This is a genomic window from Streptomyces sp. NPDC050806 (assembly GCF_055586425.1).
The window spans coordinates 228650-284690 of the sequence record NZ_JBVJIF010000002.1 but is presented as its reverse complement, the minus strand read 5'-3'; the positions used below and the strand labels follow the sequence as shown (position 1 = coordinate 284690).

General features: G+C 72.6%; 52 protein-coding genes and 1 pseudogene (2 of these 53 cut by a window edge). 22 read left to right on the top strand and 31 right to left on the bottom strand.

Going from position 1 to position 56041, the window contains the following annotated elements:
• A protein-coding gene (locus ACZ6WH_RS06715; protein WP_469726562.1) for a beta-ketoacyl-[acyl-carrier-protein] synthase family protein crosses the window boundary here: on the bottom strand, nucleotides 1-946 show its 5' portion. The gene continues 278 nt to the left of window position 1, outside the view; 946 of the gene's 1224 nt are visible here — the first part of the coding sequence; it begins with the start codon at nucleotides 944-946; the stop codon falls past the left edge of the window.
• 262 nt (nucleotides 947-1208) lie between these two features.
• On the opposite strand from ACZ6WH_RS06715, the gene ACZ6WH_RS06710 reads away from it, so the two are divergent.
• Nucleotides 1209-2168, top strand: a complete 960-nt coding sequence (locus tag ACZ6WH_RS06710) for a D-2-hydroxyacid dehydrogenase family protein (protein WP_469726561.1) — start codon at nucleotides 1209-1211, stop codon at nucleotides 2166-2168.
• A 119-nt stretch (nucleotides 2169-2287) separates the two neighbouring features.
• Here ACZ6WH_RS06710 and ACZ6WH_RS06705 read toward each other — a convergent pair whose 3' ends face one another.
• The 4 genes from ACZ6WH_RS06705 to ACZ6WH_RS06690 form a co-directional block, all read right to left on the bottom strand.
• Nucleotides 2288-2857 (bottom strand): histidine phosphatase family protein, encoded by a 570-nt coding sequence (locus tag ACZ6WH_RS06705; protein WP_469726559.1) that lies wholly within the window; start codon nucleotides 2855-2857, stop codon nucleotides 2288-2290.
• Between the two features lie 52 nt (nucleotides 2858-2909).
• A complete protein-coding gene (locus ACZ6WH_RS06700) occupies nucleotides 2910-3425 on the bottom strand; it encodes a GNAT family N-acetyltransferase (RefSeq protein ID WP_469726558.1) in 516 nt (171 codons plus the stop codon).
• Nucleotides 3426-3573: 148 nt separating this feature from the next.
• Complete coding sequence (locus ACZ6WH_RS06695) at nucleotides 3574-3771, bottom strand: DUF1918 domain-containing protein (protein ID WP_432851989.1); 198 nt, start codon at nucleotides 3769-3771, stop codon at nucleotides 3574-3576.
• Between the two features lie 157 nt (nucleotides 3772-3928).
• A complete protein-coding gene (locus ACZ6WH_RS06690) occupies nucleotides 3929-5176 on the bottom strand; it encodes a glycoside hydrolase family 10-like protein (RefSeq protein WP_469727201.1) in 1248 nt (415 codons plus the stop codon).
• 206 nt (nucleotides 5177-5382) lie between these two features.
• On the opposite strand from ACZ6WH_RS06690, the gene ACZ6WH_RS06685 reads away from it, so the two are divergent.
• Both ACZ6WH_RS06685 and ACZ6WH_RS06680 read left to right on the top strand, forming a co-directional pair.
• Entirely contained in the window at nucleotides 5383-6240 is an 858-nt protein-coding gene (locus ACZ6WH_RS06685) for a 3-hydroxybutyryl-CoA dehydrogenase (protein WP_399705861.1), read from the top strand.
• A 483-nt stretch (nucleotides 6241-6723) separates the two neighbouring features.
• Nucleotides 6724-6981 carry a hypothetical protein gene (locus ACZ6WH_RS06680; RefSeq protein ID WP_469726556.1) on the top strand — a complete coding sequence of 86 codons (258 nt, stop codon included), beginning with the start codon at nucleotides 6724-6726 and terminating at the stop codon, nucleotides 6979-6981.
• A 52-nt stretch (nucleotides 6982-7033) separates the two neighbouring features.
• Here the strand turns inward: ACZ6WH_RS06680 and ACZ6WH_RS06675 are convergent, their stop codons facing one another.
• From ACZ6WH_RS06675 to infC, 10 genes and pseudogenes are all read right to left on the bottom strand, one after another.
• A complete protein-coding gene (locus tag ACZ6WH_RS06675; protein ID WP_361564991.1) occupies nucleotides 7034-7564 on the bottom strand; it encodes an NUDIX hydrolase in 531 nt (176 codons plus the stop codon).
• A 50-nt stretch (nucleotides 7565-7614) separates the two neighbouring features.
• Entirely contained in the window at nucleotides 7615-8952 is a 1338-nt protein-coding gene (locus ACZ6WH_RS06670) for a transcriptional regulator (protein WP_361564989.1), read from the bottom strand.
• Nucleotides 8953-9025: 73 nt separating this feature from the next.
• Nucleotides 9026-10330: a PP2C family protein-serine/threonine phosphatase gene (locus ACZ6WH_RS06665; RefSeq protein ID WP_469726554.1), complete on the bottom strand. Its 1305-nt coding sequence runs from the start codon at nucleotides 10328-10330 to the stop codon at nucleotides 9026-9028.
• 252 nt (nucleotides 10331-10582) lie between these two features.
• Complete coding sequence (pheT, locus tag ACZ6WH_RS06660) at nucleotides 10583-13090, bottom strand: phenylalanine--tRNA ligase subunit beta (RefSeq protein ID WP_469726552.1); 2508 nt, start codon at nucleotides 13088-13090, stop codon at nucleotides 10583-10585.
• Nucleotides 13090-14217 carry a phenylalanine--tRNA ligase subunit alpha gene (gene pheS, locus ACZ6WH_RS06655; RefSeq protein WP_469726550.1) on the bottom strand — a complete coding sequence of 376 codons (1128 nt, stop codon included), beginning with the start codon at nucleotides 14215-14217 and terminating at the stop codon, nucleotides 13090-13092. The genes pheT and pheS overlap by 1 nt, the downstream gene beginning before the upstream one ends.
• A gap of 140 nt (nucleotides 14218-14357) precedes the next feature.
• Nucleotides 14358-15518, bottom strand: coding sequence for a sensor histidine kinase (locus ACZ6WH_RS06650; protein ID WP_469726549.1), 1161 nt, complete (start codon nucleotides 15516-15518; stop codon nucleotides 14358-14360).
• Between the two features lie 38 nt (nucleotides 15519-15556).
• Complete coding sequence (locus ACZ6WH_RS06645; RefSeq protein ID WP_361564974.1) at nucleotides 15557-16411, bottom strand: TrmH family RNA methyltransferase; 855 nt, start codon at nucleotides 16409-16411, stop codon at nucleotides 15557-15559.
• Nucleotides 16412-16527: 116 nt separating this feature from the next.
• Nucleotides 16528-16911, bottom strand: a complete 384-nt coding sequence (gene rplT / locus ACZ6WH_RS06640; protein WP_030251930.1) for a 50S ribosomal protein L20 — start codon at nucleotides 16909-16911, stop codon at nucleotides 16528-16530.
• Between the two features lie 101 nt (nucleotides 16912-17012).
• Entirely contained in the window at nucleotides 17013-17207 is a 195-nt protein-coding gene (rpmI, locus tag ACZ6WH_RS06635; RefSeq protein WP_030251934.1) for a 50S ribosomal protein L35, read from the bottom strand.
• Nucleotides 17208-17331: 124 nt separating this feature from the next.
• Nucleotides 17332-17980, bottom strand: a pseudogene (gene infC, locus ACZ6WH_RS06630) (translation initiation factor IF-3).
• Nucleotides 17981-18438: 458 nt separating this feature from the next.
• Between infC and ACZ6WH_RS06625 the strand changes: the two are divergent.
• Nucleotides 18439-18828 (top strand): DUF1844 domain-containing protein, encoded by a 390-nt coding sequence (locus tag ACZ6WH_RS06625; protein WP_361564970.1) that lies wholly within the window; start codon nucleotides 18439-18441, stop codon nucleotides 18826-18828.
• Nucleotides 18829-18939: 111 nt separating this feature from the next.
• Here ACZ6WH_RS06625 and ACZ6WH_RS06620 read toward each other — a convergent pair whose 3' ends face one another.
• The 4 genes from ACZ6WH_RS06620 to ACZ6WH_RS06605 all read right to left on the bottom strand — a co-directional run bounded on the left by ACZ6WH_RS06620 (nucleotide 18940) and on the right by ACZ6WH_RS06605 (nucleotide 23340).
• Nucleotides 18940-19686, bottom strand: a complete 747-nt coding sequence (locus ACZ6WH_RS06620) for an MIP family channel protein (RefSeq protein ID WP_399706380.1) — start codon at nucleotides 19684-19686, stop codon at nucleotides 18940-18942.
• Nucleotides 19687-20037: 351 nt separating this feature from the next.
• A complete protein-coding gene (locus ACZ6WH_RS06615) occupies nucleotides 20038-20772 on the bottom strand; it encodes an SseB family protein (protein WP_432852047.1) in 735 nt (244 codons plus the stop codon).
• 268 nt (nucleotides 20773-21040) lie between these two features.
• Nucleotides 21041-22180 carry a type VII secretion-associated serine protease mycosin gene (gene mycP, locus ACZ6WH_RS06610; protein ID WP_469726545.1) on the bottom strand — a complete coding sequence of 380 codons (1140 nt, stop codon included), beginning with the start codon at nucleotides 22178-22180 and terminating at the stop codon, nucleotides 21041-21043.
• Nucleotides 22177-23340 (bottom strand): hypothetical protein, encoded by a 1164-nt coding sequence (locus ACZ6WH_RS06605; protein WP_469726544.1) that lies wholly within the window; start codon nucleotides 23338-23340, stop codon nucleotides 22177-22179. Before ACZ6WH_RS06605 ends, mycP begins: the two co-directional genes overlap by 4 nt.
• 227 nt (nucleotides 23341-23567) lie before the next feature.
• On the opposite strand from ACZ6WH_RS06605, the gene ACZ6WH_RS06600 reads away from it, so the two are divergent.
• Nucleotides 23568-24782 (top strand): amino acid deaminase/aldolase, encoded by a 1215-nt coding sequence (locus ACZ6WH_RS06600; RefSeq protein WP_469726542.1) that lies wholly within the window; start codon nucleotides 23568-23570, stop codon nucleotides 24780-24782.
• Between the two features lie 46 nt (nucleotides 24783-24828).
• Here ACZ6WH_RS06600 and ACZ6WH_RS06595 read toward each other — a convergent pair whose 3' ends face one another.
• The 5 genes from ACZ6WH_RS06595 to ACZ6WH_RS06575 all read right to left on the bottom strand — a co-directional run bounded on the left by ACZ6WH_RS06595 (nucleotide 24829) and on the right by ACZ6WH_RS06575 (nucleotide 30897).
• Nucleotides 24829-25869, bottom strand: a complete 1041-nt coding sequence (locus tag ACZ6WH_RS06595; RefSeq protein ID WP_469727199.1) for a DUF2510 domain-containing protein — start codon at nucleotides 25867-25869, stop codon at nucleotides 24829-24831.
• 29 nt (nucleotides 25870-25898) lie between these two features.
• The gene (locus ACZ6WH_RS06590) at nucleotides 25899-27197 is read right to left on the bottom strand and encodes an HAD family hydrolase (protein ID WP_469726540.1); all 1299 of its coding nucleotides are present in this window, start codon (nucleotides 27195-27197) and stop codon (nucleotides 25899-25901) included.
• Nucleotides 27198-27307: 110 nt separating this feature from the next.
• The gene (locus tag ACZ6WH_RS06585) at nucleotides 27308-28090 is read right to left on the bottom strand and encodes a 3-oxoacyl-ACP reductase (RefSeq protein WP_469726538.1); all 783 of its coding nucleotides are present in this window, start codon (nucleotides 28088-28090) and stop codon (nucleotides 27308-27310) included.
• A gap of 1 nt (nucleotide 28091) precedes the next feature.
• Entirely contained in the window at nucleotides 28092-29492 is a 1401-nt protein-coding gene (locus tag ACZ6WH_RS06580; RefSeq protein ID WP_469726536.1) for an aldehyde dehydrogenase family protein, read from the bottom strand.
• 37 nt (nucleotides 29493-29529) lie between these two features.
• Nucleotides 29530-30897 (bottom strand): glutamine synthetase family protein, encoded by a 1368-nt coding sequence (locus tag ACZ6WH_RS06575; protein WP_469726535.1) that lies wholly within the window; start codon nucleotides 30895-30897, stop codon nucleotides 29530-29532.
• Between the two features lie 73 nt (nucleotides 30898-30970).
• Between ACZ6WH_RS06575 and ACZ6WH_RS06570 the strand changes: the two genes are divergently transcribed.
• The 3 genes from ACZ6WH_RS06570 to ACZ6WH_RS06560 all read left to right on the top strand — a co-directional run bounded on the left by ACZ6WH_RS06570 (nucleotide 30971) and on the right by ACZ6WH_RS06560 (nucleotide 34044).
• Nucleotides 30971-31708, top strand: a complete 738-nt coding sequence (locus tag ACZ6WH_RS06570; protein ID WP_432852069.1) for a FadR/GntR family transcriptional regulator — start codon at nucleotides 30971-30973, stop codon at nucleotides 31706-31708.
• Nucleotides 31709-31828: 120 nt separating this feature from the next.
• Nucleotides 31829-33301 (top strand): ethanolamine permease, encoded by a 1473-nt coding sequence (gene eat, locus ACZ6WH_RS06565; RefSeq protein ID WP_469726533.1) that lies wholly within the window; start codon nucleotides 31829-31831, stop codon nucleotides 33299-33301.
• Nucleotides 33302-33333: 32 nt separating this feature from the next.
• On the top strand, nucleotides 33334-34044 hold the full coding sequence (locus tag ACZ6WH_RS06560; RefSeq protein WP_469726531.1) for a gamma-glutamyl-gamma-aminobutyrate hydrolase family protein: 711 nt from the start codon (nucleotides 33334-33336) through the stop codon (nucleotides 34042-34044).
• A 32-nt stretch (nucleotides 34045-34076) separates the two neighbouring features.
• Here ACZ6WH_RS06560 and ACZ6WH_RS06555 read toward each other — a convergent pair whose 3' ends face one another.
• Nucleotides 34077-34631 (bottom strand): helix-turn-helix domain-containing protein, encoded by a 555-nt coding sequence (locus ACZ6WH_RS06555; protein ID WP_469726529.1) that lies wholly within the window; start codon nucleotides 34629-34631, stop codon nucleotides 34077-34079.
• A gap of 111 nt (nucleotides 34632-34742) precedes the next feature.
• Between ACZ6WH_RS06555 and ACZ6WH_RS06550 the strand changes: the two genes are divergently transcribed.
• The 8 genes from ACZ6WH_RS06550 (at nucleotide 34743) to ACZ6WH_RS06515 (ending at nucleotide 40933) form a co-directional block, all read left to right on the top strand.
• Nucleotides 34743-35876: an arylsulfotransferase family protein gene (locus ACZ6WH_RS06550; RefSeq protein WP_469726527.1), complete on the top strand. Its 1134-nt coding sequence runs from the start codon at nucleotides 34743-34745 to the stop codon at nucleotides 35874-35876.
• A gap of 3 nt (nucleotides 35877-35879) precedes the next feature.
• On the top strand, nucleotides 35880-37184 hold the full coding sequence (locus tag ACZ6WH_RS06545) for a solute carrier family 23 protein (RefSeq protein ID WP_469726526.1): 1305 nt from the start codon (nucleotides 35880-35882) through the stop codon (nucleotides 37182-37184).
• Between the two features lie 41 nt (nucleotides 37185-37225).
• Nucleotides 37226-37861 (top strand): HAD family hydrolase, encoded by a 636-nt coding sequence (locus ACZ6WH_RS06540; RefSeq protein ID WP_469726525.1) that lies wholly within the window; start codon nucleotides 37226-37228, stop codon nucleotides 37859-37861.
• Nucleotides 37862-37969: 108 nt separating this feature from the next.
• Nucleotides 37970-39154: a helix-turn-helix domain-containing protein gene (locus ACZ6WH_RS06535; protein ID WP_469726524.1), complete on the top strand. Its 1185-nt coding sequence runs from the start codon at nucleotides 37970-37972 to the stop codon at nucleotides 39152-39154.
• Nucleotides 39155-39233: 79 nt separating this feature from the next.
• Entirely contained in the window at nucleotides 39234-39605 is a 372-nt protein-coding gene (locus ACZ6WH_RS06530) for a DUF6415 family natural product biosynthesis protein (protein ID WP_469726523.1), read from the top strand.
• Between the two features lie 96 nt (nucleotides 39606-39701).
• Nucleotides 39702-40163: a glycine-rich domain-containing protein gene (locus ACZ6WH_RS06525; protein ID WP_469726521.1), complete on the top strand. Its 462-nt coding sequence runs from the start codon at nucleotides 39702-39704 to the stop codon at nucleotides 40161-40163.
• A gap of 13 nt (nucleotides 40164-40176) precedes the next feature.
• Complete coding sequence (locus ACZ6WH_RS06520; protein WP_469726519.1) at nucleotides 40177-40434, top strand: hypothetical protein; 258 nt, start codon at nucleotides 40177-40179, stop codon at nucleotides 40432-40434.
• A gap of 106 nt (nucleotides 40435-40540) precedes the next feature.
• Entirely contained in the window at nucleotides 40541-40933 is a 393-nt protein-coding gene (locus ACZ6WH_RS06515; RefSeq protein ID WP_469726517.1) for a hypothetical protein, read from the top strand.
• 104 nt (nucleotides 40934-41037) lie between these two features.
• Here ACZ6WH_RS06515 and ACZ6WH_RS06510 read toward each other — a convergent pair whose 3' ends face one another.
• A complete protein-coding gene (locus tag ACZ6WH_RS06510; RefSeq protein WP_469727197.1) occupies nucleotides 41038-41991 on the bottom strand; it encodes a LysR family transcriptional regulator in 954 nt (317 codons plus the stop codon).
• A 91-nt stretch (nucleotides 41992-42082) separates the two neighbouring features.
• Between ACZ6WH_RS06510 and ACZ6WH_RS06505 the strand changes: the two genes are divergently transcribed.
• Complete coding sequence (locus tag ACZ6WH_RS06505) at nucleotides 42083-43225, top strand: TDT family transporter (protein ID WP_469726516.1); 1143 nt, start codon at nucleotides 42083-42085, stop codon at nucleotides 43223-43225.
• A 60-nt stretch (nucleotides 43226-43285) separates the two neighbouring features.
• Here the strand turns inward: ACZ6WH_RS06505 and ACZ6WH_RS06500 are convergent, their stop codons facing one another.
• From ACZ6WH_RS06500 to ACZ6WH_RS06490, 3 genes are all read right to left on the bottom strand, one after another.
• Nucleotides 43286-44023 carry a helical backbone metal receptor gene (locus ACZ6WH_RS06500; protein WP_469726514.1) on the bottom strand — a complete coding sequence of 246 codons (738 nt, stop codon included), beginning with the start codon at nucleotides 44021-44023 and terminating at the stop codon, nucleotides 43286-43288.
• A 105-nt stretch (nucleotides 44024-44128) separates the two neighbouring features.
• Entirely contained in the window at nucleotides 44129-46729 is a 2601-nt protein-coding gene (locus ACZ6WH_RS06495) for an ABC transporter permease/substrate binding protein (protein ID WP_469726513.1), read from the bottom strand.
• The gene (locus ACZ6WH_RS06490) at nucleotides 46722-47948 is read right to left on the bottom strand and encodes a quaternary amine ABC transporter ATP-binding protein (RefSeq protein ID WP_469726511.1); all 1227 of its coding nucleotides are present in this window, start codon (nucleotides 47946-47948) and stop codon (nucleotides 46722-46724) included. Before ACZ6WH_RS06490 ends, ACZ6WH_RS06495 begins: the two co-directional genes overlap by 8 nt.
• Nucleotides 47949-48290: 342 nt before the next feature.
• On the opposite strand from ACZ6WH_RS06490, the gene ACZ6WH_RS06485 reads away from it, so the two are divergent.
• Together ACZ6WH_RS06485 and ACZ6WH_RS06480 are read left to right on the top strand one after the other, a co-directional pair.
• Entirely contained in the window at nucleotides 48291-49202 is a 912-nt protein-coding gene (locus ACZ6WH_RS06485; protein WP_469727195.1) for a 5'-3' exonuclease, read from the top strand.
• Nucleotides 49203-49258: 56 nt separating this feature from the next.
• Nucleotides 49259-50125 carry a siderophore-interacting protein gene (locus ACZ6WH_RS06480; RefSeq protein WP_469726510.1) on the top strand — a complete coding sequence of 289 codons (867 nt, stop codon included), beginning with the start codon at nucleotides 49259-49261 and terminating at the stop codon, nucleotides 50123-50125.
• 156 nt (nucleotides 50126-50281) lie between these two features.
• On the opposite strand, the gene ACZ6WH_RS06475 is transcribed toward ACZ6WH_RS06480, so the two are convergent.
• Entirely contained in the window at nucleotides 50282-50905 is a 624-nt protein-coding gene (locus tag ACZ6WH_RS06475) for a MerR family transcriptional regulator (protein ID WP_469726509.1), read from the bottom strand.
• 195 nt (nucleotides 50906-51100) lie between these two features.
• Here ACZ6WH_RS06475 and ACZ6WH_RS06470 point away from each other — a divergent pair, with 195 nt between their 5' ends.
• From ACZ6WH_RS06470 to ACZ6WH_RS06460, 3 genes are all read left to right on the top strand, one after another.
• Nucleotides 51101-52027, top strand: coding sequence for a hypothetical protein (locus ACZ6WH_RS06470; RefSeq protein WP_469727194.1), 927 nt, complete (start codon nucleotides 51101-51103; stop codon nucleotides 52025-52027).
• Complete coding sequence (locus ACZ6WH_RS06465; RefSeq protein WP_469726507.1) at nucleotides 52024-52497, top strand: ABA4-like family protein; 474 nt, start codon at nucleotides 52024-52026, stop codon at nucleotides 52495-52497. Before ACZ6WH_RS06470 ends, ACZ6WH_RS06465 begins: the two co-directional genes overlap by 4 nt.
• Before the next feature lie 166 nt (nucleotides 52498-52663).
• Nucleotides 52664-54964 (top strand): ATP-binding protein, encoded by a 2301-nt coding sequence (locus ACZ6WH_RS06460; protein WP_469726506.1) that lies wholly within the window; start codon nucleotides 52664-52666, stop codon nucleotides 54962-54964.
• A gap of 153 nt (nucleotides 54965-55117) precedes the next feature.
• Here the strand turns inward: ACZ6WH_RS06460 and ACZ6WH_RS06455 are convergent, their stop codons facing one another.
• Nucleotides 55118-56041: the 3' portion of a DEAD/DEAH box helicase gene (locus ACZ6WH_RS06455; RefSeq protein WP_469726504.1), read on the bottom strand. The gene runs 1902 nt beyond the window's last position; the window shows 924 of its 2826 coding nt (coding positions 1903-2826); its start codon lies beyond the right edge, outside the window — the gene reads right to left on this strand; its stop codon occupies nucleotides 55118-55120.

Sequence of the window (56041 nt, the reverse complement as noted above, 5' to 3'; positions counted from 1 at the left end):
CCGACTGCGCCTCGGCCAGGTCGCCCTTGGGCGTGGACGTCGCGTGGGCGTGCACGAGCCCGATGTCCTGCGGCGCGAGCCCGGCCTCGGAGAGCGCCCGGCGCATGGCGCGGACCTGGCCCTCGGGGTGGGCGGCCGTGATGTGGAAGGCGTCCGAGGTGACGCCGGCCCCCGCGAGGGTGGCGTGCGCGCGGGCGGCCCGGGCGGCGGCGAACCCGGCGCGTTCCAGGACGACCACGGCGGCGCCCTCGCCGATGACGAAGCCGTCGCGGTCCACATCGAAGGGGCGGGAGGCCCGTTCCGGCTCGTCGTTGCGTGTCGAGTGCGCCTTGGCCTGCGCGAATCCCGCCATCGTCAGCCCGCAGATGCATGCCTCGGCGCCGCCCGCCACGACCACGTCGGCGCGGCCGAGCCGGATCAGGTCCGCGCCCATGGCGATCGCCTCGGCACCGGAAGCGCAGGCGCTGACGGGGGTGTGGGCGCCACCGCGGGCACCGAGTTCGATGCTGACCCAGGCGGCGGGGCCGTTCGCCATCAGCATCGGCACGGTGTGCGGCGACACCCTGCGCACTCCGGACGCCTCCAGGACGTCGTCCTGGCCGAGCATGGTCAGCGCGCCGCCGGTGCCCGTGCCGATCACCACGGCCAGCCGTTCGGGGTCGACGTCGGGCGTGCCCGCGTCGGCCCACGCCTCGCGCGCCGCGACCAGCGCGACCTGCTCGCAGCGGTCCATCCGGCGGGCCTGCACCCGGTCCAGCGTCTCGGACGGTTCGGCCGCGAGCCGGCCCGCGATCCGCCCGGGAAGCTGCGCCGCCCACTCCTCCTCGATGGGCCCGATGCCGGACCGGCCGGCCAGCATCGCGTTCCAGGTCGACACGGCGTCCCCGCCGAGCGGTGTCGTGGCCCCCAGGCCGGTGACCAGAACGTTGTCGGTGTCCACACTCATGGGCGCACCCTCTTTGTCGTAGAGATACAACAACCGGCCCCACGGTCGACAGTCCGGCCGTGCGGCAGGTCGCCAGGTCACTCGCCACTGTGTCAGTGCGTTCGGGAGAATCCAGGTGCCATGATCAACGGAGTCTCGCGGTCAGACCTTGTAAGGTTCACCCAAAGCCGGGAACGAATCCGACAGGTAGGGCGGAGGGGCGCGGGGGCCGGTGGGAGAGACTGGGCGGGACGCGGCCGGCGAGCGACAGAAGGGGCGGAAGATGAAGCTGCGGTGTGCGGTGCTCGACGACTACCAGGGAGTCGCGCTGTCCATGGCGGACTGGAGCGCGGTGGCGGACGACGTCGACGTGCGGGTGGTACGCGAGTACATCGGAGACCGGGAGCGGCTCGTCGAGGCGGTCGGGGACTGCGAGATCCTCGTGGTGATGCGGGAACGGACGCCTTTCCCCGCCGAGTTGTTCGCACGACTGCCCAAGCTACGGCTGCTGATCACCTCCGGCATGCGCAACGCCTCGATCGACCTGGCGGCGGCCGCCCGGCACGGCGTGACCGTGTGCGGCACGGCCAGCAACACCGAGCCCCCGGTGGAGCTGACCTGGGCGCTGCTGCTGGGCCTCGCCCGCGGCGTGGTCCGGGAGAACACCGCGCTGCGGGAGGGCGGGCCGTGGCAGAGCACGGTGGGGGCCGACCTGTACGGGCGGCGGCTCGGCCTGCTGGGTCTGGGGAAGATCGGCGCACGGGTCGCCGCGGTCGGACAGGCCTTCGGCATGGACGTCGCGGCCTGGAGCCGGAACCTCACGGCGGAGCGCGCGGCGGAGGTGGGGGCGCGACGCGCCGGTTCCCTCGAAGAGCTGCTGGAGAGCAGCGACTTCGTCTCCGTGCACCTGGTGCTCGGGGAGCGCACGCGCGGGCTGCTCGGCGAGGCCGAGCTGAAGCGGATGCGGCCGACGGCGTACCTCGTCAACACCTCGCGGGCCGCGATCGTCGACCAGGACGCGCTCGCGACGGCGCTGCGCGAGGGATGGATCGCGGGAGCCGGCACCGACGTGTTCGACCAGGAGCCGCTGCCCGCCGACCACCCGTACCGCTCACTGCCGAACCTGCTGGCCACCCCGCACCTGGGCTACGTAACCCGGCGCAACTACGAGGGGTACTTCCAGCAGGCTGTCGAGAACATCACGGCATTCGCCGCGGGACACCCGATACGGCAACTGGGCTGAGACCGTCCCCTCCCCACAACCACCCAGCCCGTCTGGGGGCACCTCCCAGCGTTAGCCGGGGGAGCTTGAGGACACCCGTCACCGGGGCGCACCCCGCCCCCGGAACCGCTGGCATCGACTCAAGCCGACAACACCAACGTCCAGACCCCCGCGTGCCCGCACAGCACCGTGACGGAGAGGGGAAGGACATCCAGCCGCCAGTACGCATGCGGCGGCACCCGGAGCGCATAGATCACGGCGGCGCGGACGACACCCGGTTCCGCCACGGCAAGCGCGCTGCCGCCATCGCCGACCGGGCGGGTGTCCAGCCAGCCGCCGACGCGGGTGATGAACGCCAGCAGGGACTCACCGCCGTGCGGGGCCGCACGGGGATCGGCCAGCCAGGCGTCGACGGCCTGGGGCTCGGCGGCCGCCACGTCGCGCAGCGTGCGCCCGCGCCACCGGCCCATGTCGCAGTCCCGTAGGGCCGGCTGGACCAGTGGGGTGAAGCCGAGCAGCTCGCCGGTCTCGCGGCTGCGGGCCGCGGGCGAGCAGTACCGCAGCTCGGCGGCGGCCAGCGGGCCGAGGGCGGGCGCCGCCCGCTCGACCTCGTGCCACCCCATCGCGTCCAGCGGCCGGTCGTCGTCGAAGCGGGCTTCGAGCAACGAGGAGCTGCGCCCGGCAGCGACCAGCGTGAGGCGAACAGTCATTCGGTGATGGTAAGAGCGCCACCGCCGCTGCGGACCCCCTCAACTCACATATTTACGGGGCAAGCTCGGTATCGGCGGCCGGAGTGTGATGTTCCGCCCCGGCGGCGGGCGCGGCGGTCCCGGTGAGGGCGAGCGCCATCCACTTCTCGGGGTCGGTGATCCGCCGGAACCCGACGCGTTCGTACATGCCGTGCGCGTCCTCCGTGGCGAGCATGATCCGGCGCAGGCCGCCGGGCGCGAGGTGGTCGCGGACGGCGATGGCCAGCGCGGCACCCAGCCCCTTGCCGCGCGCGGCGCGGTCGACGTAGACGTCGCAGAGCCAGGCGAAGGTGGTGTGGTCGGTGACCACGCGGGCGTACCCGGCCTGACGGCCCGACCCCGTCTCGTACACCCCGAAGTTGAGCGATCCGTCGATCGCCCGGTCCTGGCGCTCGCGGGTCCTGCCCAGCGCCCAGTACGCGTCCGTGGCCAGCCAGTGGTGGACCAGGTCGCGGTCCAGGCGGGCGGGGTCGGTGGAGATCTCGTAGCCGTCGGGGGCCGGGTGCGTCCGGCCGGGGGTTCGGATCATGGCGGGAGCCTGGCAGACGGGCCCGGGAGCGTCGAAGGATTTTCGGCGGCCCCGGCGACCGGCCGAAGCGGCCCCGGCAGCCGGCCGGAAACGGGGCCCGGCGGAAAGCGCCGCCGGGCCCGTGCTGTGCGGTGTTGTCCGGTCGCCGTCAGTCGGCCGCCAGGTCCTTGTGGCGTACGACGGTGTCGGGGCCGGGCGACATGATCGATTCGTGGCCGTCCTCGAAGCGGACGCGGTACGGCGGCTTCCCGCTCTCGCCGAGCACTTCGACCACCTCGGCAACCCGGTCGTGCTGCCCGACGATCCTGCCGTGCATCAGCAAACGGTCGCCTTCCTTGGCCTGCATGGGGGTGACCTCCATCCGGATGGTCGTGGTGCGCCCGGGCACGCCGGCCGCAGTCGTCGCGGGCGCGGGGCCGGTACAGCCGGTGGGCCACCGGTGGGCCACGCCCTTACGGTCAGTCTAGGGCCGGCGGCCGTTCCCGGCGCCGGTCGCGCCGGCCTCAGCGCGGTGGCCGCACACGGGAGGGATAGTGATCGGCCACCACCCGTGCCATCGCCCCGGTGGGGTCCGTGGCCACCTCCTTGGCGGAGAAGTAGACGTTGCCGCGCACCTGCCGGTAGCGGTCGTCGAACGTGAGGTGACGGGAGAGTTCGGCCGGATCCTGCCAGGGAGCGGGCTGGGCCGGGTCGCCCGCCTTGTAGAGCGCCTCGCCGATGTAGAGGTGGACCCGGGTGCCGTCCACGGTCCGCGCCCACCACGGCACGAGCTTGGCGTAGTCGGCGGCGGCGAAGCCGATGTTCCAGTAGACCTGCGGGACGATGTAGTCGATCCACCCCTGGCGGACCCACTTACGGGTGTCGGCGTAGAGATCGTCGTACGTCTGTACGCCCGCTCGGGTGTCGGAGCCCGTCGGATCGGTGGTCTTGTTGCGCCAGACGGCAAAGGGGCTGACCCCGAAGCGGGCGGTGCGCCGGGTCGCCCGGACCCGCTCCCCCAGCTCCCGCACCAGCCGGTCGATGTTGTCCCGGCGCCAGCTCGCGCGGTCCGGGAAGGCCCCGCCGTGCTCCTCGTACGCCACGTCGTCGTTCAGCGTCTGGCCCGCGACCGGATAGGGGTAGAAGTAGTCGTCGAAGTGGACGCCGTCCACGGGGTAGCGGCGTACCGCGTCCATGATCGCGTCGAGGACGAAGGCGCGGACCTCCGGCAGTCCGGGGTTGTAGTAGAGCTTGCCGCCGTAGGACAGCACCCAGTCGGGGTGCAGCCGGGCGGGGTGGGTGGCGATCAGCTTCCCCGGGTCGGCGTGGTTGGCGATCCGGTACGGGTTGAACCAGGCGTGCAGCTCCAGGCCGCGCTCGTGCGCCTCCCGGAGGGCGAAGCCCAGCGGGTCCCAGCCGGGGTCACGGCCCTGGACGCCGGTGAGGTACTGCGACCACGGCTCGTGGGGCGAGGGCCAGAGCGCGTCGGCCGTGGGACGCACCTGGAAGAGCACCGCGTTCAGCCGGGCGGCGGCCGCCTTGTCGAGGTAGGCCGTCAGCTCGGCCTGCTGCTGCGCGGCGGTCAGGCCCGGCTTCGAGGGCCAGTCACGGTTGGCGACGGTCGCCAGCCACATGCCGCGGAACTCCGGACGGTGGCTGTTCCCGTCCCCCGGCTCCCGCCGCCGGCCCGCGGTCTCGGCGGCTCCGCCGGTCCCGCCGGGGGTGCTCGCCGCGGCCCCCGGTGTCCACAGCGCCGAGGAGGCCACCCCCAGCGCGGCCACGGCAAATCCTCTTCGGGTGAATTTTCCTATTCGTCGCATGCCACCACCCCAATCCGTCCGGTAAATGAGGCTCTCCTCGCTCAGAATGCCCGCCCCGCCCGCCCCTGCGCACCAGCGCGCGGAGTAACGTCGGGGCCGAGGCGGGCGTCGGACCCTTACGGCTCCCGCCGGTCCCGAAGATCAGCGAAAGGCACGATGTGACCGACATCGAACGCGTCGGAGTGGTCGGCTGCGGCCAAATGGGCGCCGGCATCGCGGAGGTATGTGCCCGGTCCGGCCTGGAGGTCATGGTCGCCGAGACCACCGGCGAGGCCCTTGAGATCGGCCGCACCCGCCTGACCAACTCCCTCGGCAAGGCCGCCGAACGCGGCAAGATCAGCGCTGCCGAGCGCGACGCGACGCTCGACCGCCTCAGCTTCACGACCGACCTGGGCGAGTTCGCCGACCGTGACCTGGTCATCGAGGCCGTCGTGGAGAACGAGCAGGTCAAGACCGAGATCTTCCAGGTGCTCGACCAGGTGGTGACGCGCCCGGACGCGATCCTCGCCTCGAACACCTCCTCCATCCCGCTGGTGAAGCTGGCCGTCGCGACCAACCGCCCCGAGCAGGTCATCGGCATCCACTTCTTCAACCCGGCCCCGGTGCAGAAGCTGGTCGAGCTCATCCCGGCGCTCACCACCGGCGAGGAGACGATCAAGCGCGCCGAGGCGCTGGTCGAGAACCACCTGGGCAAGCACGCCATCCGCGCCCAGGACCGCTCCGGCTTCGTCGTGAACGCGCTGCTGATCCCGTACCTCCTCTCCGCGATCCGGATGTTCGAGTCGGGCATCGCCAGCCGCGAGGACATCGACAACGGCATGGAGCTCGGCTGCGCCCACCCGATGGGCCCGCTGAAGCTGTCCGACCTGATCGGCCTCGACACCGTCGCCTCGGTCGCCGACTCGATGTACGAGGAGTTCAAGGAGCCGCTGTACGCCGCTCCCCCGCTGCTCCAGCGGATGGTCGACGCGGGCCGCCTGGGCCGCAAGACCGGCTCGGGCTTCTACCCGTACTGAGCACCCGGCCCATGAGCCGGGCCCCGGCCCCGTCCCGGGCACCCCGGCCCACGCGCGCACCGGCCCGCGCCGCTCCTTCTCTCACGGAGCGGCACGGGCCGTCGTCGTTCCACGGGGGCGCCGGACGGCGTCCGAAGGCGTGGGCCGTCCGGCCGTCCGCCGCCGCTCGGGGGAAAGACGGCGGCCGGACACCGCCGGCGGGGCGCCCGGCCCGCCGGCTGCTGCCCCCGTGGCACCTCCGAGTCAACTCCAGCGCCGCCGTGTGCGGCACCGTGTGAAGCGGCCCGCTTCGAGTGCGCGGTTCACACCCCGTGTGCGGCCCGCGCACCCCCGGCAGTGACGTCGGCGGCGCCCGATTCACACGGGGTGTGCGACGTTGACACGCATATTCCTCCCGCACACTCTCCCGCCTCTCCCCGCAAAGGAGTTCACTGTCAGTAGCAAGGAAAACACCGAGTTACCGAGAGGAATGAGGAGCGGACCGTGACCGCCCACCCAGATACCGACCCAGTGACCAGCGACGTGGCCGAGCTCAGACGCTGCTGTGACGTGCGCACGGCTCGCGTCGACGGCCAGCTCGCGCTGCTCGCCCAGCGCACCGAGCAGTACGAGCGCGAGGCGGACGAGTTGCACAGCAGGCTCACCCGCATCGAACACGGACGGTGGCCGCTGCCGTCCATCGCCGCGCTCACCGGGATCGCGGCCCTGGCGGTCGCCGTGTGGCAGGTTCTGGCGCCCTGACCGTCGGCCGGGCCGGCCGCGCCAGTAGCGACGACCGGCCCGGCCGGGGCGCTCAGCCCAGGCGGAGGTGGTGCAGCATCAGCAGCGCCGCCGCCATGTTGGCGGCCGGTACCTCGCCCCGCGCCACCATGTCCGGCACCAGCTTGAGCGGGATCCACTCGCGCCGGTCGGACTCGAAGTCGTCCTCGGGGTGGCCGACGTACTCCGCCTCCTCGGACCAGTAGATGTGGTGCCGGGCGTCCGTGAGGCCGTTGGACGGCTCCACGGTCATCAGGTGCTGGAGGGGGCCGGGCCGCCAGCCCGTCTCCTCCTCCATCTCACGGGCGGCCGCGACGGCCACGTCCTCGCCGTCCTCGACCACCCCGGCGGCCAGCTCCCAGCCCCAGGCGTCGGTGATGAAGCGGTGCCGCCACAGCAGCAGCACCTCGTTGGCCTCGTTGACCACCGTGGCCACCGCCACCGCCCGCATGCGGATCAGGTAGTGGTCGAGGTGCCGCCCGTCCGGGAGTTCCACATCGGCGAGATTGACCCGGAACCAGCGGTTCTCGTACACGGTCTGCTCCTTGAGGTTCTTCCATCGCACGTGTCTGCCACCTTCCGCCGTAGAGATGGCACGTGGACACGAGCCATCCGTCAGAGCGGAACGCGCAACGCCTCATCGATCAAGTCGGCCGCGGCGTCGGTGGCGCTGCTTCCGGTTTCGGCAAGGAGTTCGCGAACCGCCCGCAGGCGGTCCCGTAACCGCTGCGACTCCATGCCCCGTGCCTGTTCGGCCATCTGCGTCGCACTGGCCACGGCACGCTCTGTCTCCCCCTGTCTCAACTCGATGTGCGCGAGCATGGCCAGCCGGTGCACCCGTCCGCGGTCGTGCGCGGGGGTGTCGACGGCGGCGGTCGCCTGCTCCCGTGCGGCCCGGAGGTCCCCCAGGCTGAGCAGCGCCTCCGCCACCTGTACGTTGACCAGGCCCGGCTGGACGTACCCCGTCTCGTCCGGCTCCTGGCCCGGACGGATCCGCTCCGCCGCGGCCTCCGCCCGGCGGATGCAGGACAGCGCGCCCGCGCCGTCGCCCAGCCGTGCGTACGCCTTCGCCTGCATCGCGTACAGGTCGGCGGCCAGCGCCGGGGTGATGTGCGGCCCCGCAGCGCGCAGCGCCGCCTCGGCGAAGGCGACCGCCTGGCGGTACTCCCGCGTGAACAGGGACTGATTCGTCAGCAGGGCGATGATGTAGGCGCCGAGTCCCCGGTCGCCGCTCGCCTTGGCCAGCCGGAGCGCCTGGTGGAAGTAGCGCTGCGCGAGCCCGAAGGCGTCCGAGTCGTACGCGCAGATGCCGGCCACGGCCACCAGGCCGCCGGTGGCCCGGTGCAGCTGACGCCCCGTGGCGTCGGTGTAGCTGCCCCGCAGCAGCGGCGCCGCCTCGGTGTTGAGGAAGCCGACGATGCGCGCCCTGGTCGCCACCCCGCCGGCCTTGCGGTACATCTGCTCGTAGTGCGTACGCGCCGACCGCAGCATCTCGATGTCGGCCATGGACACCCGGGTCAGTCCGCTGCGCGAGACGTCGGAGTCCTCCGGCGGGTTCTCCCACTCCCAGACGGGCATGACGGCGGAGGTGCCGGTGAGCGCCGGCGCGGCCAGGACGTGCGGGCGCTGCTGCTCGTCGGAGCGCCACAGCGCAGTGGCCCGCTCGACGAAACCGGAGAGCGGGGTGTCGGCGGCCCGGCGGGTGCCGGGCCGGCTCAGCCCGATGTCGTCCAGGCTGACCGGGCGGTGCAGCCGCTCGCTGAGGATCTCGCAGATCAGATCGGGTACTTGGCCGCGCGGCCGCTGCCCTTTCAGCCAGCGGGCCACCGCGGTGTGTTCGTACCGCAGGGACAGGCCGCGCCGGCGGCCCAGCTGGTTGATGTGCACGGCCAGTCCGGCGTGCGAGATGCCCGCCTCGTCCAGGATCGCGTCGAGCAGGGTGTTGGGCTCCATGGCCCCCTCCCGGTCCGCGCCGTCGTCAGCGGCGGGCGCGCTTCGCCTCGTCTCCAGCGTAAGCAGGGGAAGTTCACACGGGGTGTGAACCGTGGTGACCCCGTGGGACGTCCGGCGTGTGCGGCGTCCCCTGGGCCGGTACGCGCGGGCCCTCGGCGGCCGCGGCGCGGGGGCGGCCGGGGGCGAGGGCCAGCAGGGCGACGTCGTCGGTGAGCCGGCCCCCCGCGTGCCGCACGATCCGGTCGCGTACGGCGGTGACGAGGGCGCCGGGGAGGGGCGGTTCCGGCGCCGCCTCGGCCAGGCAGGCCCGCAGCTGCGTGTGGAGCGGGAAGAAGGCGCCGTCCGCGTCGCGGGCGTCCTCCGCGCCGTCCGTGTAGAGCAACAGGCCCTCGCCGCCGCCCAGTCGGCCGGACAGCGGCCGCAGCCGGTCCGGCAGCGGGAACAGGCCCAGCGGCGGCAGCGGCCCGTCCTCGGCGGCCGGCTCGGCCGTGCCGCCGCTGAACCGATACGGCCACGGGTGACCGCAGTTCAGCGCGGTGAACTCGCCGCTGGGCGCGAGCTGGAGCAGCAGGACCGTGACGAACTCCTCCGCCGCCGGGCTGTCCGTCACCACGCCGCCGCCCGCCGGGTGTTCGGCACGCGCCCGCTCGGCGAGGTGCCGGGCCAGGGTGCGGTCCAGCCGCCGCAGCACGCCCGGCAGCCCCGGCTCGTCGTGCACGGCCTCACGGAAGCAGCCGAGCATGACCGAGACCGTGCCGATCGCGCCCAGGCCGTGGCCGCGTACGTCGCCGATGACCACCCGCAGGCCGTACCGGGTCGGCACCGCGTCGTACAGGTCCCCGCCGATCAACGCGCCCTCGCCCGCCGAGAGATGGCCGGCGGCGACCCGGATACCGCCGAGACGTTCCGGCAGCGGGCGCAGCACGAGCCGCTGCGCCGCCTCCGCGATGTCGCGGGTGCGGTCCAGCTCGCGGAGCAGCCGCGCGCGGCGGCCCGCCGTCAGATAGCTGGCCACGACCACGGCGAGGACGGCGGCGCAGGTCCCGAGCCGGGTGGCGGGCGGGGCGATGTCGCTCCCCGGCCCGAACGGCACCAGCGCGAGCAGGGCACACAACCCGCCGAGCACCACGCACTCCCGGCGGCCCGTGCCCGCGCAGGCGATGGCCGGGGCAGCGGCGAGGAGCTGGAGCGGCCGGCCGTGACCGGGCCCGGCCGTCTCCCAGGCGAGGACGCCGGCCACCCAGATGCCGGGGAGCACGAGGACGAAGAGCCGGCGGGCGAAGCCGGGAAACGTCTCCCCCTCCACCGGCGGCAGCGGACGCCACGCCTGAACGCGGCGGCGGACCCGGCCGCACTGCCGCGCCCAGGTGCGGATCATCCGGATCCCCCTCCGCCGTACTGTCGCGTGCTCGGGTGGCTGCGCCCCTTGCCTGTCCGGTGCCGCGGCGTACGCGCTCTTACGGCGTGATCGATTCTGGCCACACACGGTGTCGGCTCCGCCACCCACAGCTCACCTCTCACCCGAACGAGTGATGATTCGGATTGACGCCACCCGAACGGACCGGCGCACGGAAAAGCGGGTGGCGGCACCGGCGGGAACCGGTACCGCCACCCGCTCGGGTGGGCTCTCTCAGCCGCGCAGGCTCGCGCCCGTCCGCTCGACGGCCGCCGCCACCGCCGCGTCACGCGCCGCGGACGCCTCGTCGGCGGTCAGCGTGCGGTCCGCCGCGCGGAAGCGCAGCGCGTACGCCAGCGACTTCTTGCCCTCACCGACCTGCTCACCGGTGAAGACGTCGAACAGCCGCAGGTCCTCCAGCAGGTCACCGGCGCCGGACCGCAGCGCGGCCTCGACATCGGCGGCCGGGACCGAGGAGTCGACGATCAGCGCGACGTCCTGGGTGGCGACCGGGAAGGTGGAGATCCGCGGCGCCTGGACCGCGCCGGCACCGGCCCGCTCCAGGCGGTCCAGGTCGATCTCCATCGCGCAGGTGCGCTCCGGCAGCCCCAGCGCCTTGATGACGCGCGGGTGCAGCTCACCGGCGTTGCCGACGAGCACCTCCTCGCCGTCCATGGCGACGAGCAGCGCGGCACAGCGGCCCGGGTGCCACGGCGCGTGCTGGTCCTGGCGGACGATCAGCTCGACGCCCGCCTCACGGGCCACGACACGGCCCGCCTCGACGGCGTCGGCCCAGGTCGCCGGGTGGCCCTTGCCCCACCAGCCGGCCTGCTCGCGGGCGCCCGCGAGGACCACGGCGGCGCGGCGCGGCTGCTCGGGCAGCGCACCGTTCAGCGCGGCGATCTCCGCGTCCGTCGGACGGCGGTCGACGGGCAGCCGGGCGGCCGGCTTCTCGTCGCCGGTCGGCCGGAAGACCAGGCCGGTCTCGAAGAGCGCCAGGTCGTGCGTGCCCCGGCCGTCGTTGCGCCGCAGCGCGGACAGCAGGCCCGGGATCAGCGTCGTACGGAGCGCGGGCTCCTCGTCCGAGAGCGGGTTGACCAGCTTCACCGTGCGGCGGCGCGGGTCGTCCGCCTCGATGCCGAGCTGGTCCAGGACCGCCTCGCCGAGGAACGGGTAGTTCAGCGCCTCGACGTATCCGGCGCCGGCCAGCGCGCGGCCCACCCTGCGGTGCAGCCGCTGGCGCTCGGTCAGGCCGGTGCCCGCCGGCGGCGTCGGCAGCGTGGAGGGCAGGTTCTCGTAGCCCTCCAGCCGGATGACCTCCTCGGCGAGGTCGTTCGGGTCCGTCAGGTCGGGCCGCCAGGACGGCACCGTCACGACCAGTTCGTCCTGGCCGTACACATCACAGCCGACGGCCTGGAGGCGGCGGACGACGGTCTCGCGGCCGTACGCCACACCCGCGACCTTGTCGGGGTGGTTCGCCGGGATGGTGATCGAGCGGGGCGCGCCGGGCGCCACGATCTCCGTCACGCCGGCCTCGGCGGTGCCGCCCGCGAGCAGCACGAGCAGGTCGACGGTCCGCTGGGCGGCGGCGGAAGCGGCCTCGGGGTCGACGCCGCGCTCGAAGCGCTTGGACGCCTCGGAGGACAGCTTGTGGCGGCGGGCCGTGCGCGCGATCGAGAGCGCGTTGAAGTGCGCGGCCTCGATGACGACCTCGGTGGTGCCCTGGCCCTCGACGTGGTCGGCGATCTCGGTGTTCGCACCGCCCATGACGCCCGCCAGGCCGATCGGCCCGCGGTCGTCGGTGATGACCAGGTCCTCGGCGTCCAGGACGCGCTTGGTGCCGTCGAGGGTGGTGATCTTCTCGCCGGGCTCGGCGCGGCGCACCCCGATCGTGCCCTCGACGAGGGAACGGTCGTAGGCGTGCAGCGGCTGGCCCAGCTCCAGCATCACGTAGTTGGTGACGTCGACGGCCAGCGAGATCGGGCGCATGCCGGCCTTCTGCAGGCGGCGCTTGAGCCAGATCGGCGAGCGCGCCTCCGGCTGGAGACCAACGACCGTACGGGCCGTGAAGCGGTCGCAGCCGATCGGGTCGGTGACCTTGACCGGGTAGCCGTAGGAGTTCGGCGGCGGCACGTCCAGCAGCGCCGGGTCGCGCAGCGGCAGGCCGTACGCGGTGGCCGTCTCGCGGGCGACGCCGCGCATCGACAGGCAGTAGCCGCGGTCCGGGGTGACGGCGATGTCCAGCACCTCATCGACCAGCTGCAGCAGCTCGATCGCGTCGGTGCCGACCTCGTACTCGGGCGGCAGCACGATGATGCCGCCCGAACCGTCGTCGCCCATGCCCAGCTCGTCGCCGGAGCAGATCATGCCGTGCGACTTCTTGCCGTACGTCTTGCGCGCGGAGATCTTGAAGTCGCCGGGCAGCGTGGCGCCCGGGAGGACCACGACGACCTTGTCGCCGACGGCGAAGTTGCGCGCGCCGCAGACGATCTCCTGCGGCTCGCCGGTGCCGTTGGCCTGGCCGACGTCGACCGTGCAGAAGCGGATCGGCTTCTTGAAGCCCTCCAGCTCCTCGATGGTGAGCACCTGGCCGACGACCAGCGGACCCTTGAGCCCGGCGCCGAGCTGCTCGACGGTCTCCACCTCCAGACCGGAGGCAATCAGCTTGGCCTGCACGTCACGGCCGGACTCACCGGCCGGCAGGTCGACGTACTCCCGCAGCCAAGAAAGCGGGACCCGCATCAGATCTCCATCCCGAAAGGCCGGGTGAAGCGCACGTCACCCTCGACCATGTCTCGCATGTCCTCGACGTTGTGGCGGAACATCAGCATCCGCTCGATGCCGAACCCGAAGGCGAATCCGCTGTACTTCTCCGCGTCCACGCCGCAGGCGGTCAGCACCCGCGGGTTGACCATGCCGCAGCCGCCCAGCTCGATCCAGCCCTCGCTGGAGCAGGTGCGGCAGGGGGCGTCCGGATTGCCCACGGACGCGCCACGGCACACGTAGCACACCATGTCCATCTCGGCGGACGGCTCGGTGAACGGGAAGTAGTTCGGGCGCAGCCGGGTCTCCATCCCCTCACCGAACAGCGCCTGCACCATGTGGTCCAGCGTGCCCTTGAGGTCCGCCATGGTCAGGCCCTCGTCGATGGCGAGCAGCTCGACCTGGGTGAAGACGGGGGTGTGGGTGGCGTCCAGCTCGTCGGTGCGGTAGACGCGGCCCGGGCAGATCACGTACAGCGGCGGCTCGCGGTCCAGCATCGAGCGGATCTGCACCGGCGAGGTGTGCGTGCGCAGCACCACACCGGTCTGCTTCTCGTCGCCGTCGGCGGCCGACTCGACGAAGAAGGTGTCCTGCATCGTGCGGGCCGGGTGGTCCGGGGCGATGTTCAGCGCGTCGAAGTTCAGCCACTCCGACTCCACCTCGGGGCCCTCGGCGACGGAGTACCCCATCGCCACGAAGACGTCCTCGATACGCTCCGAGAACGTGGTGAGGGGGTGCCGGGCGCCGGCCTGTGCGCGGTCGTACGGCAGCGTGACGTCCACCGCCTCCTCGACCAGCACGCGGCTGTCCCGCTCGGCCTCCAGCTCTTCCTGGCGGGCCTTGAGGGCCTGGTTCACCCGGCCGCGGGCCTGGCCGACGCGCTTGCCGGCGTCCGCCTTGGCGTGCGGGGGCAGGGCGCCGATCTCCCGGTTGGCGAGCGCGAGCGGCGAGGTCCCGCCGGTGTGCGCGGTCTTCGCCTGGGCGAGCTCGTCGAGGTCCTTCGCGGCGGCGAACGCGGCGAGCGCCTCGCCCTGCATCCGCTCGATCTCTTCCGGTTTCAGGGCCTCGACCTCAACAGGGTCGTACGACTTGTTCGGTGCCGACATCTCTTCCCGTGCTTCCGATGGTCTTGGCGCGCGGCTTGCCCCCGACGCTTGAGTGCCAAAGGTGCCAAAGGTCAAGTCTAAGGGGCGCCGCGGCCACGCCTCACCGGCGCCCCGGTCGGAACAACGCCCGTCGGACCCGGTCAGGCCATGAAGGCCGGGGTGCCGACGGGCAGGCTAAATCGGAACTGCGCGCCGCCGGCCGGCGCCCGGCCGACCGTGATCGTGCCGCCGTGCGCCTCGACGATGCCCTTGACGATGTACAGCCCGAGGCCGGTGCCGCCGCGTTTGCTGCCCCGCCAGAAGCGGGTGAAGACGCGGTTCATCGAATCCTCCGGGATGCCTGGGCCCTCGTCGCTCACCGTGACGGTCGTCCCGGTGCACGTCTGCTCGGGCGGAGCGGACGACGAGGGCGCTACCTCGATTGTGACCGTCCCCTCACCGTGGCGCACCGCGTTTTCCAGCAGGTTCCCCAGCACCTGGTCGACCTTGTCCGGATCGGCCCACAGCTCCGGCAGCGGTTCCAGCATCCGGATCAGGAAGCGGTCCGGGCGCTGCCCCGCCGTCGTCTGCGCCTGGACGTGGCGCCGTACCGCCGCGATCATGTCGACCCGCTGCCGCCGGACCTCCAGGCGCCCGGAGTCGATGCGCGAGATGTCCAGCAGCTCGGCGATCAGCCGGGTGACGCGGTTGGCGTCGGCGTCGACGGTCTCCAGCATCAGCCGCTTCTGGTCGTCGGTGAACCGCTCCCACTTCTGCAGCAGCGTCGCCGTGAAGCCCTTCACGGACGTCAGCGGCGACCGCAGCTCGTGCGCGACGGTCGCGATCAGCTCGGCGTGGCTCAGCTCCGTACGGCGGCGCGCCTCGGTGCCGCGCAGCGTGATGACCAGACGGCGGACCGGCCCCGTCGGCCGGGTGCGGACGTACCGCGCGGAGACCAGCAGTTCCCGGCCGCCGAGCAGCAGATTGCGCTCCGGCTGGCCGCTGCGGATGGCCAGCCCGCCGTACGGGTCGGTCAGCTGCCACCAGCGGCGGCCCTCCATGTCCTGCAGCGGGAGGGCGCGCTCCAGCGGCTCGCCGAGCGCGTCGGCGGGGTCCACGGCCGTCAGCCGCGCGGCGGCGGCGTTGAAGCACACCACCCGGCCCGCCTCGTCGGCCACCACGAGGCCGTCGGGGAGCTCGTCCGGATCCAGTCCGTCGGCCGAGGTGGCCGGGTCGTACGGGAGCGGAGGGTTCTCGCCGGGATCACCCGAGAGACAGATGTCCACGACGGATGTGCGTGTGCCGGAAGTCCTCACATTCATCCCGCTGCCCCCTCCCGGGATCTGGGCACGCAACCCTACTAGCCCGCGGCGGCCGAGCGGCACCCTCCGGCCGACCGCTGGGCGCGCGCGGAGGCGTACAGGCACACCGCGGCGGCGGTCGCGAGGTTCAGGCTCTCGGCCTTTCCGTGGATCGGCACCCGGACCACCGCGTCGGCCAGCGCCCGGGTCTCCGCCGGCAGCCCCCACGCCTCGTTGCCGAAGACCCAGGCCGTCGGGGAGCCCATGGTGCCCGCGTCCAGCTCGGAGTCCAGGTCGTCGGCGCCCGCGCCGTCCGCCGCCAGGATGCGGACGCCCGCGCCCTTGAGCCCGTCCACGACCCGCTCGACCGGCACGCCCACGGCCACCGGGAGGTGGAAGAGCGAGCCGACCGAGGCCCGTACCGACTTGGGGTTGTACAGGTCGACGGAGGCGTCGGTGAGCACCACCGCGTCCGCGCCCGCGGCGTCCGCGCAGCGCAGCACCGTACCGGCGTTCCCGGGGTCGCGGACGTTGGCCAGCACCGCGACCAGCTTCGGGCGGGCGGCCAGGATCTCCTCGAAGGGCGAGTCCAGGAAGCGGCAGACCCCGACCAACCCCTGCGGGGTGACCGTCTGCGAGAGGTCGGCGATGGTGTCGTCGTCGGCGAGCAGGACGCGTACCCCGGCGTCCTGGGCGGCGGCCACGATGCCCTCGTGGCGCTCGGCTGCCTCGGGCGTGGCGAAGACCTCGACGAGGGTCGGCTCGCCGTTGCTGCTGTGCCGTACGGCCTCTCTGACCGCCTGCGGGCCCTCGGCGATGAACCGGCGCTCCTTGCCGCGGAAGTTGCGGCGGGCCAGCCGCCGCGCTGCGGCGACGCGTGCGGAACGCGGGGAGATCAGCTCGGGGGTGCCCATGGGCGGCGGCTCACTTCTGCGGGACGTGCGTACGGAGGGTGTACGGGGGTCGAAACGGCGGCGGACCCGCAGGCCGGGGCCTGCGGGTCCGCGCGACAACTGCCTCAGGCTGTGGTTCAGGCAGCCTTGGGAGCGTTCACGTCGCTCGGCAGCGCCTTCTGCGCCACCTCGACCAGCGCGGCGAACGCGTTCTGGTCGTTGACCGCGAGGTCGGCCAGGATCTTGCGGTCCACCTCGATGTTGGCGGCCTTCAGACCCTGGATGAAGCGGTTGTAGGTCATGCCGTTGGCGCGGGCAGCGGCGTTGATGCGCTGGATCCACAGCTGACGGAAGTCGCCCTTGCGCTTCTTGCGGTCGTTGTAGTTGTAGACGAACGAGTGGGTGACCTGCTCCTTCGCCTTGCGGTACAGACGCGACCGCTGACCGCGGTAGCCGCTGGCCTGCTCGAGGATCGCCCGGCGCTTCTTGTGGGCGTTGACTGCCCGCTTGACGCGTGCCACTTGTTAACTCCTTGTAGCGGGGCCGTGGTGGTCGGCACACGGCCCGGTTCGATTCTGGTCCCGGTCGAGGTCGCGCGCCGCCTTTTCAGGGGCGCTGCGACTCACTTGCCGAGAAGCTTCTTGATCTTCTTGGCGTCGCCCGGGGCCATCTCGGCGTTGCCGGTGAGGCGACGCGTCAGCTTGGACGACTTGTGCTCGAGCAGGTGGCGCTTGCCGGCGCGCTCGCGGAGCACCTTGCCGGAGCCCGTGATCTTGAAGCGCTTGCTGGAGCCGCTGTGCGTCTTGTTCTTCGGCATGCGCCGTACTCTCCTCGTCAGTGGCGCCCCCGCCGGCCGGCGGGCCGGCATATGGGAGCGTCAAATGTCTCGTTCGGTGTCCGGGGCGGTGACCCCGGCGCTGATCCGGGGCAGCACCCTGGAATCACGCCTCGGCGGGCTCCTCGGCGGCCTGCTCCTGCTCGGCAGGGGCAACCCCCTGGCGCTCCGCCTTGCGGGCGGCCTGCGCCTCGCGGGCCTCGGCCATCGCCTCGGTCTTCTTCTTGTGCGGACCGAGGACCATGATCATGTTCCGGCCGTCCTGCTTCGGGTTCGACTCGACGAAACCGAGGTCCTGGACGTCCTCCGCGAGCCGCTGCAGCAGCCGGAAGCCGAGCTCCGGACGGGACTGCTCGCGACCACGGAACATGATCGTGATCTTGACCTTGTCGCCCTGCTTGAGGAACCGGACGACGTGACCCTTTTTGGTGTCGTAGTCGTGCGGGTCGATCTTCGGCCGGAGCTTCATCTCCTTGATGACCGTGTGCGCCTGGTTCTTGCGCGCTTCACGGGCCTTCATGGCCGACTCGTATTTGAACTTTCCGTAGTCCATGAGCTTGCAGACCGGCGGACGGGCGTTCGCCGCCACCTCGACGAGGTCGAGGTCGTACTCCTGCGCAAGCTCCAGGGCCTTGGCAAGCGGCACAATGCCGACCTGCTCGCCGCTGGGACCGACGAGTCGCACCTCGGGGACGCGAATCCGGTCGTTGATGCGGGGCTCGGCGCTGATGGATCCTCCTCGGTTAGCACCACACGACCGCCTGGCGGACAGCCGCGTAACGTCTGTTCGGTGTGACCATCCTCGCCGAAAGCATGAAAAACGCCCCGGACGGGACACAGGCGGGGCTCCTCAAAAGATCGGGGAGCACCGCCGCGAATCACCGCGGGGCGCAGCCTGACCGTGACCCGCCTGCCCTGAGAGCTGGAATCGGGTGGGAGATCGGAGCCTCCACTTGTGGGCCGGGCACATAGATGACCGGCCGGTCGCAGTCAATGGTACACGACCCGGGCGTGCCCTGTACCGGCCGTACGCGCGTACGGCCCCAGCGTGCATACGCGAGGCCCGGCGCATCCGCTTCCGCACGGCCGCGGGCGGCGCCCCGGGCGCGGGTGGCGCCCCACGCGCGGGCGGGCGCGCGTCTGGGCCTAGTCTGAGGGCAGCGCACCGGCCGCACGGAGCGGGCGCACCGATCGTACGGACAGATAGAGAGCCATGAGCGACGCCACCCCTCCCCCCTCCGACCCCGCGGCAGCGCAGGGCGCGCAGCCCGCGGACTTCGACGCGATGACCCGCGACATCGCCGACGTGCCGGCCGTCGAGGTGATCACCACCGTCGCGGTGCACCTGATGAGCTCGGCCGCGGTCAACCTCGGCCTCGCCGAGGAAGGCGAGCAGCACAAGGACCTGGACGAGGCGCGGAAGCTGATCCAGGCGCTGGCCGGACTGGTGACCGCCAGCGCCACCGAGATCGGCTCGTACCACGCCGCGCCGCTGCGGGACGGGCTGAAGTCGCTCCAGCTGGCGTTCCGCGAGGCGTCGGTCGTCCCGGACGAGCCGGGCCAGGGGCCCGGGGAGAAGTACACGGGGCCGGTGTACGGCTGAGTCGGGCCGGTGTACGGCTGAGTGGCGCCCCTGCGCGACATGACGGTGGCCCCCTGATCCCGGTGGATCAGGGGGCCACTGCCGTGGGGGCCGGTGCGGCCGTGTCGCGGATCAGGTCGCCGCGCGTTCGTCCGCCGGGGGCTCCTGGTCGGCCGGGGGCCGCAGCGGGCTGTACGGGGTGTGCGTGAGCCGGTGCGCCAGGGCCGCCAGCGCGCCGCCGATCAGCGGCGCGACGATGAACAGCCACAGCTGCGAGAGCGCCCCGCCGCCCGCGAAGAGCGCCGGGCCGAAGGAACGGGCCGGGTTCACGGACGTACCGGTGAGCGGGATGCCGATGAGGTGGATGGTGGCCAGCGCGATACCGATGGCCAGGCCGTCGAAGCCGACGAGGGCCACCTTGTGGGTGACCGCGAGGACCACGAAGACCAGCAGGAACGTGAGCACGATCTCGGCGACGAACGCACCGCCGAGGTTGATGTGCACCGCCGAGCGGTCGCCGAAGCCGTTGCTGCCGAAGGCGCCGTCGGTCTTCAGGCCCGGGACCTGCTTGGCCACCAGGAAGAGGAGCGCGGAGCCGACGATGCCGCCCAGCAGCTGGGCGATCCAGTACTCGACGGCCGTGCGGAGGGTGATGCGGTGGGCGACGAGCATGCCGAGCGTCACCGCGGGGTTGACGTGGCAGCCCGAGATGGGGCCGAGCGCGTAGGCCAGGGCCAGCAGGGTGAAGCCGAAGGACAGGGCGATGCCGAAGGTCCCGATGTACTCCCCGGCCAGCACGGCAGCGCCGACCGCGAAGAACACCAGGAGCAGCGTGCCGAGGAACTCGGATACGACCGAGCGGGTCTCCGGGGTGTCCATGTAGGGGCCTTCCTCGAAGGGATCTTGCACCTGCTGCGATTGTGCGTCGCCCACGAGAGGCTCGCCTCTCGGCGGGCACCCTTGTCAGGTGGGCCCGGGTCGTCTCGGGTCGTCTCGGGTACCGGGTTGAGGCCGGTGGCTCTGAACGGGGCCGGTGGGTTCTGCCGTCCGTGGGGCGGGCCGAGGCCGGTGGGACTTACCTTCTGTGGCCCGGGGGCAGGCCGGTGGGACTTGCCGTCGGTGGGCGAGTTCAGGCCGGTGGGCCTTGCCGTTGTGGGCCGGATGGCGGGCCGGTGGCCGCGGCCGCGCTCGATTCGGTGGGGCCGGTGGTCCAAACCGGTGATGCGTGGGTCAGCGCGTGAACAGGGGCTCGCCCTGGGGGGCGGTGTCCGGGTGCAGCAGGGCCAGGTCCAGTCCGCGTACGAGGCGCTCGCGGAGGACGGCGTCCGAGGCCAGCGCGTTGGCCACGCGCTGGGCGACCTCGCCGGCCGGGGCGTCCGGGACGAGGCCGAGGGCCAGCGTGGCATCCGTGTCGGCGGACGGCGCCAGATGGGCGACCCGGACGCCGGGCTCCGCTGCCAGCACGGCACGCAGCGCTTCGGTGACCCGGGGGTCGGCGAGCGGGTCGGTACTGGTCCGGCCCTCGGCGAGGGCGCGCAGGGCCGCACCGGTCAGCGGGTACGTCACGGGGCCCGCGAGGTCGATGACCACGGTGTCGGCCTTCTCGTGGGACGCGGCGAGCAGCGCCTGCTCCAGCGGGACGGCGACCGGTCGGGCGTCGGGGCGCCAGCGGTGCAGGGTGTCCATGGACGTGAAGGCGGGCAGCGCGCGGCGGCCGTCGGGGGCCTGGAGGGTCGGCACGGCCATGTCGCTGGTCTTCTCGCGCCGGAGCCCGTCCGGACCGGTCTCCACCTCTCCCAGCAGGGCCACCACCGGTACCAGCAGCCGTGCGCCGCGGAGCGCCGCGAGGAGGCGGGGCTCGGCGGTGCGGTCCGCGGACCAGGCGGCGAGGGCGGCCGCCAGTTCGGGGTCGGCGGTGCCGTCGTCGTCGGAGAAGCCGGGGTCGGGGATGTTCTTCGGGTCCACGGCTCGAGCCTATCGGCCGGGGTGGATGTGGTTGCGGGCGGTGCCCGGCGGTTCCGTTCGTGGGGGCGCTCGTACGTTGCCGGGTGCGGCGCTGTTTCGCCTGCGGCGGGCGGTTACCGCTGCGCGGGGCTTGACGCTACGGTGCCGGGCCTCCGCGGTAGGGGGTCCGGACTGCTTCGCTTTACGTCCGGACCCCCTACCGCTACGACCCGTCCCCTCCCGTCGGTGGTGGGGGAAAAACGGGGTGCGTGGGGGTCAGGGTGAGTGGTCAGGTGCGGCGGCGCCAGAGGAGTGTGCCGGTTGCCAGGAGGGCTACGCCGGCGATGGTTGCCGTCCAGGGGAGCCAGGAGTTGTGGGATGTTGCTCGTGCTGTGGGGCCCGGGCCGAAGTAGTGCTTGGTGTAGGTGGTGGTGGTGCCGGTGGTCGTGGTCGGGGTGCCTTTTCTTATGGCTGCCGCGGGGTCCACCAGGCCGGCGCCCAGGTCGTCGTTGCGGCCGTTGGCGGGGGTGTCGCCGGCCGTCTCGGTGAGGAGCTGTTTGATCCGGTCGGGCTTCAGGGTGGGGTGGGCCGCGCGGACTAGGGCCACCGCGCCGGAGACGTACGCGGAGGCGGCGCTCGTGCCCCAGCCCTCGTAGTACTTGCGGTCGGGGTTGGCGATGACGACGTCGACGCCGGGGGCGCTGACCGTGGCGTACCAGCGGCGGGTGGAGAAGGAGGCGCGGGAGCCGTAGCGGTCGACCGCGGTCACCGCGATCACGCCGGGGTAGGCGGCCGGGTAGGAGACGTGGTCGCCGTGCTCGCCGCCGTTGCCGGCCGAGGCGACGACCGGGATGCCCTTGGCGAGGGCGTACTGGACGGCGGCGTCCTCGCGCGGTTCGGGGTGGGCGGAGTCGCTGTCGTCGCCGAGGGAGAGGTTGATGACGTCGGCGCCGTGGTCGGCGGCCCAGCGGATGCCGTCGGCGAGGGCGTTGGACCGCTCGGTGCGGGCCTTCTTCCGCTGCGGGTCGGCGTCTTCGAGGATCACCCGGACGGGAAGGATCTTCGCTTCGGGGGCGATGCCGAGGACGCCGTCGGCGTTGTCGTGACCGTGGCCGTGCCCGGCGATGATGCCGGACATCGCGGTGCCGTGGTCCGCCCAGGTCTTGTCGCCGCGCGCTGCGCCGAAGCCGATGAGGTCCTTGCCGGGCAGGACCTGGCCCTTCAGGTCGGGGTGGGTGGCGTCCACGCCGGTGTCGAGGACGGCGACGGTGATGCCGTCGCCCTTGGTGGTCCGCCAGGCGTCGTCGACGTGCAGGGCGTCCAGGGCCCACTCCTGGGTGCGGATGCCGTCGGCGTACGCGGGCGGGGTCGCGAGGGCCAGAGTGAAGGCGGTCAGGGCCGTCGCGAGGGCGCGGCGGGCGCGGGTCATCCGGCTTCCTCCCCGGCCTTGGCCGCCTCGGTGCGGAAGGCGTGTTCGATGCGGTCGGCGACGCCGGCGGCGTCGTGACCGAGGCCGGACTGGGCGGGTGCCGAGGTGGCGCCGGTGCGGGTGGCCTCGCTCGCCGGCTGCGGGTCGGTCATCTCCCGGCCGTCGGCGAAGCCGGAGACCGCGTAGACGACGAGCGGGGCGTCGGGCAGCACCTGGATGCTCCAGCTGGCGCGCTGCTCCGGCCCGAAGTCCGCGGCGAGCGTGCCGGGGGCGGTGTACGGGCGGGGCATCAGGTCCCGGCGGGTGTCGAGTTTTTCGGTGCTGAACCGCTTGTTCAGGGCGCGCATCCCGGCCGCGTCGGCCCTGGTGGTGACCACGCCGACGGTGATCACGCTGCTGTGGGTGGCGTCGACGTAGTCGGCGCGCAGCAGCCGCTTGCAGCCGGCCGGGGCCAGTGCCTTGGCGAGCAGCGGGTCGAACGCGTCGGCACAGTCGGTGTCGGGGGCGACCGCGATCCGCTTCCAGGTGCGGTCGGCGCCGCCGGGGCCGGCCGCCGTGCCGTGCAGGGTGCGCGGGAAGAGGGTGTTCACGGGGAGGCTGTGCCACAGGCCGCGGGTCTCGCCGAAGGTGGCGGCGGTCGCCTCTCCGGGGCCGGGTTCGCCGGCGAGCCAGCTGCCGGCCGCGGCACCGCCGATGAGGCCGAGGCCGAGCACGAGGCAGGCGGCGGCGACGGTTTTCCGTACGGCCGGGCGGCGCGGCGGGGTGGGGCCGGGCTGTCCGAGGGGCGCGACGGCGCCTCTCTCCGGGGGCAGCGGCGCGCGCTCGGCGGACCGCTCACGGGGGGACGTTTCCGCTGTGGTCGGGCCTGCGGGCTTCGGGGCCGCCTTCATGGCCGGTGACTTGGCGCCCTTCGTCCGCTGCCAGGCGGCCTCGGCGTGGGCGAGGTGGAAGGACGCGGTGTCGCGGTATCCGGGCGGCGCGGGCCGGCTGGGCTTCGGCGGGACGGTGGGCCGGGGCGGTACCGGCGGCACGGGGCCGCCGTCCGGCGCGGGCTGGTCCTGGGCTTCGGAGGCGGCCGCTCCGGTCGTCGGGCGGTACGGCGGGGGCGGGGGTATCCGGGGCAGGCGGCGCGGGCCGGCGTAATTGGCTTCGGTGCTCACCCGCGCTCCCCCTCGCGCAGTACGGTCCCGTGCCCGGACGGCGGCATGCCGGGTGGAACGTATGGATCAGACCTGGTGCCGCGGGTCTGCGGGCCACGGCGTGCGCCACTTTACGGGCTGTCGCGCCCCCTGCCGCAACTCGTGTCCGGTACCGGTCGGCTCGCTGTGTCCGGTCTGTATCGATCTCTCCCCTACCCTGCGGTAATGCGGTCTGGCAGGCTGCCGTCATGCACCGGTTCACGACCGATTCCCACGCTCTCGGGGCCCGTTACGACCGGGCCACCGCTCACCTCGACGCGCCGCTGGCCATTGTCGACCTCGCGGCGTTCGACGCCAATGCCGCGGATCTCGTGCACCGCGCGCACGGCAAGCCCGTGCGGGTGGCGAGCAAGTCCGTGCGCTGCCGGGCCCTGCTGGAGCGCGTGCTGACGCGGGACGGCTTCGCCGGGATCATGAGCTTCACGCTCGCGGAGTCGCTGTGGCTGGCGCGCTCCGGCTTCTCCGACGTGCTGCTGGCCTATCCGTCGGCGGACCGGGCCGCGTTCGCCGAGCTGGCGGACGATCCGAAGCTCGCCGCCGCGGTCACGGTGATGGTCGACGACGTGGCGCAGCTGGAGCTGATCGACGCGGCGCGGGCGGGCGGCCGGGCGGAGATCCGGGTCTGTCTGGAGCTGGACACGGCCTTCCGTACCGCGGGCGGCCGGATGCGGGTGGGCGCGCGCCGCTCCCCGCTGCGGGAGCCCGCACAACTGGCTGAATTCGCTCGGCTGGTGGCGCGCCGGCCGGGCTTCAAGGTCGTCGGACTGATGGCGTACGAGGGTCATGTGGCGGGCGTGGGGGACGCGGTGGCGGGGCGGCCGCTGTTCTCGCGTTCGGTGCGCGTGATGCAGGCCGCGGCGCGCCGGGAGCTGGCGCGGCGCCGCTGGGAGGCGGTGCGGGCCGTCCGGGCCGAGGCGCCGGATCTGGAGTTCGTCAACGGCGGCGGCACGGGCAGCGTGCAGGGCACCGCGGCGGAGGCGGCGGTGACGGAGGTCGCGGCCGGGTCGGGGCTGTACGTGCCGCGGCTGTTCGACAACTTCCGCTCGTTCAGGGGCCGGCCGGCGGCGCTGTTCGCGCAGCCGGTGGTGCGCCGGCCGGGGCCGGGTGTGGTGACGGTGCTGGGCGGCGGCTATCCGGCGTCCGGTGCGCCCGGCGTGGACCGGCTGCCGGAGCCGTATCTGCCCGCGGGGCTGGCGTACGACCCGCAGGAGGGCGCCGGCGAGGTGCAGACACCGCTGCTGGGCGCGGCCGCCGACGGGCTGCGGGTGGGCGACAAGGTGTGGTTCCGGCACGCCAAGGCGGGTGAGCTGTGCGAGCGGTTCGACGCGCTGCGGCTGGTGGAAGGGGACCGGGTGGTGGCGACCGTGCCGACGTACCGGGGCGAGGGCCACACGTTCCTGTAGGCCGGTGCGACGGGGCGGCGCCGGGTGCCGGTCCGCCCCGTGCGGCTCACGCGGTGGGCTTGATCCCTTCGAGGATCTTGTCCATGTCGGCGAGCGGCGGGGCCTGGCCGCCGACGTCGAAGTTGAAGCGGACCACGACCATCGAGCCGGAGCCGCCGGGCGAGGGGAAGGAGACGGACTGCGCGATGCCGTCCGGGCCCTTCTTGTTGGTGACCTTCCAGCGCACCAGGTAGCCCTTCTGGCCCGCGACGGTCACCTGCTCCGACTTCAGTTCCTCGTGGTTCTCGATACCGCCGTACTTGTCCTTGTCGTCGTACTGGTCCTTGCCGTAGATCTCCTCGACGTTCTTGTTGATGTCGGCCTTGGCGATGCCCTCGGCGGTGGTCTCGGAGAAGCCGGCCGCGGTCTCGGAGAGGATCTTGCCCCGCATGCACTGCTCGGTGGTGTCGCCCTTGCACTGGTACGGGCCGATGTACAGGTCGGTGTCACGGCCGAAGTCGTCCTTGTGCCAGCCGTCGAGCACCGGGATGGCGATGCTGTTCAGCGCGTCGACGAGGGTGTCCTCGTCGTCGGTGGGCACAGGGCCGGGCGCCGCCGAGCTGGTGGCCGGCTCGGGCGAGGGGCTGGGGCTCGTGCTCCCGCTCGCCGTGGGGGCGGGCTCGGGGTCGTCCTGCGGGTCGCCGCCGCCGAGGGTGACGGCGAGGACGACGCCGAGGGCGGCCACCGCGACCACGGCACCGGTGATCGCGAGGATCACCGGGCCGCGCTTCCGGCCGCCGCCGTCCTGGCCGGGGCCGGGGCCGAAACCGCCCGGCGCGGTCTGCGGATACCCGTAGCCCGGCTGCTGCTGCGGATAGCCATAGGCCCCGGGCGTACCTTGCTGCGGGTACCCGTAGGCCCCGGGCGCGCCCTGCTGGGGATACCCGTACGTCCCGGGTGTCCCCTGGTCCGGAGAGCCGTACGCCGCCGGTGCGGCCTGGGCCGCTCGGGTCTGCTCGGTCCACGCCGAGCCGTCCCACCAGCGTTCGGGGGCGGGACCGTTGCCTGTGTGCCCCGGGTCTGGGTACCAGCCCGGCGGTGTCGTCATGCTCACGCCGGACACCTTATGGCGCGGAATCAGCCGCCGTACACACTGTCCCGCTGGTCGGGCACCACGCTGCCGTCGGCGCGGCGGACCGGCCCGAAGCCGCCCTCCGGCTCGATGTTCGCCGCCGTGGAGCAGGGGTACGTGCCGGACTTGCGCGGCAGCGGCTCGATGAACATCGGGTTGACCACCCAGCGTCCGTCGGCGTTGTCGTAGGCCCGGCACATGAACTCGTTCTTGTTGCGGTTGAGCACGAGGTGCGCGCCGGTGGCGTCGCCGACGAAGGTGACGTCGGTGTCCGCGTCGCCGCCGCCCAGCGCGATGCGGTGGCCGAAGTCCTGCTGCTGCCAGGCCTTGGCGCCCTTGATGCCGAAGATCTCCTGGTTGACCCAGCAGCGCTTGCCGTCGACGTACGGGATGGCCTCGCCCTTGTTGTCGCCGATGCCGCCGCAGCCCTGGTTCTCGTAGGTGATGCGGCCGTGCTTCAGGACGCTGCGGATGGCGATCGTGTGGTGCTTGTCGATGCCGACGCCGGCCGACCAGACCTCGGTGACGGGCTCGGACCCGGCGGAGACGATGTAGACGTCGAAGCCGGCGCGCCGCAGGGTGCGGATCAGGTCGCGCTGCTGGTCGTAGTAGCGCACGTAGGCGGGGACGGTGTGGCTGCCGACCTTCACCGTGCTGCCGATGGGCGCCTTCAGGGCGCGGGTGCGCGCGGCGGCGGCGTAGGAGCGCAGCTCGGCGACGGTGTGGCCGGCGAACAGCTGCGGGATCCAGGCGTACTGCGGCACGGTGCGGCGGTGGTTCCAGGTGCCCGCGAAGGCCTCGGCGCCGCCCGCCGTCTTCGCCTCGTCGCGGATCGAGAAGATCTCGTCGGCGCAGGCGGTGTCGGTGGAGGTGTTCAGGGGCGCGCCGACGGGGACGTCGGTGCCGCACGCCTTGGTGAGGGCGCGGTCGGCGGCCCGGGTCAGCCACTTGCTGGTGTCGCGCCAGCGGGCCGGGCGGAGGAGCTTGTCGTGCTTCAGGGACCAGACGAGCGTCGCGTCGGTGACGTCGTTCTTGGTGATGGTGTTGTCCCAGTCGAAGGCGGCGACCGGCCGCTGCCCGTGGCCGTGCGCCAGTCCGGGGTGCGAGCAGACGCCGCGCTCATCGATGGTGCGCTGGAGCTTGTCGCGGTTGGTGCCGTACCACTTCAGGCTCTTCGACAGCTGCGGGCAGCTCGCGTGCCCGGCCGTGGAGGCGGCCGGTGCCGAGCTGGCAGGCACCGCGGCGGCCAGGGTGGCGGTGACGGCGAGGGCCAGGGCCGGCGCGAGGGTGTGCCGGATGCGCATACGTCCTCCTTGACGGTGCGGGGCCGGGGCGGGACCCGTCCGGGCCGGCGGCACGTGGCCGCCGGCCCGGACATGATCGGCAAACCATACCCGTGCGCCTTACACGGGGCTTATACCGGCGTGACGTACGCCCCGGCGATTCCCCCGTCCACGAGGAATTCGGCCGCGTTGACGAAGGAGGAGTCGTCGCTGGCGAGGAAGGCGACCGCGGCGGCCATCTCCTCGGGCTCGGCGAACCGGCCCACCGGCACGTGCACCAGCCGGCGCGCCGCGCGCTCGGGGTCCTTGGCGAACAGCTCCTTGAGCAGGGGGGTGTTGACCGGCCCGGGGCAGAGCGCGTTCACCCGGATGCCCTCGCGAGCGAACTGGACGCCCAGTTCCCGGGACATGGACAGCACGCCGCCCTTGGACGCGGTGTAGCTGATCTGGGAGGTGGCGGCGCCCATGACGGCGACGAAGGAGGCGGTGTTGATGATGGAGCCCTTGCCCTGCCGCTGCATGTAGGGCAGGGCGTACTTGCAGCAGAGGTAGACGGAGGTGAGGTTGACGTCCTGGACCCGCTTCCAGGCGTCCAGCCCGGTGGTGAGGATGGAGTCGTCGTCGGGGGGCGAGATGCCGGCGTTGTTGAAGGCGACGTCGACCGAGCCGTAGGTGTCGTACGCGGTCTTGAAGAGCGCCTCGACCTGGCCCTCGTCGGTGACGTCGACCTGGACGAAGAGGCCGCCGACCTCGGCCGCCGCGGCCTTGCCGGCGGTCTCGTCGATGTCGGCGCAGACGACGTTGGCGCCTTCGGAGGCGAGGCGGCGCGCCGTGGCCAGGCCGATGCCGCTGCCGGCCCCGGTGATCACGGCGGTGCGGCCGGCCAGCCGGCGGCAGACTGGGGTCTCGGTCATGTCACTGCTCCTCGGTGGCGATGAAGACGTTCTTGGTCTCGGTGAAGGCGGCGAGCGCGTCGGGGCCCAGTTCCCGGCCGAGGCCGGACTGTTTGTAGCCGCCGAACGGGGTCCAGTAGCGGACGCTGCTGTGCGAGTTGACGGAGAGGTTGCCGGCGGCGACCGCGCCGGAGACGCGCAGCGCCCGGCCGACGTCGCGGGTCCAGATCGAGCCGGAGAGCCCGTAGTCGGTGGCGTTGGCGAGCCGTACCGCCTCGGCCTCGTCCTCGAAGGGCAGCACGACGGCGACGGGGCCGAAGATCTCCTCGGTGGCCGCGCGGTCCTCGGGCCGGCCCTCCAGGACGGTCGCCGGGTACCAGAAGCCCTTGCCCTCGGGGGCCTCGCCGCGGATGGCGACGGGGGCGCCGTCGGGGACGTAGGACCGTACGCGGTCGCGCTGGGCGGCGGAGATCAGCGGGCCCATGCCGGTGGCGGGGTCGGCCGGGTCGCCGACGGTGACGGCCCTGACCGCGGGTTCCAGCAGTTCCAGGAAGCGCTCGTACACGGACCGCTGGACGAGGATGCGGCTGCGGGCGCAGCAGTCCTGGCCGGTGTTGTCGAGGAAGGAGCCGGGGGCCGCGGCCGCGGCCTTCTCCACGTCGGCGTCGGCGAAGACGATGTTGGGGCTCTTGCCGCCGAGTTCGAGGGTCACCCGCTTCACGCCGTCGGCGCACCTGGCCATGATCTGCTTGCCGACGCCGGTGGAGCCGGTGAAGACGACCTTGGCGACGCCGGGGTGCTCGACGAGCGCGCTGCCGGCTACCGGTCCCGCGCCGGGCAGGACCTGGAACAGCCCTTCGGGCAGGCCCGCGGCGAGGCCCAGCTCGGCGAGGCGGAGGGCGGTGAGCGGGGTGGTCTCGGCCGGCTTGAGGAGGACGGCGTTGCCCGCGGCGAGGGCGGGCGCTGTGCCCCAGGCGGCGATGGGCATCGGGAAGTTCCACGGCGCGATGACGGCGACGACGCCGAGCGGTTCGTGGAGGGTGAGGTTGAGGCCGCCGGCGACCGGGATCTGCGCGCCGGTCAGCCGCTCGATGCCGCCGGCCGCGTATTCGAGCAGGTCGCGGGCGTTGCCGGCCTCCCAACGGGCGTTGCCGACCGGGTGGCCGGCCTCGCGCACCTCCAGCTGGGCGAGCTCTTCGAGGTGGGTGTCGACGGTGGCGGCGAAGCGGCGCAGCAGCCGGGCGCGGTCGCCGGGGGCGAGCGCCGCCCACTGCCGCTGGGCGGCCGCGGCCCGTGCGACGGCGGCGTCGACCTGGTCGGGGGTGGTGGCCGGGACGGTCGCGATGACCTCTTCGGTGGCCGGGTTCAGGATGTGGTGCTCGGCGGGTCCGGTGCCGGCGGGCGTGTCGTACGCGGAAGGCAAGTGACGGGTCCTTACGTGCGTTACCTGCTGGGCGGCGTTACATGCGTTCGAAGGAGCGGAACCGCTCCCAGTCGGTCACGGCGGAGTCGTAGGCGTCCAGCTCGACGCGGGCCATGTGGAGGTAGTGCGCGACGACCTCGTCACCGAAGGCGGTGCGTGCGATCGGGCTGTTCTCCCACAGGTCGGCGGCCTCGCGGAGGGTGGTGGGCACGTGCTGCGCGTCACCCGCGTAGGCGTTGCCCGTACAGGCCTCCGGCAGCTCCAGCTTGTGCTCGATGCCGTACAGCCCGGCCGCCACCATGCCGGCCACCGCGAGGTAGGGGTTGACGTCGCCGCCGGGGAGGCGGTTCTCCAGGCGGTGGGCGTGGCCCCGGCCGATGACGCGGAGGGCGCAGGTGCGGTTGTCCGGGCCCCAGGCGACGGCGGTGGGCGCGAAGGAGCCGGGCCGGAAGCGCTTGTAGGAGTTGATGTTCGGCGCGTAGAGGAGGGTGAAGTCGCGCATCGCGGCGATCTGCCCGGCGAGGAAGTGCCGCATCAGCGGGGACATGCCGTACTCGCCGTCCGCGTCGGCCAGCACGGGGGCGCCGTCCTCGGCACGGAGCGAGAGATGGATGTGGCAGGAGTTGCCCTCGCGCTCGTCGTACTTGGCCATGAAGGTGAGCGCCATGCCCTCCTGCGCGGCGATCTCTTTGGCGCCGGTCTTGTAGACGGCGTGCTGGTCGCAGGTGGTGAGCGCCTCGTCGTAGCGGAAGGCGATCTCGTGCTGGCCGAGGTTGCACTCGCCCTTGGCGGACTCCACGATCATGCCGGCGGCGCCCATCTCGTTGCGGATGCGGCGCAGCAGCGGCTCGACGCGGCTGGTGCCGAGCACGGAGTAGTCGACGTTGTAGAGGTTGGCCGGGTGCATGTCGCGGTAGCCGCGGGACCAGGCGTCCTCATAGGTGTCCTTGAAGACCATGAACTCCAGCTCGGTGCCGGCGTACGCGCGCCAGCCGTGCTCGGCGAGCCGGTCCAGCTGGCGGCGGAGGATCTGCCGCGGGGAGGCCACGACGGGGCTGCCGTCGTGCCAGGCTAGGTCGGCGGTGAGCAGGGCGGTACCGGGGCTCCAGGGCGTACGGCGCAGCGTCCCGGTGTCGCCGTGCATGCAGAAGTCGCCGTAGCCGCGCTCCCAGGAGGACATGGCGTAGCCGTCGACGGTGTTGAGGTCGACGTCGACAGCGAGGAGGTAGTTGCATCCCTCCGAGCCGTGCGCCAGGACGTCGTCGAGGAAGAAGCGGGCGGCGAACCGCTTGCCCTGGAGCCTGCCTTGCATATCGGTGAAGGCGAGGACGACAGTGTCGATCTCCCCGGCGTCCACGAGCACTCTCAGCTCCTCGACCGAGAGCGGGGGCGTGCGGTCTGCCACGGTGGTGCCTCCTGTCGCTGCGTCCGGAGGTCATAAGGTAGGCACACGAACCATTGATTGGGAAGGGGTTGCGGTGGACGGAGCGGCGGACCGGCTGGCGCCGGTGCTGCGCCCGGTGCGGGCGGGCAACGGCTTCGAGGAAGCGCTGGAGCAGATACTCCAGATCGTGCGGCTGGGACTGGTCCCCCAGGGTGAACGGCTCCCCGCCGAGCGGGAGCTGGCCGAGCGGCTGCAGATCAGCCGGGTCACGCTGCGCGAGGTGCTGAAGGTGCTGCAGGACGAGGGGCTGGTGGTCAGCAGACGCGGGCGGTACGGCGGCACGTTCGTGCGGGAGCGCGCGGAGACGCCCGGCGAGGACGAGCTGCGCCGCCGTATCGAGCGGGTCGACGTCGAGGACACGCTGCGCTTCCGCGAGGTGCTGGAGGTGGGCGCCGCCGGGCTGTGCGCCGGGTACGGGCTGGACGGGGAGCAGGCGGAGCGGCTGCGCGCGGCGCTGGCCGCCACGCACGACGCGCCGCTCGCCGACTACCGGCGGCGGGACACGCTGCTGCATCTGACGCTGGCCGAGCTGTCGGGGTCGGCCACGCTCGCCGCGCAGTACGCGGCCGTCCGGGCGACCGTCAACGACCTGCTGGACTGCATCCCGCTGCTGGTGCGCAACCTGGAGCACTCGCAGGCACAGCACACCGCGCTGGTGGAGGCGGTGCTGGAGGGCGATGCCGACGGGGCGCGCGAGGTGATGCGGGAGCACTGCTGCGGCACGGCGGCGCTGCTGCGCGGCTTCCTCACGGGCCCGCCGCCGGCACCGTGACCCGTACCGGGCGCGCCGGCACCGTAACCGTTCCTTTACGGCACGGGTCTTGCGCCGGACCGCCCCCCGCCGCAAAGGTATGGCGCTAAACCTTTATCCAAGCCGAGGCAGGAGCGGCTCATGGCCGACAGCACGGAACCGCGCACCGCACCGACCTCTTCCCCGCCCCCCGGGGCCGCCGCGCCCGAGGACGCCTACCTGGAGAAGCGCGCGCTGCGCCGGGGCAGCGCCGGACCGCTGCTGCTGACCGGCCTGGGCGTGGCGTACGTCGTCTCCGGCGACTTCTCCGGCTGGAACAACGGCCTGGCCCAGGGCGGCTTCGGCGGCCTGGCGGTGGCGGCCGTGCTGATGGGCCTGATGTACACCTGCCTGGTCTTCGCGCTGGCGGAGCTGGCATCCGTACTGCCCACGGCGGGCGGCGGCTACGGCTTCGCGCGCAGAGCGCTCGGCACCTGGGGCGGCTTCCTCACCGGCACCGCCATCCTCATCGAGTACGTCCTCGCACCCGCCGCGATCGCCATCTTCATCGGCGACTACGTCGAGTCCCTCGGCCTCTTCGGCCTCACGTCCAGCTGGCCGGTCTACCTCGCCTGCTTCGTGATCTTCATCGGTATCCACCTGTGGGGCGTCGGCGAGGCGCTGCGCTTCAGCCTCGTCGTCACCGCCGTCGCGGTCGCCGCGCTGGTCGTCTTCGCGCTCGCCGCGGTCACCGACTTCCAGGTGAGCGCCCTGAACGACATCCCGGCCGACAAGGACGCCTTCGGCGCGTCCTCCTGGCTGCCCTTCGGCATCCTCGGCATCTGGGCCGCCTTCCCCTTCGGCATGTGGTTCTTCCTCGGCGTGGAGGGCGTGCCGCTCGCCGCCGAGGAGACCAAGGACCCGGCCCGCACCCTGCCGCGCGCGATGGCCGCCGCGATCGGCGTCCTGCTGCTGCTCGCGCTGGTCACCTTCCTCACCGCGACCGGGGCGCGCGGCGCCGCCGCCATCCAGTCCGTCGGCGACCCGCTGGTCCAGGCGCTGCAACCGCACGGCGAGCCCACCGTCGCCTCACGCATCGTCAACTACGCCGGGCTGGCGGGCCTGATCGCCTCCTTCTTCTCGCTGATCTACGCCGGGTCCCGGCAGCTCTTCGCCCTCTCCCGGGCCGGCTATCTGCCCCGCTTCCTCTCCCTCACCAGCCGCCGCAAGGCCCCCTACCTCGGCCTGCTCGTCCCCGGCGCGCTGGGCTTCGCGCTGGCCGCCGCCACCGGCGACGGCGCGCGGATGCTGAACGTCGCGGTCTTCGGCGCCACCATCTCGTACGCCCTGATGGCGCTCTCCCACATCGTGCTGCGCCGCCGCGAGCCGGAGCTGCCGCGCCCGTACCGCACCCCCGGGGGCATCCTGACCTCCTCGGTCGCCTTCGTGCTCGCCTGCTCGGCGCTGGTGGCGACGTTCCTGGTGGACAAGGAGGCGGCCGTCATCGCGCTCGTCGTGTACGCCGTCGCGCTGGCCTACTTCGCGTTCTACTCGCGGCACCGGCTGGTGGCCGCGGCCCCCGAAGAGGAGTTCGCAGCCCTGTCAGCGGCCGAGGCCGAGCTCGAACGCGACTGACCGTCCGTCCCGCACACCGACCGGAGGTTCCCTTGTCCAAGCCGCTCATCGGCATCAGCACGTACCTGGAGGCCGAGGCACGCTGGGGCGTGTGGACGCTGCCGGCGGCGCTGCTGCCCGCCGGGTACCACCGGCTGGTGCAGCGTTCCGGCGGTCTCGCCGCCATGCTGCCGCCGCACGAGCCGGACCTCGGCCGGGACGAGGCCAGGGAGGCTGCCGCGGCCGTCGTCGCCCGCCTCGACGGCGTGGTGATCGCGGGCGGCCCGGACGTCCGGCCGGAGCGGTACGGCGCGGAGACCGACCCCCGCACCGGCCCGGCCGCCCTCGCCCGCGACGCCTGGGAACTCGCGCTCATCCACGCGTCGCTGGACTCCGGCACCCCGCTGCTGGGCATCTGCCGCGGCATGCAGCTGCTGAACGTCGCCCTCGGCGGCACGCTGCACCAGCACGTGGAGGGGCACTCCGGCCCGCCCGGCGTCTTCGCCCGGCACCGGGTCGAGCCGGTACCGGGCACGCTGCTCGCCGCCGCGCTGCCCGAGCCGGTCTCCGTACCGACCTACCACCACCAGTCCGTGGACCGGATCGGCAAGACGCTGGTGGCGAGCGCGTACGCCGAGGACGGCACGGTGGAGGCGCTGGAGGCGCCGGACGCCGGAGCCTTCGCGCTGTCCGTGCAGTGGCACCCGGAGGCGGACGACGACCTGCGGGTGATGGAAGCCCTGGTGGCGGCCGCCGCACACTGACGCACCGTCAGCGGCGCGCCCGGCGGACGGCGTCAGAGGCCGACGTCGTCCGCGACGCCCACCAGCAGCACCCGCGTGCCCGCCTCCCGGGCGCGCCAGCGGTGCGTCACCCCGCCGGTGCAGTAGAGCGTGTCGCCGCGCGCCAGCTCGTACCGCTGCCCCTCTGCCTCCGCCTCCACGGCACCCTCGACGACGTACAGCAGCTCGTCGTTCGGGTGCCGGAACTCCCGGCCCCACTCGTGGGCGCCGGTGAACTCCAGCGCGTGCAGCTGCTGCTGTCCGCGGACCAGCGGCCGTACGGCGCCCGCCGCGCCGTCCTCCAGCGCGGCCGCGGGGTCGGCGCGCACCACGTCGACGGCCCGCCGGTCCTCGGCCGCACCGAGCAGCTGGACCGCCGTGGTCTCCAGCGCGTCGGCGATGCGCTGGAGCGAGCGCATGCTCGGCCGGGCGCGGTCGTTCTCCACCTGGCTGAGGAACGGCTTGGACAGGCCGGTACGCCCTGCCAGTTCGGCGAGCGTGAGGTCCAGCGCGCGGCGGCGGCGCCGCATCGCCCGGCCGACCTGCGGTGTCCCCTGATCTTCACGCATCGCGCACTCCTTCTCCCCTTTATCACCACGTTCACGGCGTTGCCACACACGCCCCCTAGCCTCGAACCTGTTTGACACCATCAAACAAAGTTTGACGAGAGGGACACCGCCATGACCGCTGTCGATCAAAACACACGCCGCCGCCGCGGCACGGGCCTGCTCGCCCTCGACGAGGACGCCGCGTACCCCGGATACACCCTCTACGCCCCGCTCACCGGCACCGGCGAGGTCTACCTCGTCGACCTGCGCGGCGAGGTCGTCCACCAGTGGAACCTGCCGTACCGGCCGGGCCGGCACGCCCGCATCCTCCCCAACGGCAACCTCGCCTACAACGGCGTACTGCCCGATCAAGAAGCGCTGTTCCCGATGTGGCACAAGTACCGCGGCGGCGTGATGCAGGAGGTCACCCCCGACGGCACCGTCGTCCGCGAGCACATCGACCCGCTCCAGCACCACGACGCGCACCACCTCGGCGACGGCCGCATCCTCTACGCCGCCCTGGAGCCGCTCACCGGCGAGCGGGCCGCCGCGGTGCGCGGCGGGGTCCCCGGCTCCGAGCCGGTGACGGCCGACGGCCCGACCGTCTGGGCCGACACCATCAAGGAGGTGGACGCGGACGGCACCGAACTGTGGTCCTGGCGGGTCTCGGACCACCTCGACCGCGACGAATTCCCCCTGCACCCCGACTACTCCCGCGAGCACTACCCCCTCATCAACGCCGTCCTCCCGCTCGCCGACGGCAACGTGCTCGCCAGCCTCCGCAGCGCCTCGGCGGTCATCGTGATCAGCCGGGAGACCGGCGAGATCCTCTGGCGCACCGAGCCCGGCATCGTCTCCCAGCAGCACAACCCCACCGAACTGCCGAACGGCAACATCCTCATCTTCGACAACGGCGTCTTCCGCCCGCACTGGGACGTCCCCTTCTCCCGCGTCATCGAGGTCGAACGATCCTCCGGGAAGATCGCCTGGGAGTACCACGACCCGGCCCGTGAAGCCTTCTTCGCCCCCTTCATGGGCAGCGCGCAACGCCTCCCCAACGGCAACACCCTCGTCTGCGACTCCCCCGCGGGCCGGATCTTCGAGGTCACCGCCGAGGGATACCTCTGCTGGGAGTACGTCGTCCCGCACTTCGGCGGCTACCGCGAGCCCGAGGTCGGCCGGATCTTCCCCGCCCAGCACAACGCCCTGTTCCGCGCGTACCGTTACGGCGCCGAGGACCTGCCCTGGCTGCCGGAGCGGGGCTGACCGGTGACGGCCCCCGCCGGCACCACCCGCGCCGAGGCCGCCGTACACCCGGTGGACGAGCGGCTCCCGCTGCTCCGCCTCCTCCCCCTGGCCGCGCAGCACGTCCTCGCGATGCTCGCGGCCCCCGTCTCCACCGCGTTCCTGATCGCCACGGGCCTCGGCCTGTCCCCCGACCGCACGGCGGCCCTGCTCAGCGCGACCCTCGTGCTGTGCGGGGCGGGCGCCCTCCTCCAGTCCTTCGGCGTCCTGCGGATCGGCGCGCGACTGCCGTTCGTCATGCTCCCGGGCGGCGCGGCCGTGGCGATCTTCCTGCAGACCGCGAAGGAACACGGCGCCGCCACCGCCTCCGGCTCCGTCCTGATCGCCGCCGCCTTCCTCCTCGCCGTCCTCCCCCTCTACCGCCGCATCGTCCGCTTCTTCCCGCCGGTCGTCCTCGGCACCACGGTCCTGCTCATCGGCATCAACATGGTCAACGTCACCGCCCCGATGATCGCCCACCACACCTGGCTCGCGCTGATCACCATCGGCGCCACCGCACTCTGCTATCTCGTACTCCCCGGCGTGTGGCGGCAGATGTCAGTACTACTGGGCATCGCGGCGGGCACGGCGGCGGCGCTGCTGACCGGCACGGGCACGAACGCCGTACCGGCCGGCGGCCCGGTACTCGCCCTCCCGCACCCCTTCCCCTACGGCCTCCCGCACTTCGACCTGCTCGCAGCCATCCCCCTCATCGTCTTCACCCTCGCCTCACTCGCCGAGGCCACCGGCCAGACAGTCCTGAACAGCGAGGCAGTGGGCCGCGACCCGGACCCCGCCCGCGACGTCCCCCGCACGGTCCGCGCCGACGCCCTCACCTCCCTCGGCGCCGGGCTGCTGGGCACCTCCATCATGGTGACCAGCGCCGAGAACATCGGCATCGTCCAACTCACCCGCGTACGCAGCCGGTTCGTCACCGCCGGCGCCGGGCTGCTGCTCGTCCTCGTCGGCCTGCTCGCCCCGGTCTCCCGCCTGCTGGCAGCACTCCCGACCCCGGTGGTCGGCGGCGCGGGCCTGGTCATCTACGCCGTCATCGCCGCGATGGGCCTCGGCATGCTCCGCCGCGCCGACACCTTCGAGGGCCCGGTCGTCACCGTCATCGCCCTCACCCTCCTCGCAGGCCTCCTCCCCATCCTCGCCCCCGACCTCTACACCCCCCTCCCCACCTGGGCCCGCACCCTCTTCGGCAGCGGAGTACCGGCGGGGGCGATCACGGCGGTGGTGTTGACGGCGGTGTTCTCGCGGCCGCCCGGGCCGTCACCCCGCCCTTAGAGGCAATGCACTCGCGCGGACCGCGACCGTAGGGTGCCCACATGATCCGAGCTGTGGCACTCGACATCGGCGAGACACTTGTGCGTGACGACCGCTACTGGACAGCGTGGGCCGACTGGCTCGACGTTCCCCGGCACACGCTGTCCGCGCTCGTCGGTGCGGTCGTCGCCCAGGGCCGCGACAACGCCGATGCCGTACGACTGCTGCGGCCCGGCATCGACCTGGCCGCCGAGTACCGTGCCCGGGAGGCCGCCGGCCGAGGCGAGCGGCTGGACGAGAGCGATCTGTACGACGATGTCCGCCCGGCGTTGGCGGCACTTCGGGACGCAGGGCTGCACGTCATCGTCGCGGGCAATCAGACGGCGAAGGCCGGCCGGTTGCTGCGGGCCCTCGACCTGCCCGCAGACGTCATTGCCACGTCGGGAGAATGGGGCGTCGCGAAGCCGCAGCCGGGATTCTTCGACCGGATCGCCGAGGCCGCAGGCGCCGCACCGTACGAGATCGTGTACGTCGGTGATCACCCGGCGAACGACGTCGCCCCGGCGGCCGCGGCCGGCCTGCGCACCGCGCACTTGCGACGCGGACCGTGGGGCCATCTGTGGGCCGACAGCCCCGAGTCCGCCGCGGCGGACTGGCGCATCGACAGCTTGCACGACCTCTTGACCATCGTCCGCTGATCCCGGCCCAACGACGCGGGCCCTCCAGGATGTTGCCACGGACACTCGCGTACATGCACCACCTGATACGCGTACCGTTCGGAGTGACTGCACCGAACGGGGGCCGGTATGCCAGCCATCGTCCACCACGGCCTGGGACCGCGCATCGCTTTCCAGCGCCGCCTTGCAGGACTCACGCAAGCCGGACTGGCGACCGCGGCGGGCATCGCACTGGGCACGCTCCGCAAGATTGAACGGGATGAACGCGGGGCCTCGGACAGCGTCCTGCTGTGCATCGCCGACGCGCTCGACATCGACCCGCACAAGCTGCTGCCCGCACGGGACCGGTCCGAGGGCCGCGTCCACCGGGCGATGCCGGCCCTGTCCCGTGTCATCGCGACGTACGACATGCCCGACGACGGCCCCGTCCGGTCGCTGCGCACCCTCCAAGCCGCGGTCCACGAGGCCGTGAGGTGGCGCCTGGCCACCCAGTACGTGCTGATCACCCGGCGCGTGCCCGCCTTGCTCGCCGAGTTGTTCCGCACTCTGCAGAGCGCGCCGGATGCGGAGCGGGCGGAGGTCGCCGAGCTGCTGACCTCCGCGCTTCGAACGGCCGACGCTGTCGCGTTCAAGTACGGCGCCCGCGACCTGTCGGCGCGGCTCGTGGACCTCATGCGATGGGCCGCCGAGCGGGCCGGCAACCCGATGGTCGACGCGGCCGTGGCGTACGTCCGGACCGAGACGTACTTCGCTGCCCACGCGCACGGTGTGGGACTCCGTGTCCTCGAAGCGGCGATCGACACGGCTCCGCACGGTGATGAGCCGGCCGCAGTCGCTGCCCGCGGCGCTCTGCACATGCGGGCCGCCGTGATCGCTGGACGTGCCGGCCTCCCGCACTCCGTCGATTCCCATTTCAGTGCGGCCCGTGCGCTCGGCGACCGCATCAAAGAGGGGGTGTACAACGGGACGGCGTTCGGCCCGGACAGCGTCCGCATCCACGAGGTATCTGTGGCCGTCAGCCGTGGCGGCGACCATGCCTGCGACGCACTGACCGTCGCGCGGGACTGGACGCCGCCCCTCTCCATGCCCGCAGAGCGCCGCAGCGGCTTCTACATCGAGCTGGCCCGTGCGCAACTGTGGTGCGGCCGGCCGGACCATGCATTCGAGTCGCTGAAGACTGCCCGCCGCATCGCACCGCAGCACACGCGCGAGCATCGATGGGTACGTGAAGACGCCGCGACGCTGCGCCGCCTGAAGCGCGCGGACGCCGAGAGCCTGAGCACATTCGCCGAGTGGTGCCACGCCGGCGAATAACCCCGACTACCCCTCGCAGGGGTACTTGTGGCCGCTGCGGCGGAGCAGCATCTCCCTGAACCGAGCCAGGGAGGCCCAAGTGCAACCCGTCACCGAACAATCAGCGGGCTTCGCCGGCCCTTTCCCGGTCGACACGGAAACCATCCGAGAGTCCATTGTCCGAGCCCTGCGCGCGGGCAGCGGTCGTCTCGATCCGGCCGACCTCGCCGACCTTCAGCCCCTGCTGCGCGGCCACATCGTCCTGCTTCTCCCGTCTGCCGGAGCAGCGGTCGACCGACTGTGGCGTGACGACGGCGAGCGGGACACGCAGAAAGCCCGGGTGGACACCATCGGCCGACAGGTGACCGAGTGTGCCGCCACGGGCAGTCCGTTCGCGATGCTCGCACACGTGCAGATCCTCGTTCGCGACTGTCAGTGGCTGTACGCCCTGCATATGGCGGCACAACGGTGACCGGCCGGAAAGCCCGGGAGATCACCTACCTCACCTGCCTGGCGGTGCTCCTGTTTCTGCTCGCCGTCATCCTCACCTCCCACTGATCGGAGAGTCATGCCCCAGTCCGCCCGGTCTCTACTGACTGCACCCCAGTTCGCGGGAGTCCGCTCCACCGTCCTGGACGCCAACCCCGCCATGCCCCTCACCGCGGCCGACCGCATCGTCGAGGAAGGCCTCAAGTTCGTCGTCGCCTGTGCCCGGTATCCCGGAGTTGCTCTCGCCCCGTCACGGGTCGTGGACGAAGGCTGGCACGCCCTGCTCCTGCACTCGGCGCTGTACGCAGAGCTGTGCGGCCGGTTCGGGAACTTCGTGCACCACTACCCCGGGTACGACCCGGCCCACTACGACCCGGCAATCATCGATCGCACCCAGGAGGCGATCCGGAAGATGGATTACGACCCCGACCCGGACCTGTGGAGGCCGCCCACGGACGGACTGCCCGTCTCGGTGGCCGCGCAGTGTCAGCACGCACCGAGCTGCACGATCCGTCCCATGCCGAAGCCGGAATGGCCGTGAGGGAGTGGCGGCCGTGAACGAGGACGAAGCACGCATGGTGCAGCGGTACGCCCGTCTCCAGGGCCTCCCGGGCGAGGCCGCTCCGGCCGACCAGGACGCCCCGGCCGGCGAGTGGCGCCTCTACCTCCACGACGGCGAGGCACGCGTGGACGTGACCGTCGATGTGCTGCGCACGCTGACGGCAGGGCCTCGGCCGGACATGCCCCCATCGACACCCACCCGTGGATTCGTCATGTCGGCCTGCCCCCGGCCCAAGCGCACGAGAAGCTGACAAACAACGGTGTCGTCGGTCGCCCCGCTCTGCTCCCCGTCGGCGCCCCTTGCCTCCATGGAGCGCTCTACCACGCGCCCCCCAGACTGCCCTACGGTCCACTTTCATGGGCGGGCTTGGTGCGTTCCTGAAGAAGCGCTGGGGTGTGGTGATCCTCCTCGTGGGCCTCCTGGCATGGGCCGCGGACGTGATCGGCCCCGGAGTGTTCATCGTGGTGGCCGCGGCGTCTGTTCTCTACTTCCTGCTGTCTGCTCCACTGCGCTGCATAGCCATGGGTCGGCAAGGGAGATGCCGCAACAATGCCCAGGGTCTGTTACGCGGCTGCTGGATCCGCGAACACAAATGGCAAGGCATCAAGGCACTACGTGGAGCCGGTGGCGAGGGGCAAGGACCACGCTCCGCGCTCATGCAGGACCGGCAACAGAGAAGCGCGTCTCTGGGGGGCGCGATGGGAGTGATTTCAACGCTCGTCGCCTGCGCCGACTTCATCTTCAAGTAGTGCCGGAACCTACCGATACAGCGACGGGGTCCTTGGCGCTCCATGGCACAACAGAGTCGAACCTGCGATGTCTGCTTTGTAAGAGCCGGTCTCGGTTCAGCGCCTCACCCCACCCCCCGCGTCAACCCCAGCAGTTGTCGCGCCGGCCCCGAAGGGCGTTGGCCCGTGGGCCATACCGCCCGGAGGTCGCGGCCCAGGCGGATGCCCGGGACCGGGATTTCCACCAGGCGGCGGGCCGCCAGTTCCTCGCCGACGGCGAGTTCGCTGAGGACCGAGGGGCCGGCGCCGCTGACCGCGGCCGCCTTCACGGCGGTCGTGGAGGCCAGTTCGAGGAGCGGGGGCGCGAGGGGGCCGCAGACGGCTAGGGCCGCGTCCAGTACCTGGCGGGTGCCCGAGCCCTGCTCGCGCAGGATCAGCGGTGTACCGGCCAGCTCGCGGCCGGTCAGCGGGGTGCGGCGGCGGGCCCACGGGTGGGACGGCGCGGCGACCACCATCAGCCGGTCGTGGCCGATGACCGCGCCGTCCAGGCCGGACGGAATGTCCAGGCCCTCGACGAAGCCGAGGTCGGCCTCGCCGGAGAGGACCCGCTCCGCGACCGCGGCGGAGTTGCCCGCGAAGAGCGAGACCGCGGTGTCCGGGCGCTGGGTACGCAGCGCGATGAGCCAGCCGGGGAGCAGGTACTCGGCGATCGTCATGCTGGCGGCGACGCGGAGGCGGGAGTCGCGGCGGGAGCGCAGCGCCTGCGCGCCCGCGTCGAACGCCTCGGCCGCCTCCACGATCCGCCGCGCCCAGTCCGTGACCAGCGCACCGGCGTCGGTGAGCCGGGAGCCGCGCGGCGAGCGCTCGACCAGCCCGACGCCCAACTGCCGCTCCATGGCGCGCAGCCGGCTGCTGGCGGCGGGCTGGGTGATGCCCAGCTCCTTGGCGGCGCGGCCCAGGCTGCCGAGCCGGGCCACCGCGAGCAGCAGCTCCAGCGCGCCCAGCTCCGGGACGCGATGCGCCAGCCGGCCGTCGTGCGGCCCCTCGGCCGCCCCCTCCGCCGTGCCGTCCCCGTGCATCCGCTCCGCTTCACCGCTCATAACTCCAGCTTATGTCCTCATAGAGAAATGGCCTCTGGCGGGGTGGGGCCCGCGGCGGAACGCTGGAGGCATGGCTACCCTCGCGCATCCCCGCTCCCGCCCGGCGACCGGTCCCGGCGGCCGCACCCGCGGCTCCGTACGGCACCTCGGCCCCAACTGGTACGCCGCCGTCATGGGCACGGCCATCATCGCCAACGCCGGCGCCGCCCTCCCGGTGCACGCAGGCGTGCTGCGGTCCGCGTACGAAGTCGTCTGGACGCTGTCGGCCGTCCTGCTGGCCGTCCTCCTCGTCGCCCGCGCCGCGCACTGGATCCGCCACAGCGACCAGGCCAGGGCACACCTGCTCGACCCGGCGGTGGCCCCGTTCTACGGCTGCCTGGCGATGGCCCTGCTGGCGGTCGGCGGCGGCACGCTCGCCGTGGGCAGGGACGTGATCGGTCTGTCCGCGGCGGTGGCGGTGGACAGCGTGCTGTGGATCGCGGGGACGGTGACCGGCCTGGCCGCGGCGGCGGCCGTCCCGTACCTGATGGTGACCCGGCACCGCATCGACGCGGGCACCGCCTCCCCCGCCTGGCTGCTGCCGATCGTCGCCCCCATGGTCTCCGCCGCCATCGGCCCGGGGCTGATCCCGCACCTGCCCGCCGGCCAGTGGCGGTCCGCCATGCTGCTGGGCTGTTACGGCATGTTCGGGCTGTCCCTGCTGACCGTGCTGGCCATGCTGCCGCTGGTGCTCTCCCGGCTGATCCACCACGGCCCGCTGCCGCTCGCCGCGACCCCCGCGCTGGTCCTCGTGCTCGGCCCGCTCGGCCAGTCCACGACCGCGGTGAGCAACCTCGCGAACGCCGCGCCCGCCGCCGGTTCCGCGTACCGCGGCGCGATGACCGCGTTCTCCGTGCTGTACGGCGTGCCGGTGATGGGCTTCGCGCTGCTGTGGCTGCTGTTCTCCGCGGCGCTGGTGGCCCGCGCGTTCCGCGGCGGCATGCGCTTCTCGATGACCTGGTGGGCGTTCACCTTCCCCGTCGGTACCTGCGTCACCGGCGCCGCCGGGCTGGCCGGCCACACCGGCCTGGCCCTGTACGACTGGCTCACCGTCGGGCTGTACCTGCTCCTGGTGGCCGGCTGGCTGACGGCCTTCGCGTACACGGCCCGCGGCCTCTTCCGGGGCACGCTTCTCGCGCCGCCCGCCTCCGCGCCGGCCCCCACGCCCGCCTGACGCACGCGGCTGCCCCCGGGCGGCGTACCGGCGGAGGACGCCGGTGCGCCGCCCGTACCGCTACGCGGCCGCTTCCAGCGCCGCCCGCAGCACCCCGGGAGCCTCCGCCAGCGACGGGCCGTACCAGGTCAGATGGCGGCCGCTGACCAGCGCGGCGGGCAGTCCGGGGAAGGCCTCGGGCCCGTCGTCGGCGCTGAAGCGGTACGGCTCGTCGGGCAGCACGACGAGGTCGGCGCCGCGGCCGTTCAGCTCGTCGAGGGGGATCTTCGGATAGCGGTCGGCGTGGTCCGCGTACGCGTTGCGCACGCCCAGCCGGGCCAGCAGGTCGCCCGCGAAGGTGTCCCGGCCGAGCACCATCCACGGCCGCCGCCAGATGGGCACCACGGCGGTCCGGCCCGGGTCGTACGCCGGGACCTCGCGCCAGGCCGCCTCCGCCGCGTCCAGCCAGCCGGGGCGGGCCAGTCCGCAGCCCCGCACGAGGACGCGGTCCAGTTCGCGGAAGGCCTGCGGCAGGTCGCGGACCTCGGTGACCAGCACGTCCAGCCCGGCGGCGCGGAGCGCGGCGAGGTCCGCGTGCCGGTTCTCCTCCTCGTTGGCGATCACCAGGTCGGGGGCGAGCGCCGCGATCCGCGCGGTGTCGGGGTTCTTGGTCCCGCCGACGCGCGGGACGTCGAGGCCGGCGGGGTGGCTGCACCAGTCCGTGACGCCGGCCAGCAGTCCGGGCGCGGTGACGGCGACGGCCTCGGTCAGCGAGGGGACGAGGGAGACCACCTTGCGTACGACGGCGTGAGAGGTCATCGCCCCACCGTAGAGCCCGCGCCGACGCGGACGGGCCCCGCCACCGGAGTGCGGTGGCGGGGCCCGTTCCTGCGAAGGTGACGGCCGGTCAGAACCGGTACGGCGTCACTTCACCGGTGCCATCTCGTCGACGATGCCCGGGTGGGCGTCGACCCACTTCTTGACACCCTCTTCCTCATGGCCGGTGCCCGCCTTGTTGACGGCCTGCTCCAGGCTCGCCAGCTCCTCGGGCTTCATGTGCCAGTTCTTCAGCCAGCCGTTGAACTCGGAGTACTCCTTGGGGAAGCCCTTGTTCGCGATCGTCTTGATCTGGTTGTTGGCGCCCCAGGTGCCCTTCGGGTCCTTCAGCTTGGTCAGGTCGTACTTGTCGTACGCCCAGTGCGGCGACCACAGGACGACCGCGATGGGCTCCTTCTTGGCGTAGGACCGCTCCAGCTCGGCGAGCATGGCGCTGGTACCGGCCTCGGTGACCTTCATGTCCTCCAGGCCGTACGCGGGCAGGACCTTGCTCTTCAGGCGCTTCATCTGGCCGGTGCCCGGCTCGATACCGATGATCTTGCCCTTGAACTCGTCCTTGCGCTTGCCCAGGTCCGCCATGGACTTCACGCCCTTCACATAGGAAGGCACCGCGATTTCCAGGGACGTCTTGTCGTACCACGCACCGAGGTCGACAAGGTCCTTCTTGTACTTCTCCCAGTACTGCTTCTGCGCGACCGGCAGCCAGGCGTCCATCTCCACGTCGACCTGGCCGGTGGACAGCCCGGTCCACATCGGGCCCACATCGAGGTTGCGCATCTTCGGCTTGTAGCCGCGCTGCTCCAGGACGTACTTCCACAGGAAGGAGGTGGCGATGCCCTCGTCCCAGGACGGGTAGCCGATGTTCGGCGCGGCACCGGCGTCCTTGCCCTTGGCGTACGCGCCCGGGGCCGGGGCCAGCTTGTCGGCCATGCCCGGGTTCTTCTTCAGCCAGGCCTTGACGCCGTCCTGCTCGTGTCCCTTGCCGGCGTCCTGGATCTCCGCCTCGAGACCGGTCAGCTGCTCCTCGCTCAGGTGGAACTTCTTCATCCACGAGGCGACCTGCGGCTCGTCCTTGGCGAAGCCCTTGCGGCCGAGGGCGTGGATGCCGTCACCGGAGCCGAAGGAACCCTTGGGGTCCTTGAGCTTGGTCAGCTTGTACTTGCTGTACGCCCAGTGCGGGGACCACAGGGTCACCGCGATCGGCTTCTTGGCCTTGATCGACCGGTCCAGCTCGGCCAGCATCGAGGAGGTGCTGGACTGCTGGAGCTTGTACTCGTCCAGGCCGTAGTCCTTGAGGACCTCGTCCTTGACGATCTTCATCTCGCCGGCGCCCGGCTCGATGCCGGTGATCTTGCCGCCGAACTCCTTGCCCTTGCCCTTGAGGTCGTCGAGCGTCTTCACGCCCTTGACGTAGGACGGTACGGCGATCTCCAGCGAGGTCTTGTCGTACCAGGCGCCGTAGTCCTCCAGCTTGTTCTTGTACTTCTTCCAGTACGAGGCGTGGGTGACCGGCAGCCAGGAGTTGGTCTGCACGTCGATGTCGCCCTGGGCCTGGCCCGTGTAGAGCGCGCCGGCCTCCAGGGCCTGCGCCTTGGGCTTGAAGCCGCGCTGCTCCAGCAGTTCCTTCCACAGGTACGTGGTGGCCTTGCCCTCGTCCCAGTTGACGTAGCCCAGGTTGATCGAACGGCCGCCGCCGATGCCGGCCGCCGCGTCGTCGCCCTTGCCGCCGAAGGCGTTCATGCCGCCCGCGGCCAGCGCGAGCACGACCACGCCGACCATCGCGAGCGAGGTCGCCGGGCGCCACTGCAGGAACTTCCAGCCGCCGAGCGCGGCCTGCGCCTTGGCCAGCGCGCGCCGGCCGAGCGGCGAGACCCGCTGGTTCAGGGCGCCGGTCATCCGGTCCAGGTACATGGCGAGGATGACCACCGCGAGGCCGGCCTCGGTGCCCAGGCCCACGTCGACGGAGCTGATCGCGTCGTAGACGGAGGAGCCCAGACCGCCGCCGCCGACCATGCCGGCGATGACGACCATGGACAGCGCCAGCATGATGACCTGGTTGATACCGGCCATGATCGTGGGCAGCGCGAGCGGGATCTGCACGCGGAAGAGCGTGCGGCGCGGGTGGGTGCCGAAGGCGTCGGCCGCCTCCACCAGCTCCGCGTCGACCTGCCGGATGCCCAGCTCGGTCATGCGGACGGCGGGCGGCATGGCGAAGACGATGGTCGCCACGATGCCGGGGACCACGCCGAGGCCGAAGAAGAGGATGCCCGGGATGAGGTAGACCATCGCCGGCATCGTCTGCATCAGGTCCAGGACCGGGCGCACCGCACCGCTGACCGCGCGGTTGCGGGCGGCCCAGATGCCCAGCGGCACCGAGATGACGACGATGACCAGGCAGGCCACCAGCACCAGGGAGAGACTCTCCATGGTGGCGCCCCACTGTTCGATCGAGTCGATCAGTGCGAAGCCGAGGAAGGTCAGTACGGCGGCGAGGAAGCCGCGCAGCCACCAGGCGAGCACCGCGAGGATGCCCGCGAGGATCAGGGGCTCGGGCGCGGCGAGCACCATGTGGAAGAAGCCGTACACCGTGTTGAGCACGCTGGTGATGGCGTCGAAGAGCCAGGCGACGTTCGACCGCAGCCAGTCGACGGCGGCGTCGGCCCAGGAGCCGATCTCGATCCTAGGCACCGGCGATCACCTTGCTCTCGCCGGCGGACGTGTCGTCCCCGGCCTTCTCGGCCGCGGGGGCGTCCGCCGGCTCCTCGTCCTCGGGCTTCGCGTCCTCCGGCGCGTCTGCGGGTGCCTGCTGGGCAGGCACTCCGGCGGCGGGGGCGGTGTCCGCCTCGGCCTCGCCGAGCACGGCCAGCAGCCGCTGCGTGGGCACGGCGCCGACGAGCTCTCCGGCGGCGTCGACGACGGCCACCGGGACCGTGCTGGCCGAGCAGGGCGCGAACAGGTCGACGAGCGGGGTGTCCTCGGTGACCGTGGCGGGCGCCGCGGCACGGAACCGCTCGGCGGTGGATATCTCCTCGCCGTCGCCGTCCTTGCCGCCCAGCACCGACGCCACGTCCGTCATGATCGCGCCGGCGGTGAGCACGCGGGTGCGGTCGACGTCCTGGATGAAGGAGGCGACGTAGTCGTTGGAGGGCCGGACGAGGATGTCCTCGGCGGTGCCGTTCTGGACGACCCGGCCGTCGCGCATGACGGCGATCCGGTCGCCGAGCCGCATGGCCTCGTTCAGGTCGTGGGTGATGAAGACGATGGTCTTCTTCAGCGTCTTCTGCAGCTCCAGCAGCTGGTCCTGCATGTCGCGGCGGATCAGCGGGTCCAGCGCGCTGAAGGACTCGTCCATCAGCAGCAGGTCCGCGTCCGTGGCCAGCGCGCGGGCCAGGCCCACACGCTGCTGCATTCCGCCGGACAGCTCGTCGGGCCAGGACTTCTCCCAGCCCTTCAGGCCCGCGAGCTCCAGCGCCTCAAGGGCGCGCTTCCGCCGCTCGGCCTTCGCCACGCCCTGGACCTCCAGGCCGTAGGCGGCGTTCTCCAGCACGCTGCGGTGCGGGAAGAGCGCGAAGTGCTGGAAGACCATGGAGATCTTCTGCGAACGGACCCGGCGCAGCTCTTTCGGGCTGAGCGTGGTCAGGTCCTGGCCGTCGAACCGCACACTGCCCGCAGTCGGCTCCAGCAGCCCGTTCAGCATGCGCAGCAGCGTGGACTTGCCGGAACCCGACAGACCCATGACGACGAAGATCTGGCCTTCGTCCACGGTGAACGACGCGTCGATCACCGCTGCCGTCGTACCCTCGGCGCGCAGCTCGTCGCGGGTTGCCCCGCCTTCGAGTTTCCGCACGGCGTCATCGGGTCGTCTGCCGAACACTTTGTACAGGTGCTCGGCTTGCAGCCTGGACACATACACCTCTCGAGTTGAACCAAGGTACGGCCCGTCCCAGCCATGGGTGATCCCCAGGCCGAAAGGCTGGGGAGGGGCCGTGGAGCAGCACGGCTTCGGGCCGCCCGCACCGGAAAGAAAAAGTTGAATCCCTTACCGGTTCCGCTCCGGATGCGCGCCTGCCCCCCTCTATTCACACCAAACACATCAGTGACACGGCTCACAAAGGTCACAGGTTTGACACGGCGTCACTTGCGACCCGGACACGCCCGCTCGCGACCCATACGCGACTCACGGTGACGGAGCCGCACGTCAGGGGTTGTCAGTGGGGTGCGGCATCATCGGCGTGTGACTCGACGCCTGATGCTCCTCGACACCGCCTCGCTGTACTTCCGCGCCTACTTCGGCATGCCGGACTCGGTCCGCGCCCCCGACGGCACGCCCGTCAACGCCGTCCGGGGCCTGCTGGACTTCATCGCCCGCCTCCTCCAGGACCACCACCCCGACGACCTGGTGGCCTGCATGGACGCCGACTGGCGCCCCCAGTGGCGGGTGGACCTGATCCCGACGTACAAGGCGCACCGCGTCGCCGAGGAGGCCCCCGAGGGCTCCGCCGAGCCCGACGCCGAGGAGATCCCCGACACGCTCTCGCCGCAGGTCCCGGTGATCGAGGCCGTACTGGACGCGCTGGGCATCGCCCGCGTCGGGGCCGCGGGGTACGAAGCGGACGACATCATCGGCACCCTCGCGACCCGGGCCGCCGGACCGGTCGACATCGTCACCGGCGACCGGGACCTCTACCAGCTCGTCGACGACTCCCGCGGCGTCCGCGTGCTCTACCCCCTCAAGGGCGTCGGCACCCTCCAGCTCACCGACGAGGCATGGCTCCGCGAGAAGTACGGCGTGGACGGCCCGGGCTACGCCGACCTGGCGACGCTGCGCGGCGACCCCAGCGACGGCCTGCCGGGCGTGCCGGGCATCGGCGAGAAGACCGCGGCGAAGCTGCTGGCGTCCTTCGGGGACCTGGCCGGAATCATGGCCGCGGTCGACGACCCGGCGGCGAAGCTCACGCCCACGCAGCGCAAGCGGCTGACCGAGGCCCGCCCGTACATCGAGGTCGCCCCCGAGGTCGTCCGCGTCGCCAGGGACGTGGCGCTGCCCGACTTCGACCCGGCGGTGCCGAGGGAGCCGGCCGATCCGGCCACGCTGGAGGAGCTGGCCGACCGATGGGGGCTGGGCGGTTCGCTCCAGCGCGTCCTCGGCGTACTCTCATGATGTGCTGTTAGGTTAGGTGTACCTAACTTATTCTCAGAACGTCCAGGGGGCCCACCGTGGCAGCAGACCGTCCCGCCGAACGTCCCGCCCGAAAGAAGGCCGTCACCCACCGCGCCCGAGTGGTGCACACCGAACGCCTCAGCCCGCACATGATGCGCGTCGTGCTGGGCGGCGCGGAGCTGGCGGGGTTCACCGCCGGGGAGTACTCGGACCACTACGTCAAGCTGCTCTTCCCGGTGCCGGGCGTGACCTACCCGGAGCCGTTCGACATGGCGCAGATCCGGGCGGACTTCCCGCGCGACCAGTGGCCCCGCACCCGGACGTACACGGTGCGCGCCTGGGACCCGCAGACCCTGGAGATGACCATCGACTTCGTCGTCCACGGCGACGAGGGCCTGGCCGGGCCGTGGGCACAGCAGGCCGAGGCGGGCGAGGAGATCCGCCTTCTCGGCCCCGGCGGCGCGTACGTGCCCGAGGCCTCGGCCGACTGGCACCTGCTGGCCGGCGACGAGAGCGCGCTGCCGGCCATCGCCGCCTCGCTCGCCCGGATGCCGGAGGACGCGGTGGTGCGCGCCTTCATCGAGGTGCCGGACGCCCGCGAGGAGCAGAAGCTGCGGGCCCCGGCCGGCGCGGAGATCGTCTGGCTGCACCGCGACGACGAGCCGGTCGGCGAGCAGCTCGTGGCGGCCGTCCGCGGGACGGAGTGGCTGCCCGGGCGCGTCCAGGCGTTCGTGCACGGCGAGGCGGGCTTCGTGAAGGAGCTGCGCCGGCTGCTGCGCGTCGAGCGCGAGGTACCGCGCGCCGACCTCTCCATCTCCGGCTACTGGCGCCGCGGCCACGACGAGGACGGCTGGCAGGCCTCCAAGAAGGAGTGGAACGAAGCGGTCGAGGCCGAGCAGGAGAAGCCGGCAGCGGCCTCCTGACCCCCAGGGCGGCGGACAGCCCGCCGCCCCGCATCCGCACTGGGCGCCCGCCCGCCGGCGGGCGCCCTTGCCGTACCCGCCCTCCGGCGCACGCACCTCGGCACGGCACGGGCGGCCTCCGGGCCGCGTCGGGCGGCCTCTCCCCCGTCAAGTGGCCTACTCGCCGTAGACACGGGCCGAGGCGTCCGTGTGCGCCAGCCGCCGCATGGCCGAGAGCACGGCGTCACCGATGACGGTGCCCACGACCACGCCCTCGATCAGCCGCTCGACCTCCGCGACGCCACCGACGTAGGCCAGGTCCGCCGACGCTATCCGCTCACAGGCGTCCGCGTAGACGTCGAGCATCTCCTCGAACCGGCCGTGCCCCAGGCTCCGCAGCGTGGCCAGCGCGGCGGCCAGCGCCTCGCCCGCCGGATGGTCGGCCGCCGCCTTCCATCCCCGCCGTTCGATCAGCGCGGCCACGGCCTCCCGCGCCCCTGCCAGCTCCTCGGACTCCGCGCCCGGCGGCGGTGTCAGGCTGTTGTGCGCCGCACCGAGCACCTTGTGCACCGGCCGGTCCGTGTCCTCCACCGCGGCCAGCACCTCGCGCACGGCCGAGACGGACAGTCCGCCGATCTCGATCAGCCCGCGGACCAGCCGCAGCCGCCGCTCGTGCGTCTCGTCGTAGTCCGCCTGGTTCGGGCTGGTCAGGCGGCCTGCCGGGAGCAGCCCTTCCCTGACGTAGAACTTGATCGTCGGTACCGCCACCCCGGTCCGCCGGCTCAACTCGCCGATGCGCACGCGCCGTTCACTTCCCTTCAGGTCTTGCCGAATCGCCCCCTCATCATAGATAGTCCCACTATCGGATAGCAGCAAGTGCCACTATCCATTCTCGCGACATGACGATGACGGGGGTCACTCATGCCCGCTCCACTCCTGCCCGCACTGCGTCCGGCAGCCTCACCGCACCCGCCACTGACCTGGTTCTCGCTGGCCATGGTTGCCCTGGCCGCCGTCTCGGCGATCGGGCTCGTGGTCGACGACCGGGTGCTGGTCGGCTCGCCGATCTGGTTCAAACCGCTGAAGTTCTCGCTCTCGTTCGCCCTCTACGGGCTGACGCTCGCCTGGATGCTCGGGCGGCGGCCGGCACGGACCCGCACCGGCCGGTGGGCCGGCACGGTCATCGTCGTCACCGGCACCATCGAGATGGCCGTCATCATCGGCCAGACGGTCCGCGGCCGGCGCAGCCACTTCAACACCGCCACCCCGCTGGACGCGGCGCTCTTCCAGATCATGGGCGCGACCGTCGTCGTCCTGTGGCTCGCCACCCTGGTGATCGCCGCGCTCCAGTTCCGCGGCGGCGCGGACACCGACCGCGCCGCCGCCCGGGCCGTCCGGCTCGGCGCGCTGATCGCGCTGGCCGGCCTGGCGCTCGGCGGACTGATGACCATGCCCACGCCCGACCAGCAGGCCACCGCCGCGCAGGGCCTGCGGGACGCCCTCGGCGCGCACAGCGTCGGCGTGCCGGACGGCGGCCCCGCCATGCCGCTGACCGGCTGGAGCACCACCGGCGGCGACCTGCGCATACCGCACTTCGTCGGCATGCACGCACTGCAGGCCCTGCCCCTCTTCCTGCTCGCCCTCGACACCCTCGGCCGCCGAATACCCCGGCTGCGGGCCGAACGGGTACGACTGCGGCTCGTCCTGACCGCCGCGGGCCTGCACACCGGGCTGCTGGCCCTGGTGACCTGGCAGGCCCTGCGCGGCCAGCCGCTCCTCCGCCCGGACGCACCGACGCTGGGCGCCCTCGCCGCCCTGCTCGCGGCGACCGCCCTCGGCACGTACACCGCGCTGCGCGCCCCCGCCCGCCCGTACGACGACACCACCGGCACCCCGGCCCGTTCCCAGGAGCTCACCGCATGACGGACTTCCTCTTCGACCTCGCCTTCTGGCTCGCGGCGCCCTTCTGGGCCCTGCTGATCCTCGCGCCCGGCCGGCGGTGGACCGACCGCATCGCCGCATCGCCGCTGCCGGTGGTGCCGGTCCTCGCGGTCCACCTCGCGCTGGCCGTACCGGTCCTCCCCCGGCTCTGGAGCGCGGTGTCGAACCCCGAACTGGGCTCGTTCCAGGAGCTGATGACGGTGGACGGCGGTGCGGCGGCGGTCTGGGCGCAGGTCATCGCCTGGGACCTCTTCCTCGGCCAGTGGATGTACCGCGAGGCCCGCCGCCTGGGCATCCACCCGCTCGTCATGGGCCCGCTGCTGCTCCTGACCGTCCTGCTCTCCCCGTTCGGCGTGCTGCTGTTCCTCGCCCTGCGGGCGGCACGGAGCCGTGCGCCGCGGCCCCGTACCGCGGGGACGGCGCCGGCGGCGTCCGCGGCGGCGGGAGCGTAGCGCGTACGGCAGCGGGCACCGGCGCGGCGGGGAACCGATGCGCCGGTGCCCGCGCCCTCGCGGCCCAGGTCCCTCCATCGGATGGTGGACTGCCGTTCCGCCCTCCCGGGTGTCGCGCGCGGCGTACCGTATGGCGCCCCGGCTGTCGGCACATGGGACGGGTGACATGGCGGTTGAGTTCCGGCGGCGCAGTGCCCACCTCCCGGTCGAGCTGACCGGCTTCGTCGGCCGTACGGAAGAACTCGCCCAGGTGCGCGGGATGCTGGCCGAGGCCCGCCTGATCACGCTCATGGGGCCGGGCGGCGTCGGCAAGACGCGGCTCGCACTGCGCGCGGCCGCCGCCGTCCGGGAGGACTTCACCGACGGCCTCTGCGTGGCCGAGCTGACCGCGCTGCGCGACCCCGAACTGCTGCCCAACGCCCTCTGCACCCTGCTCGGCGTCCCGCCGCAGTCCACCGCCGAACCGCTGGACGCCCTCGTCGACCACCTCCAGGACCGGCAGCTGCTGCTGATCATGGACACCTGCGAGCACCTGGTCGACGCCTGCGCGATGCTCGCGGACATCGTGCTCGGCGCGGCCCCCGGAGTGACCGTCCTCGCCACCAGCCGCCAGCCCCTCGACGTACCGGGCGAGCACGTCTTCCCGGTGCCGCCGCTGCGCCTCGGCACGGCCGTCGAACTCTTCGCGCAGCGCGCCGCTACCGTCACCCCGGGCTTCGCCCTCACGGACCGGACCCGCCCCGACGTCGAGACGCTCTGCCGCCGCCTGGACGGCATCCCGCTGGCGATCGAACTGGCGACGGTCCGGCTGCGGGCGGTGGGGCTCAAGCAGCTGGTGGACCTGCTGGAGGAGCGGTTCCGGGTCCTGACCGGCGGTCGGCGCACCGCACTTGCCCGCCACCAGACGCTCCGCACGGCCATCGGCTGGAGCCATGAGCTGTGCACGGACGCCGAACGGCTGCTGTGGGCACGGCTGTCGGTCTTCGCCGGCTCCTTCGACCTGGCCGGCGTACGGGCGGTGTGCGGCGGCGGCGCGCTCGCCGCCCACCAGGTGGTCGAGACGCTCATCGGGCTCGTCGACAAGTCCGTCGTCATCCGCCTGGACGGCCCCGAGGGCGAGGAGGTCCGCTACCGCCTCCTCGACACCATCCGCGAGTACGGGGCCGACTGGCTCGCCGGCCTCGGCGCCGACGAGGCGACCGGCTGCCGGGAGCGGCACCTGACGCACTACCGGACGCTGGCACAGCGCTTCGAGGACCACTGGTGCAGCAGCGAACAGGTGGAGCTGTTCCGGACGGTGGACCGCGAGCGCGCCAACGTACGGGCCGCCCTCGAACACGCCTGCCTCCGGACCGGCAACGCACGGGAGGCGCTGGCCTTCGCGATCTCCCTCGGGCACTACTGGGGCTTCGGGTCGTACTTCCGGGAGGGGCGCCGTTGGCTGTCGCGGTGCCTGGAGCAGGTGCCCGAGCCGGTCCCGGAACGCGCGGACGCACTGCGGCTGCTGTGCTGGTACGCCGTCCGCCAGGGCGACCGGGAAGCGGCGCGCGCGGCGGCCCGGGGTTGCCGCACCGTCGCCGAACGGCTCGGCGACGAGCGGCTGCTGGCCCTCGCCGTCCAGCACACGGGAATGCAGAGCCTCCTCCACGGCGATGGCCCCGCCGCCTTCCCCGCCTTCGAGGAAGCCCGCGCACGCCTCCAGCGCCTCGGCGACGGCCCCGGTCTGACGAAGGCGCTGATGGACCACGGCATCGCGCACGCCATCGCCGGCGACCCGCACAAGGCGCTGGCACTCGCCGCCGAGGCCCAGGACCTCCTCGCCGAGCACCCCGGCGAAAGCTGGGTCCGCGGCTACGTGTTCATCGCACAGGGCCTCGCGCACTGGCGCGCCGGGGACATCACGGCTGCCTCTCCCGCGGTGCGGGCCGGGATCCGGCAGAAGTACCGGATGGCCGACAAGGACGGGGTGGCCGCCTGCCTGGCCATCCTGGGCTGGCTCGCCGTCGGGCAGGGCCGCCACGGCCGCGCGGCCTGGCTCGGAGGCGCGGCCGAGCAGCTCGGGGAGGACCTCCCCGCCGTCCTGATGGGCGTGCCGACCCTCGTCGACGCCTACGTCCGCGCGCGGGCCGAGGCCGCCGCGGCACTGGGGGAAGCGCGCTTCGAGCGGCTGCGGCGGCTCGGCACCGAACTGTCCGTCCAGGAGGCGGTCGACCTCGCCGAGGCGGACGCCGACGTCCCCGGCACGGTCGTGCCCGCGCACGACGAACGACAGGCGAGCAACGGCCTGACACGACGCGAGCGGGAGGTCGCCGAGCTGGTCGGACAGGGCCTGTCCAACCGGGAGATCGCCGAGCGCCTGGTGATCTCCAAGCGCACCGCCGACGCCCACGTCGAACACATCCTGGGCAAACTCGGCTGCTCCTCCCGCACGGAAATCGCCCCCACCCTGGCGGACGGACAACCGTGAACGGGGCCCGGCGCCCGGGTGCGCCGGGCGCGCCCGCCATGCGGCAAGGAGGCAGGCTGAGCTACCGCGCTCGTTGTCACCCGTCCCCCCGCACCACGCCGCCACGCTCGTCGTCGCCGACGCGCGACACCGCGGTGCCGAGGGAGACCGGCCTCAGCCCACCGACGAGTACGCGACCACGCCGCGCAGCACCCCGTCCACCGCCTTGCGGGCGGCCCGGGTGACCGTGCTGCCCTCCGGCGCGGCGGCCGCGATCTGGCCGAGGACGTCGATCAGCTGCTTGCACCAGCGGACGAAGTCGCCGGCCGGCATCTCCGCCTCGCGGAGCACCTCGTCGAGGCCGATGCCGGACGCCCACTGGTACGCCGCCCACGCGAAGCCGAGGTCCGGCTCGCGCTGGCCGACGCCCTCCGCCTGGTTGATCCGGTGATCCTCCTCCAGGGCGTCCAGCCGCCCCCAGATCCGGACCATCTCGCCCAGCGCGGCCCGCGCCTTCCCCGACGGCAGCTTCGGCGCGACCGCGTCGTCCGCCTGCCGCGCCTCGTAGACCAGCGCCGACGCGCACGCAGCCAGCTCCTGGGGCGACAGGCCCTCCCAGACACCGTCCCGCAGGCACTCGCTCGCCAGCAGATCCAGCTCGCCGTAGAGCCGCGCCAGCCGCCGGCCCTCGTCCGTGACCGTGTCGCCCTGCAGATAGTCCAGCTCGGTCAGCAGCGCGCAGATCCGGTCGAAGGTACGCGCGATGGTGTTCGTACGGCCCTCGATACGGCGCTCCAGCTGCCGCGTGTCCCGCCGCAGCCGGTGGTACCGCTCCGCCCACCGCGCGTGGTCCTCGCGCTCGTCGCAGCCGTGGCACGGATGCGCGCGAAGCGCGGCGCGCAGGCGCCCGATCTCCTTGTCGTCGGCGGCCTGCGACCGCTTCTTGCGGTGCCGCTCCGGCGGAATGTGCCCGGCCTTGGTCCGCAGCGCGGAGGCCAGATCCCGGCGCGACTGCGGGTTGCGCGCGTTGAACGACTTGGGGATGCGCATCCGGTCCAGCGGCTGCACCGGCACCGGGAAGTCCATCGACGCCAGCCG

Bases quoted from the DNA above. Each gene is read 5' to 3' on its own strand.
- ACZ6WH_RS06710 (WP_469726561.1), top strand. From the start codon at position 1,209: ATGAAGCTGCGGTGTGCGGTGCTCGACGACTACCAGGGAGTCGCGCTG.
- ACZ6WH_RS06705 (WP_469726559.1), bottom strand. From the start codon at position 2,857: ATGACTGTTCGCCTCACGCTGGTCGCTGCCGGGCGCAGCTCCTCGTTG.
- ACZ6WH_RS06700 (WP_469726558.1), bottom strand. From the start codon at position 3,425: ATGATCCGAACCCCCGGCCGGACGCACCCGGCCCCCGACGGCTACGAG.
- ACZ6WH_RS06695 (WP_432851989.1), bottom strand. From the start codon at position 3,771: ATGCAGGCCAAGGAAGGCGACCGTTTGCTGATGCACGGCAGGATCGTC.
- ACZ6WH_RS06670 (WP_361564989.1), bottom strand. From the start codon at position 8,952: ATGGAGCCCAACACCCTGCTCGACGCGATCCTGGACGAGGCGGGCATC.
- ACZ6WH_RS06665 (WP_469726554.1), bottom strand. From the start codon at position 10,330: ATGATCCGCACCTGGGCGCGGCAGTGCGGCCGGGTCCGCCGCCGCGTT.
- pheT (WP_469726552.1), bottom strand. From the start codon at position 13,090: ATGCGGGTCCCGCTTTCTTGGCTGCGGGAGTACGTCGACCTGCCGGCC.
- pheS (WP_469726550.1), bottom strand. From the start codon at position 14,217: ATGTCGGCACCGAACAAGTCGTACGACCCTGTTGAGGTCGAGGCCCTG.
- ACZ6WH_RS06650 (WP_469726549.1), bottom strand. From the start codon at position 15,518: ATGAATGTGAGGACTTCCGGCACACGCACATCCGTCGTGGACATCTGT.
- ACZ6WH_RS06645 (WP_361564974.1), bottom strand. From the start codon at position 16,411: ATGGGCACCCCCGAGCTGATCTCCCCGCGTTCCGCACGCGTCGCCGCA.
- rpmI (WP_030251934.1), bottom strand. From the start codon at position 17,207: ATGCCGAAGAACAAGACGCACAGCGGCTCCAGCAAGCGCTTCAAGATC.
- ACZ6WH_RS06625 (WP_361564970.1), top strand. From the start codon at position 18,439: ATGAGCGACGCCACCCCTCCCCCCTCCGACCCCGCGGCAGCGCAGGGC.
- ACZ6WH_RS06620 (WP_399706380.1), bottom strand. From the start codon at position 19,686: ATGGACACCCCGGAGACCCGCTCGGTCGTATCCGAGTTCCTCGGCACG.
- mycP (WP_469726545.1), bottom strand. From the start codon at position 22,180: ATGACCCGCGCCCGCCGCGCCCTCGCGACGGCCCTGACCGCCTTCACT.
- ACZ6WH_RS06600 (WP_469726542.1), top strand. From the start codon at position 23,568: ATGCACCGGTTCACGACCGATTCCCACGCTCTCGGGGCCCGTTACGAC.
- ACZ6WH_RS06595 (WP_469727199.1), bottom strand. From the start codon at position 25,869: ATGACGACACCGCCGGGCTGGTACCCAGACCCGGGGCACACAGGCAAC.
- ACZ6WH_RS06590 (WP_469726540.1), bottom strand. From the start codon at position 27,197: ATGCGCATCCGGCACACCCTCGCGCCGGCCCTGGCCCTCGCCGTCACC.
- ACZ6WH_RS06585 (WP_469726538.1), bottom strand. From the start codon at position 28,090: ATGACCGAGACCCCAGTCTGCCGCCGGCTGGCCGGCCGCACCGCCGTG.
- eat (WP_469726533.1), top strand. From the start codon at position 31,829: ATGGCCGACAGCACGGAACCGCGCACCGCACCGACCTCTTCCCCGCCC.
- ACZ6WH_RS06555 (WP_469726529.1), bottom strand. From the start codon at position 34,631: ATGCGTGAAGATCAGGGGACACCGCAGGTCGGCCGGGCGATGCGGCGC.
- ACZ6WH_RS06550 (WP_469726527.1), top strand. From the start codon at position 34,743: ATGACCGCTGTCGATCAAAACACACGCCGCCGCCGCGGCACGGGCCTG.
- ACZ6WH_RS06540 (WP_469726525.1), top strand. From the start codon at position 37,226: ATGATCCGAGCTGTGGCACTCGACATCGGCGAGACACTTGTGCGTGAC.
- ACZ6WH_RS06535 (WP_469726524.1), top strand. From the start codon at position 37,970: ATGCCAGCCATCGTCCACCACGGCCTGGGACCGCGCATCGCTTTCCAG.
- ACZ6WH_RS06525 (WP_469726521.1), top strand. From the start codon at position 39,702: ATGCCCCAGTCCGCCCGGTCTCTACTGACTGCACCCCAGTTCGCGGGA.
- ACZ6WH_RS06515 (WP_469726517.1), top strand. From the start codon at position 40,541: ATGGGCGGGCTTGGTGCGTTCCTGAAGAAGCGCTGGGGTGTGGTGATC.
- ACZ6WH_RS06510 (WP_469727197.1), bottom strand. From the start codon at position 41,991: ATGCACGGGGACGGCACGGCGGAGGGGGCGGCCGAGGGGCCGCACGAC.
- ACZ6WH_RS06505 (WP_469726516.1), top strand. From the start codon at position 42,083: ATGGCTACCCTCGCGCATCCCCGCTCCCGCCCGGCGACCGGTCCCGGC.
- ACZ6WH_RS06500 (WP_469726514.1), bottom strand. From the start codon at position 44,023: ATGACCTCTCACGCCGTCGTACGCAAGGTGGTCTCCCTCGTCCCCTCG.
- ACZ6WH_RS06485 (WP_469727195.1), top strand. From the start codon at position 48,291: ATGCTCCTCGACACCGCCTCGCTGTACTTCCGCGCCTACTTCGGCATG.
- ACZ6WH_RS06470 (WP_469727194.1), top strand. From the start codon at position 51,101: ATGGTTGCCCTGGCCGCCGTCTCGGCGATCGGGCTCGTGGTCGACGAC.
- ACZ6WH_RS06465 (WP_469726507.1), top strand. From the start codon at position 52,024: ATGACGGACTTCCTCTTCGACCTCGCCTTCTGGCTCGCGGCGCCCTTC.
- ACZ6WH_RS06460 (WP_469726506.1), top strand. From the start codon at position 52,664: ATGGCGGTTGAGTTCCGGCGGCGCAGTGCCCACCTCCCGGTCGAGCTG.